Genomic DNA, 48,937 nt, shown 5'->3' on the forward strand with positions numbered 1-48,937 from the left:
TTGCAGGACGCCCTCGTCGAGACCGTCGCGCCTCCGCCGCCCGCCCCTGAACCGGCTCCCGCCCCGCAGCCTGCTCTCCAGCCGGCGCCCGCCCAGCCGACGGAGTCCAATTTCGTGCCGACCGTCGTGCTTGCCGAGGGTGGCGATCCCGTCACCGACGGCAATGCCTGGGAGATCTACAAGGCGAATTCCGACGGCACGCGCGGCGATCCCGTCACCACCGAATATGGCGCCTACAAGGGCCATCTGGAGCCGGGCGACTATATCGTCGTCGCACGCGCCGGCGAGGCCAGGGCCGAACAGAAGATCAAGATCGAGCCTGGCCAGGCCGCCAAGCCGCACTTCAACCTGAATGCCGCCACGCTGGTCATCCACCCGCGGCCAAGCGAAGGGGCGGACGTTGATGACGGCGCGGCTGCCGTAGTCGGCTATCCGGGCGTCGATACCCCGCCGACCTATTACGGCGACACGAAAGTCGTGCTGCCGGCCGGCGACCAGAAGGTGACCGTCACGATCGGCCAGGGCATGGTTACCGAGACGATCCCGCTTGCCGCCGGCAGGGTCATCGACAAGGACATCATCGTCGGCGTCGGGCGTATCGTTGCCAATGCCTATTATGCTGCCGGCGGCGACAAGGCCGAGGGTTCTGAGGTCGGCTTCAAGGTGCTCCAGGCAAAAAAGCAGGTCGACGGAACCAGGCAGGAGGTGACTTATGCCTATGGTCCTGACAGCAAGTTCGATCTGCCGCCCGACGATTATGTAATGGTCGCTACGGTCGACCTCGCGGTGGCCGAGCAGCCGTTCAGCGTCAAGGTTGGCGACCATCAGGATCTGAAGATCGCGATGAACGCCGGCATGCTGACGATTGCCGCGCCAGGGGCCTCGAAGATCGAGATATTCGAGGCCAGGAAGAACATCGACGGAACCCGCAAGTCGGTCGGCTACGCCTATGACCAGAAGTATGAAGCCACCCTGTCGGCCGGCGACTACGCGGTGGTTTCGGAGAAATCGGACAACAGCTGGAAGGAAGGCACGGTAACTGTCAGGGCCGGTGCGCAAGCCGAGCTCACGGTTCAATAGATCCAGAGCAATTCCAGGAAAAGTGTGGAACGGTTTTCCGTCCGGAATTGCGCAGAAACAAAGAGGGAGAGCAGCCATCGGCCGCTCTTCCTCATGGCCGAAAAAGGGTCACGCCGTACCGAAGGCGCTGGCGCCATGGTCGGCGCGGCCTACCAACTGCCGGAACCCGGCGAAAAGCTCGCGGCCGAAGCCGAATTCATTGCCTACGAGGTCGCTGTCTGCGGGGCGGCGCAGTGCGAAATCGCCGGCCGGCACCAGCACTTCGAGCATCCCGCCCTCCGCATCGAGCCTGATGATATCGCCGTCATGGATCCTGGCGATCGGCCCGTCCTCCGCCGCTTCCGGCGTCACATGGATCGCCGCCGGCACCTTGCCGGAAGCGCCCGACATGCGGCCGTCGGTGACCAACGCCACATGCTGGCCGCGGTCCTGCAGGATGCCGAGCACGGTGGTCAGCCTGTGCAATTCCGGCATGCCGTTGGCCTTCGGTCCCTGGAACCGAATGACGGCGATGAAGTCGCCGGTCAGCGACCCCGCCTTGAACGCCTCGTTCAGGCCTTGCTGGCTGTCGAACACCTTGGCCGGCGCCTCGATGACGCGCCGCTCCGGCTTGACCGCCGATGTCTTGATGACGGCGTGGCCGAGATTGCCTGAAAGCACTTTCAGCCCGCCGCTCGGCTGGAACGCCTTCTTGAACGGCGCCAGCACCTTCTCGTCGCCGCTCTGGCGCGGCGAGGCCTCGCGCACGACGCCGCCGTCGGCGCCGAGCTTGGCCTCGACCGCGTAGGGGCGCAGCCCTTCGCCCCACACTGTCTGCACATCCTCGTGCAGGATGCCTGCGTCGAGCAGTTCGCGGATCAGGAAGCCGAGCCCGCCAGCGGCGTGGAAGTGGTTCACATCGGCAAGGCCGTTCGGATAGACCCGCGCCAGCAACGGCACCGCTTCCGAGATGTCGGAAATATCCTGCCAGGTAATGGCGATGCCGGCCGCCGCCGCCATGGCGATCAAATGGATGGTGTGATTGGTCGAACCGCCGGTGGCGTGCAGGCCGGCGATGCCGTTGACGATCGAGCGCTCGTCGATCATCCGCCCGACCGGCGTGTAGGCGTTGCCGAGCGCGGTGATCGCCAGTGCCCGCTTGGTCGCTTCCCTGGTCAGCGCGTCGCGCAGTGGTGTGCCCGGATTGACGAACGAGGCACCAGGCGTGTGCAGGCCCATGATCTCCATCAGCATCTGGTTGGAATTGGCGGTGCCGTAGAAAGTGCAGGTTCCCGGCCCGTGATAGGATTTTGATTCCGCTTCGAGCAGTTCGGCCCGCCCCACCTTGCCCTCGGCATAGAGCTGGCGGATCTTGGCTTTTTCGTCGTTCGGAATGCCGGTCGTCATCGGCCCGGCCGGGATGAAGACCGCCGGCAGATGGCCGAAGGTCAGCGCCGCGATCACCAGCCCCGGCACGATCTTGTCGCAGACGCCGAGATAGACGGCGGCATCGAACATGTTGTGCGACAGGCCGATCGCCGCGGCCATGGCGATCACGTCGCGCGAGAACAGCGACAGCTCCATTCCGGGCTGGCCCTGGGTGACGCCGTCGCACATCGCCGGCACGCCGCCGGCCACCTGGGCGATGCCGCCGGCCTCGCGCGCCGCGTCCTTGATCATCGCCGGAAACGTCTCGAAAGGCTGATGTGCCGACAGCATGTCGTTATAGGAGGTGATAATGCCGAGGTTCGGCACCCGGTCCCCGCCAAGCGCTACCTTTTCGGAGGGACTGCAGACGGCAAAGCCATGGGCCAGGTTGCCGCAGGACAGCACGGCCCGGTTGGCGGTGCGGTTCGAGGCTTCGGCGATGCGGCCGAGATAGGCCTCGCGACCGGGCTTGGAGCGCTCACGGATGCGCTGGGTGATGGCTTCGATGTCGCGTCTTGCGGTCATGGCGGTCGGTCCTTTCAGGCGAGGTCCCGCAAACACCTTCCGGCTGTTGCCGGGACCTGCAGCCAAGTTGAGATCAGGGTGCCCAGAAAACCTCTACGGGCTTTTGAGTTGCATCGAGCACGGCGCGAATGGGCTTTCGTGCTCCAGCTCCAAGAGCGGCCTCGAATGCGGTGCGTTTTTCCGCGCCCTCGATATGCAGCGCGATGAAGGCGGCATTGATGATCCGCGCCAGTGACAGCGTCAGCCGTGGCTCGCCGGCGCTTGCCGCGTGAACCGGAAGCACGATCCTTTGCGACGACGGGTCGAGCAATCTTGCCAGGTTGTCGGCATCTGGAAAGAACGAGGCGGTGTGGCCGTCGGTTCCCATGCCGAGCACAACGACGTCGAGTGGCCAGGGCAGCACTTGCAGCGCCTCACTGTCGGAGACCGCTGCGCCCTCGATACTTGCCGCGTCATGGTAGAGCGGCACGAAATTCGCGGCGGCGGACGCGTTCCGCAGCAAGTTGGCGGCGACCAGGCCGGCATTGGAGCGCGGCGATGAGGGCGGCACGAAGCGCTCGTCGACCAATGTTATCGTCACCTTTTCCCAGGCGATCGGAACGGTCGAAAGCGCCGCGAAGAATTTCGCCGGCGTCGTGCCGCCCGAGACCGCAAGCAGTGCCGCGCCGCGCTCGGCGATCGCCTTTGACAGACGGCCGGCGACGTGGCCGGCAAGCGCTATCGCCAACTCCTGGCGTCCGGCAAATTCGTGCCAGTTGTAAGCGCCGCCTAATTGCTCTCGTGCCATGTCCGCCCGTCGCGTTCGATCAGCGCAATCGAGGCCGAGGGGCCCCATGTGCCGGCGGTGTAGCCTTGCGCCTCTTGCCTTGCGCTTTCCCAGGCGTCCTGGATCGGGTCGATCCATTTCCACGCCGCCTCGACCTCGTCGCGGCGCATGAACAGCGTCTGGTTGCCACGGATGACATCCATGATCAGCCGCTCATAGGCATCGGGGGCGCGGCCGTCGAAGGATTGCGCAAAACTCATGTCGAGCGGGATCTGGCGCAGTCGCATGCCGCCCGGCCCCGGATCCTTGATCATGATGAACTGCTTGACGCCTTCGTCGGGCTGCAGCCTGATGACCAGCTGGTTGGCGGAAATCGGCCCGGCGCTCTCGCCGAAGATCGAATGCGGGATCGGCTTGAATTCGATGACGATCTCCGAAACGCGCGTCGCCAGCCGCTTGCCGGTCCGGAGATAGAACGGCACGCCCGCCCAGCGCCAGTTGCCGATCTCGGCCTTGAGCGCAACGAACGTCTCGGTGTTGCTGTTCTTGCCGAGCTCCTCGACATAGCCTTTCACCGGCCCGCCGGCCGAGGCGCCGGCACGGTATTGCCCGCGCACCGTGTGCTTCGGCGCTTCGTTGCCGTTGATGCGCTTCAGCGCCCGCAGCACCTTCAGCTTTTCGTCACGGACGGCATCGGCGTCCATCGACGACGGCGCCTCCATGGCGACGAGGCAGAGCAGTTGCAGCATGTGGTTCTGCACCATGTCGCGCAATGCGCCGGCCTTGTCGTAATAGGTGACGCGGTCTTCCAGGCCGACTGTCTCGGCCACGGTGATCTGCACATGATCGACATTGGCGGAATTCCAAAGCGGCTCGTAGAGCGCGTTGGCAAAGCGCAGCGCCATCAAATTCTGCACCGTCTCCTTGCCGAGATAGTGGTCGATGCGGAAAATCTGGCTTTCATGGAAGTCGTCGCCGACCAGGTCGTTGAGCGCGCGCGCCGAAACGAGATCGCGGCCGATCGGCTTTTCCAGCACGATGCGCGAATTCGGCGTGATCAGCCCGTGCTCCTTCAGCTTGTGCGAGATGTCGCCGAACAGCGCCGGCGCCACTGCCAGATAGAAAGCGCGGATGTGTTCGCTGTTGCCAATCGCCTCCTTCAGCCTGTCGAAGCCGGCACCAGTGGTTGCATCTGCCGGGATATAGGAGAGCCGCGCGAGGAACGTCTTCAGTTCCGTGGCGTCGATATCTTCCGGTTTCACATGATCGGCAATCGCCTGCCTGGCGAAAGACTGGAACTCCTCGTCGGTCATCTTCGAACGTGATGTGCCGATGATGCGCGTCGGCTCAGAAAACTGGTGGTCGCGCTGCCGGTGGTACAGCGACGGCAGAAGCTTGCGTTCCGACAGATCGCCGGTGCCGCCGAAAATGATGAAGTCGAAAGGATCGACGGGGATGATCTGGCTGGTCATGGTGTGTCCGCTCTGACGCCGGTCGCGATAACGCGGCTGATATAATCTAATCGATTTAAACTTGCCAGTGCCATTGCGTCACTTCCGCGTGTGCTCTTGACACCGGCGCTAGCCGGAGGCTTGTCGGCAAGCGATGCTTCCGGGAGCGTTCGCAGGTGCAGCATAGAGCGGGATCAAGGCGAAAGCCAAAGGAGAAATCGGCAATGGACACACATCTTTCGATGGCCATGGCCAAACGCGTTTTCGATCGTGTTCAACGATGAGTGAGAAAAGCATGCGCCTCGAAAACAAGGTCGCCATCATCACCGGCGCCGCCTCGGGCTTCGGCGAGGGCATGGCCAGGCGCTTTGCCGAGGAGGGCGCGCGGGTAGTTGTCGCCGATCTGAACGCCAAGGGCGCAGAGCGCGTCGCCGGCGAGATCGGCGACAAGGCGATCTGGACCCAGACCGACGTCTCGCTGCGGTCCGAATTCGACGACATGGTCCATGCTGCAATGAGCGCCTTCGGCCGCATCGACATCATGGTCAACAACGCCGGTTTTACCCATCGCAACGGTGACATGCTGGATGTCGATGAGGCGACCTTCGATCTGATCACGTCAGTCAACATGAAGGCGATCTACCACGCAGCACTTGCCGTGGTGCCGATGATGGAGCGGCAAGGCGGCGGCGTCATCCTGACGACGGCCTCCACGGCCGGTATCAGGCCGCGGCCTGGCCTCACCTGGTACAATGCATCGAAGGGCTGGGCGATCACCGCGACCAAATCGATGGCGGTGGAACTCGCGCCGAAGAATATCCGTGTCAACTGCCTCTGCCCGGTTGCCGGCGAGACCGGCATGCTCGCGAAATTCATGGGCGCCGACACACCCGAGATCCGCGAGAAGTTCCGCGCGTCGATCCCGCTCGGCCGGCTTTCGACGCCGCTCGACATAGCCAATGCCGCGCTTTGGCTTGCGTCGGACGAAGCGGCTTTCATCACTGGCGTGGCGCTGGAAGTCGACGGCGGACGTTGTATTTGAACGGCCGGGCCCTCCGGCGGAGGACTGGCTGATAGCGAGCCACCCGCGATCGCTCTGCCGGCCTTACGCCCCGGTTTTGACGTAGCTCTTGTAGACCCAGCCGCGCTTGCCGTTGTAGACGATCTGGCACCATTGCTTGCAGCTCATCACTTGCACGGAGGTCTTGGCCGGCACGGTGAGAATGGCGGCAGCATTCTTTTTTGGGCCGGTGCGCATGGTGACGGATCTCAGGATGCGTCCGGTACCCGCAGTATTGGCTTTTCCCGATTTTGCCTTGGTGCCGTCGCCGTCCTCACTCGCGGACTGCGCTGCCGGCAGTTGCGGCTTGGGCGTGGGGATGGCGGCGGTCTGCGCACCGTCGGGCCCGGTGTTTTTCGTCGAGCTGCCGGGAGCCGCCACCTTGGCAAACAAAGCCGCAGCGTCGGGTTTTGCTGCCGGGTCGGCGAATGCCACCGCAGCAGACGATTTGTCGGCCGCCTGCTCGGTCTGGCTTGCCAGCTGGTCGGATGCTTCGGTGGCGGCGGCCGATGCCGTCTTTGGCCCCGTCCAGCGCGGATCGTTGGGAGCCAGCGCCGGTATCTCGGCTGCCGCCGCGGCCACTGCCGGGGAAACCGCATCTGCCTTGCCCGTCGTCCGCGGCGCCGCAGCGACCTTGGCAGGCATGATCTTCGTCGTCTTGACCGGGATGGTCGGAACGATCTGCTCAGGGCTTGCGGCCGCCTGCCGCTCATTGGCCGGCAAGGCCAACCACAGTGCCACCGCGGCAACGCCGAGTAGTGCGGCCGTGCCAAGCGCGGCTATTACCAGATGCGCATTCGACCGGACCCCGTGCCAGAACGTCGGCCGCATATCGTAACCGAATTGCATCGCAAGGCGCCGCCGTTCCGGCGCGCCGAAACTGAAGGGCTCTCTCACTCTTGCCACCTCCATTTGCGGGCCGATGTTCTTACGACCCATGCCGGAGAGCCGGCATTTCGATCGGCATCGGTCCCAAACCAAAAGCGGGCAGGCCCGCAAAAATTCCCCGTTCAGCTGCCCACGAGCATCATCTTTCGCCCGCGATTGTGGCATCACTGCGCCCTTGGCCGGAATTCTGCGTCCCAGTTAAGGATTCTGCAACGTCTGGTTAGATCCTATCCCGCAACGCGTACCAGTTGAGCGCGAGGAAGAGCAGTGGCGCGCGCAAACGCCGGCCGCCGGGGAAGGGTGGGATCTTCAAATCCTCGATCAGCTTCAGCCGGTCGCGGTTGCCGGCGACCGTCTCGGCATAAAGCTTGCCGAAAAAGTTCGACAGCATGACGCCGTGGCCGGAATAACCGCCGACCGAGATCACATTGGGCATCACTTCGCGCACGAACGGCTTTCTCGGCACGGTGATGCCGACATAGCCGCCCCAGCCATGGGTGATCTCGACGTCCTTCAATGAGGGATAGATCTCGGCAATCTGCCGGCGGATGTGGATGTGGATGTCCTTGGGATCGTTGACCGCATAGATCTCGCGTCCGCCAAACAGCAGCCGCCCATCCTTCGATTTGCGGAAATAGCGCACGACGAAGCGCGAATCGTCGACCGCCTCGCCACCCGGCAACACTTTGGAATCGGCTCCCAGCGGCACCGTTGCGCCGATGAACGAGCCGATCGGCATGATATGCGCGGCACTCACCGGTTCGAGCGTGCCGCCATACGCATTGACCCCGATCAGGCATTTAGCGGCGGTGATCGTGCCCTTCGGCGTCGTGACCTTGACTTTGCCGCCGCCGGAGGTAATGCCGGTCGACGGCGTCTGCTCGAATAGCTTTGCGCCGGCCCCTGCCGCGACTTTTGCGGTGCCGATCACCAGCTTCAGCGGATGGATATGGCCGGTGCCGGTGTCGCGGGTGCCGCCGAAATAATGCGTCGAGCCCAGCCGCTCGGCTGTCTCCGCGGCATCCATGAATGAGATGTGCGGATAGCCGAAGCGGCTCGCCATGATCTCGGCATGCGCCTTGTAGTCGTCGACATAGCGCTTCTTGTGCGCCACCGACATCTGGCCGGGCATATAGTCGATCTCGATCTGATGCGCTGCGGCGAAGTCGAGGAGATGCGCCTTGGCCTCTTCGGCGAGGTCGAACAGCGCCTTGGCGCGGGAAAAGCCGTATTCCGCCTCAAGCTCCTCTGCCCAGGCCCGCTGGCCGGTACCGAGCTGGCCACCATTGCGGCCCGATGCGCCGTCACCGAAACGATGCGTTTCGATAAGCACGACATCCGCGCCTGACTTGGCGAGATGAGCCGCCGCCGACAGTCCGGTAAAGCCGCCGCCGACAATCACCACATCGCATGTCCGGTCGCCGTCGAGCGCCGGATATTCGGGCCTTGGTCCGGCCGTGTCTTCGTACCAGGAGCGGCCGGGGGAGATCGGGGATTGGTAAGTCATGATGCTCGGTTAGGGCAGTAGGGGAGTAGGGGAGTAGGGGAGTAGGGCAGTAGGGCAGTAGGGCAGTAGGGCAGTAGGGCAGTAGGGCAGTAGGTTACGCAGCTCCAACGACTGCAATTTTTTCCTTTTCCCTACTCCCGTACTGCCCTACTCCCTTACTCCCCTATTCCATGCGAGTGAAGCGAGCACCCATGCCTTACGACCAGAAGAAGATCGTTGAAGCCCTGCGCGCCTTCGAGCGCGGCGAGATCGTCGTCGTCATGGACGATGACGGGCGCGAGAACGAGGGTGACCTGATCGTCGCCGCCGTCCATTGCACGCCGGAAAAGATGGCGTTCATCGTGCGCAACACGTCAGGCATCGTCTGCACGCCGATGCCGCGCGAGGAAGCCAAGCGGCTCAACCTGTCGCCGATGGTGGCCGACAATGATTCTGCGCACACCACTGCCTTCACCGTCAGCGTCGACTTCAAGCACGGCACCACGACCGGCATTTCGGCGGATGACCGCACGCTGACGGTGCGCAATCTCGCCAATGGCAATGTCGGCGCCTCCGATTTCGTGCGCCCCGGCCACATCTTTCCGCTGATCGCGCGCGAAGGCGGCGTGCTGATGCGTTCGGGCCATACCGAAGCCGCGGTCGACCTCTGCAAGCTCGCCGGCCTGCCGCCGGTCGGCGTCATTTCCGAGCTGGTCAATGATGACGGCACTGTCATGCGCGGCCCGCAGGTGCAGGCCTTCGCCGAAAAGCACGGGTTGAAGCAGATCTCGGTTGCCGACCTCATCGCCTACCGGCAACGCAAAGAAACGCTGGTCGAACGTGTCGCCTGTTCCGACATCGAGACGCCCGGCGGCAAGGCACAGGTCTTCACCTACACGCTGCCCTGGGATTCCATGCATCACGTGGCGGTCGTCTTCGGCGACATCCGCGACGGCGTCGAGGTGCCGGTGCGCCTTCATTCCGAGGACGTGGTCAGTGACGTCTTCGGCACCAGCCACAGGCTGGACGCCATCATGAAGGCGATGGGCGAGCGCCAGCGCGGCGTCATCGTCTATCTGCGCGAAGGCTCGGTCGGCGTCGCCCATCAGGAGCGCAAGCGGCCGGCTGCCGGCGACCGCGAAGATCATGAAGAGGCGCGCCGCCGCGAAAACGAATGGCGCGAGATCGGCCTCGGCGCGCAAATTCTCAAGGATCTCGGCATTTCCTCGATCAATCTGATCGCCTCGCGCGAGCGCCATTATGTCGGCCTCGAAGGTTTTGGCATCCACATCGCCAAGACCGAGATTCTTTAGGCCATTCTCACGATGCTGGTATGCGTCCGGCCCGCCTCTGGACCGGACGCACCGGAAACTATTCCGCAGCGACCGCGGCTGCGTCGCATGCAGCCATGTCGCAGTCCGGCGCGGCAAGGCTGCGCTGGCCGGCGAGCACGATGACCAGCGCGATTGTGCCTGATGCCACCGATACGCAGAACCCGTTCTGCGCGCCGAAAGCGTCCACCACCCAGCCGGCGGCGAAGGAGCCGAGCGCCATGCCGATGCCGATGCCGGTCATCACCCAGGTCACGCCTTCGGTCAGCATCGCCTCGGGCACGCGCCGTTCGATCAGGCCGAATGCCGTGATGAAGGTCGGCGAGATCGCCACGCCGCTGACGAAGACGGCAAATGCCAGCAGCGGCACAGTGTCGGCGACGAGCAGCGGCAGCGTGGTAAGCGCAATGATGGCGATTGCGATGGCAAGCTGAATTTGCAGCGGCATTTTCAGGTTCAGGGCGCCGATGATGATGCCGACGACGAACGATCCGAGCGCGTAGACGCCGATGACGAAGCTGGCGGCGCCCGGCTGGCCAAGCTCCTTGGTGATCGCCACGGTGCTCACCTCGGTGGTGGCGAAGGTCGCGCCGATGAAGATCAGGGCCAAGGTGATGATCTGGACCGGCCGCAGGCGGATTGCCGAGCCGCCCGAACCGTGTTCCACCGGTCGGGCTCGCGGTTCGGTCGAGCGCTGCAGGATGAAGGCCGTCGAACCGAAGGCGAGGAACAATGTGCTCGCGAGCACTCCCGCCTCCGGGAAAAGCGCGACGCTCAGTCCGACCGACAGCGATGCGCCGGCGATGTAGACCAGTTCGTCCGCCGCCGATTCGAAGGCGAACGCCGTGTTCAGCTCGGGGCGGTTGCGAAAAATCTCGGTCCAGCGTGCGCGCACCATTGCCGGGATGCTGGGCATGACGGCGGCGAGCAGCGCCGAGACGAATAGCGTCCATATCGGCCAATGCTGATTGGCCGCCGCGATCAGGATCGCGAAAGCGAGCGTGGAAATCACGGTAGTCGGCACCACAATCCGCGTCTGGCCGAGACGATCCATCAGTCGCGATACCTGCGGGGCGACGAAAGCGTTAGCAAGCGCATATGTTGCGGAGACGGCGCCGGCCAGCCAGTATTCGCCATCGGTCTGCGACAGCATCGCGACGATCCCGATCGGAGCCATGGCGATCGGCAGCCGGGCAACGAATCCGGCGGCGGCAAAGCCCTTGGCGCCGGGCGCGCGAAAGATCTGCGAATAGGGATTTTGCATGGTCTGGCTCCTCGACAACGGCCGGTTCGGCGATTACATACGTAGCGTATGAATTTAAATAGATCATACGCGGCGTATGTCAATTGGCATACGAAGCGTATGTTAATAGGGCCAGAGCATGCATAGACCACGCAAGGAGATGATTGCCGAAACCCGCGCCAAACTGATCGGCGCTGCGCGCCAGGCCTTCGGCACGCTCGGCTATGCCGAAGCCTCGATGGATGACTTCACGGCATCGGCCGGGCTGACGCGCGGTGCGCTCTATCATCACTTCGGCGACAAGAAGGGCCTACTCCAGGCGGTTATCGCCGAGATCGACGCGGAAATGTCGGCCCGGCTGAAGGTCGTTTCGGCCAAGCCGGACAATCTCTGGCAGGGCTTTGTCGACGAATGCACCGCCTATATCGAGATGGCGCTGGAGCCGGAGATCCAGCGTATCGTGCTTCGTGACGGGCCGGCGGTGCTCGGCGATCCATCGCAATGGCCAAGCCAGAGCACATGCATCCGTTCGATGACAGAAAGCCTGCAAAGACTAAGCGACGAGGGAACAATTCTTGCCGTCGATCCCGAAGCCGCGGCAAGGCTGGTCAGCGGCGCCTCGTTGCATGCGGCGCAGTGGATCGCAAATTCGAACGATCCCGAAGCGACATCGAAGAAGGCAGTGAAGGCGTTCAAGGTTCTTCTGGAAGGGCTGCTCAATCGCACTGGCAGGCTGCATCAGCCCGATCGGCAGCCGTCGATACAGCCCGAGGTTTGACCGATCACCGGCCTGAGGTCATCTTTTCGCCAATGTCAGACAGCTCGGTCCAGCCGAGGCCGGCCGCGTAAACCCTGTTGAACATCGCACCAGCGAGACGCGAATACATGGCCAAAGCGGTAAGGCGCGCCTATATCGGGGGCATGGTCACGAGACTTTACACCCATCCGATTTTCCTCGAGCACATAACACCGCCCGGTCATCCGGAGCGGCCGGACCGTCTGCGCGCCATAGAGCGCGTGCTTGACGACGAGGCCTTCGCGGCGCTCGATCGCGTCCAGGCGCCTGAAGGCGACGAGGCAACCATCCTCTACGCACATCCGGCCGAATTCGTCGAACGGGTCCGCGCAGCGATACCGGACACCGGCATCGCCCGTATCGACGCCGATACCACCGCCAGCCCGAAGAGCTGGCAGGCGGCCGTGACTGCGATCGGGGCTGCCAACGCCGCTGTCGACGACGTCTTCACCGGCCGTGCCGACAACGTCTTCGTCGCCGCGCGGCCGCCCGGCCATCATGCCGAAAAGACCACCTCGATGGGTTTTTGCCTGTTCAACACCGCGGCAATCGCGGCACGCTACGCCCAGAAGAACCATGGCGTCGACCGCGTCGCCGTCGTCGACTGGGATGTGCATCACGGCAACGGCACGCAGGACATATTCTGGGACGATCCGTCGGTGCTCTATTGCTCGACACACCAAATGCCGCTTTACCCCGGGACCGGGGCCGTGAGCGAAACCGGCGCCGGCAACATCGTCAACGCGCCGCTGGCGCCGCAGAGCGGCAGTGATGCTTTCCACGACGCGTTTCTGTCGCGCATCCTGCCGGCGCTCGACAATTTTGCGCCCGACCTCATCATCATCTCCGCCGGTTTCGACGCCCACCACCGCGATCCGCTGGCCGAGATCAATCTGACCGAGGATGATTTCGACTGGGCGACCGGCCAGTTGCTCGAACGCGCCGGGCGCCATAGCCGCAACCGGCTCGTCAGCCTGCTCGAGGGCGGCTACGATCTGCAGGGATTGGCATTTTCAGTCGCCGCCCATGTCGGGCGGCTGATGAAGGGATAGACGATGGCTGGTGAGACCAACGAGGACGTCAAGGCGATGAGCTTCGAGCAGGCGCTCGAGGCGCTGGAGAGGATCGTCGACGATCTGGAGCGCGGCGACGTGCCGCTCGACCAGTCGATCCGGATTTACGAGCGTGGCGAGGCGCTGAAGGCGCATTGCGACCGGCTGCTGAAGGCGGCCGAGGACAAGGTCGAGAAAATCAGGCTGTCGCGTGACGGCAAGCCGGTGGGGACAGAGCCGTTGGATGCGGATTGAGGCGCGGCCTCGAACGACGATTGTGCTTACCGGCTTTGGACATCATGATTGAGGATAAAACTCATCCCGTTTGAAACGGCTCCAGGACGAGAGGAGATTGCGAACGATGTGCAGAAACATCAAAACCCTGTTCAATTTCGATCCGCCGGCAACCAATGACGAGGTCCGCGATGCCGCACTTCAGTTTGTCCGCAAGCTGAGCGGAACGACGCGGCCGTCGAAACAGAACCAGCATGCGTTCGACCATGCCGTCGAGGCCATTGCCGCCTCGGCGCGCGAATTGCTCGACAGCCTCGAGACGACGCAGCATCCGCGCAATCGCGAAGAGGTGGCGGCCAAGGCGAAGGCCAAATCTGCACTTCGCTTCGCCTGAGGGGACCGCGTGAGCTTCTTTCCCGGAAACGATCCGCAGATGGGCGATGCCTTCGCCAGCGATCAGATCGAGCTGATGGTCATTCCGAACGCCAAGGATATTGGCGGATTTCAGGTTCGCCGCGCCCTGCCGACGGCCAGGCGCCGGCTGGTCGGGCCCTTCATCTTCTTCGACCGCATGGGTCCAGCCGTTCTGCGGGCCGGCCAGGCGCTCGACGTGCGCCCGCATCCGCATATCGGCCTGTCGACGGTGACTTACCTGTTCGACGGCAAGATCAGGCATCGCGATTCGCTCGGCACCGAAATGGTGATCCAGCCCGGCGACGTGAATTTGATGACCGCCGGCCGCGGCATCGTCCATTCGGAGCGCACGCCGGAAGAATTGCGTGGCGCGCCGATGTCGGTTTCCGGCCTGCAGACATGGCTGGCGCTGCCGGACGGCAAGGAGGAGGTCGCGCCGGTCTTCGAAAACACCGCGGCCCTGCGCCTGCCCGAAATCGATGCCGAGGGGATCAGCGGCCGTATCGTCATCGGTGCATTTTCCGGACTGCGCTCCCCGGTCGGCACCGCTTCGGACACGCTTTATGCCGATCTCAGGCTGGCGCCGGGTGCCAGCGTGAAGATCCCGGCCGATGCCGAGGAGCGCGCCATCTATACGCTGGAAGGCGAGGTTTCGATATCCGGTGACCACTTTCCGGCCGAGCGGCTGCTGGTTTTCCGGCCTGGCGATGAAATCGTTGTCTCATCGGAAGGCGGCGCCCATTTCATGCTGTTTGGCGGCGCTTCGCTCGGTTCGAAACGTTATATCTGGTGGAATTTCGTATCGTCCTCAAAGGAACGCATCGAACAGGCGAAAGAAGAATGGAAGACGGGCCGCTTCGATATCGTTCCTGGAGACGAGCAAGAGTTCATCCCGCTGCCCGAAAGCTGATGCGCGTTACCGCCACATTTACATTCGCCGGCCAGCGGCATATTTCACGATGAACAGAAAATCTGACCAGGCTCGCAAACAGTGAACGCAAAGCCCGATACGCCGCTTCTCGACAAGGTCCGCGTCCCAGCCGATTTGCGCACGCTTGCCGAAGGCGACCTGCCGCAGCTGGCGTCCGAGCTTCGCGCCGAGCTGATCGACGTCGTTTCCCACACCGGCGGGCATCTCGGCGCCGGCCTTGGCGTCGTCGAACTGACCGTCGCGCTGCACTACGTCTTCAACACGCCGGACGACCGGCTGATCTGGGACGTCGGCCACCAGGCCTATCCGCACAAGATCCTGACCGGCCGCCGTGACCGCATCCGCACGCTGCGCCAGGAGGGCGGCCTGTCCGGTTTCACCCGTCGCGTCGAGAGTGAATACGATCCGTTCGGCGCAGCCCACTCCTCGACCTCGATTTCAGCCGGCCTCGGCATGGCGATGGCGCGCGATCTATCCGATGGCCGCAACAACGTCATTGCCGTCATCGGCGACGGCGCCATGTCGGCCGGCATGGCCTATGAGGCGATGAACAATGCCGGCGCGCTCGATGCCCGGCTGATCGTCATCTTGAACGACAACGACATGTCGATCGCTCCGCCGACCGGCGCAATGAGCGCCTATCTGGCCCGTCTGGCGTCGGGCAAGACCTATCTGGGCTTGCGCGATTTCGGCAAGAAGCTGACGTCCTATCTCGGCGAGCGCGCCGATCGCGCCATCAAGCGGGCGGTCGAGCACGCGCGCGGCTACGTCACCGGCGGCACGCTGTTCGAGGAAATGGGTTTCTACCACATCGGCCCGATCGACGGTCACAACCTCGAGCACCTGATCCCGGTGCTGAAGAACGTCCGCGACAATGCCGACGGCCCGGTGCTGATCCATGTCGTGACCCAGAAGGGCAAGGGCTATGCCCCGGCCGAGGCGGCCGCCGACAAATATCACGGCGTCAACAAATTCGACGTTATCACCGGCGCCCAGGCCAAGGCGCCCGCCAATGCGCCGAGCTACACCAAGGTGTTTGCCGAAAGCCTGATTCAGGAGGCCCGAGAGGACGACCGCATCGTCGCCATCACCGCCGCCATGCCGAACGGCACCGGGCTTGACCTCTTCGGCGAAGCGTTTCCGGCGAGGACCTTCGATGTCGGCATTGCCGAGCAGCATGCGGTGACCTTCGCCGCCGGCCTTGCCACGGAAGGCTTCAAGCCTTTCGCGGCGATCTACTCGACCTTCCTGCAGCGCGCTTACGACCAGGTCGTTCACGACGTGGCGATCCAGAAATTGCCGGTGCGCTTTCCGATTGACCGCGCCGGCTTCGTCGGCGCCGATGGCGCCACCCATTGCGGCGCCTTCGACACGACCTTCCTGGCGACGCTGCCCGGTTTCGTCGTCATGGCCGCGGCCGATGAGGCCGAACTGCGCCACATGGTACGCACCGCCGCAAGCTACGATGACGGCCCGATCGCCTTCCGCTACCCGCGCGGCAACGGCGTTGGTGTCGAGATGCCGGAACGCGGCTCGGTATTGGAGATCGGCAAGGGCCGGATCGTCAGGGAAGGCACCAAGGTTGCGCTGCTTTCCTTCGGCACCAGGCTGCAGGATTGCCTGGCCGCGGCCGAGGAGCTCGGCGCGGCCGGGCTTTCGACCACGGTCGCCGATGCCCGTTTTGCCAAGCCGCTCGACGAGGATCTGATCCGGCGGCTGGCCCGTTCGCACGAGATACTGGTGACGGTGGAAGAGGGCGCGGTCGGCGGCTTCGCCAGCCAAGTGCTGCAGTTCCTGGCGCATGAAGGGCTGCTGGAGAGCGGCCTGAAGGTGCGCCCGCTGGTGCTGCCCGACGCTTTCGTCGATCATGCCAAGCCGGAAAAGATGTATGCCGATGCCGGGCTGGACAGCGCCGGCATCGTGCGCACCGTGTTCGTGGCGCTGGGGCATACCGCGCAGGCCCAGCGCGCCTAGCTTTTAGACGCATTCGGGGCGACGCCGAAGTGCTTCCGCCCGGCTGCAAAAGCCGAGACTAAACATCTAGTCTGAATCAAAATCTCAACTGCTTGAATCAAATTGCCGGCGAACAGTCGTAAGATGCTGTTTACGCTGCCGTTTGGCGATGTACTTACCGTGTCCTTTGGTCTTCAACGCTGCCCTGCTAGAAGGCAACCAGGCAGGGGACCAAGACCAATGAGATCGCTTTGGGCGGCATCGCGCTAACGGCCATCTTCGCCGCGTCGGCCGCGGCCGAAACGCGCTACGACTGCAAACTCGAAAAGGCGGTGATGGGCGTCGTCGTGCGCGATACCTTGCCGAAGGCGTCCCTACAAGACTCTAGAAACTAGAACCACATATCCCGCACACAGCGACCATCTCTCGGCAAATCCTCGAATGTATCGAGACCATCGAAATGGTCGATCGGGAGATCGGCGACCGCCTCGGGCGGCGCAAGCCTCACATTGACGGCGATGCGGTAGCGACCGGCGGCGTTAGGATGCAAACCGCGCCAGGCCAAGACGCAAGCGCACGTTGGGCAGAAGAGAATCTCAAGCGAAGGATGAGCCTTTCCGACGCGCCGATAGGCGCTTACGGGCCCAGCAAGGCGGATGCGTTCGTCGACATAGTCGTAAGCCCAGAGCGTGCCGTAGCGACGGCAAAGTGTGCAATTGCAGGCAGTGATCGAACCGGGATCGCCCTCCAGGGTCCAGTGGGCTGCGCCGCAGTGGCAGGTTCCCGTCAGCATGTTCCTCCTCCACGTTTCGACGGCTAAACGGCATCTCTTTCTTAGCATTGCGTCGGGTCTCGTGCGAGGTTCGACAAACAGCGCAGCGGCTGATGAGTTCACCCGCTTTTCCAACTATGCCTTGTCTCATCGCCAATATCCTTGCCATCATCGTTGGCTTTCGCCATGAAGGCCGATGACTTCCCTTCCGCCAGCCAGCATACGCCAGCGACTCGACGAATTGCTCGTCCAGCGCGGCCTGTTTGCCAGCCGCTCGCGTGCTCGCGACGCGGTTGAGCGCGGTACCGTGACGGTCGATGGCGTCGTCGCCCTCAAGCCGGGCCAGGCCGTTCTGCCTGAGTGCAACGTCGTCGTTGACGATCCGGCGCAAGGTTACGTGTCGCGCGCCGCACTGAAGCTGAAGGCCGGTCTCGACCATTTCGGCCTCGACCCCGCCGGTAGCGAAGCGCTCGATGTCGGCGCCTCGACCGGCGGCTTCACGCAGGTGCTGCTCGAACGCGGCGCGGCGCATGTCACGGCGATCGATGTCGGGCACGGCCAGATGCACTCCGACATTGCCGGCGATCCGCGCGTGACGGTAGTCGAAGGCCTGAATGCGCGCGAACTGACCACCGCCGATCTCGGCGGCCGTGTGCCGGATTTCATTGTCTCGGATGTCAGCTTCATCTCGCTGAAACTGGCGCTGCCGCCGGCGCTTGCCTTGGCCAGGAATGGCGCCAAAGCCGTCTTTCTGGTCAAGCCGCAATTCGAGGCCGGCCGCGAGGCGATCGGCAAGAGCGGCCTGCTGAAGGACCCTTATGATGCGGCGCGCATCGCCGGCCTGATGCAGGACTGGCTCGATACCATTCCCGGCTGGCGCTCGCTGGGGCTGCATCTGTCGCCGATAGAGGGTGGCGACGGCAACCGCGAGTTCCTGCTCGGCGGCATCAAGGACGTCGAGACCCAGAAGCGATGAGCACCCGTTTCACGATCGCAAAATTGGGCTCGCAGGGCGACGGCATCGCCGAGACGGAAACCGGCGAGGTTTTCATTCCGTTCGCGCTGCCGGGAGAGGTCGTCACCGCCGCGCGGGAGAAAGATCGCGCCACCTTGATGTCGGTGCTTGAGGCTTCGCCGCTGCGGGTCGATCCGCCGTGCCGGCATTTCGGCGCGTGCGGCGGCTGCGCCGTCCAGCATCTCGAGACTGAAGCCTATCAGCAGTGGAAGCGCGAAAAGGTCGTGCATGCGCTGAGGAGCAAGGGCATCGCCTGCGATGTCGGCGCGCTGGTGCCGTGCGCGCCGCACACGCGCCGCCGCGTCGTCTTCACCGCCCGGCGGAGCGAGGCGGGAATGCAGTTCGGCTTCGTTCGCGCGCTGTCGTCCGAAATCATCTCCATCGAGGAGTGCCCGATCTCGGCGCCGCAGATCGTCGCTGCGCTCGACCGCTTGAAAGCCCTTGCTGGGCTGATCTGCACCACGACCAAATCGTTCCACATGGCGGTGACGGTGACCGGTTCCGGCCTCGATGTCGCGGTTCACGATTCCGGCAAGCTCGGCGAGAACCAGCGCCGCGTCGCCTCCAACTTCGTCATCGCCGAGGGGCTAGCCAGGCTGTCGGTCGACGGCGAGATCATTATCGAACCAAAGAAACCGGTCGTCCTGTTTGGTGGCGTCGCCGTCGCAGTGCCTCCGGGCGCTTTCCTGCAGGCGACCGAGGCTGCCGAACAAACGATGGCCAACATTGTCGGCCAGCATCTCGCGCGTGCCAAAAAGGTCGCCGATCTCTTCGCCGGCTGCGGCAGCTTCGCGCTGCGCCTGGCCGCAAGATCGGAGGTTCATGCGGTGGAAGGCGATGCGGCAGCACTCGCGGCGCTTGACCGGGCCTTCCGTTTCGCCAGCGGCCTGAAGCGGGTGACCAGCGAACGTCGCGACCTGTTCCGGCGGCCGTTGACATTCAAGGAGTTGAATGCCTTTGACGGCGTTGTCTTCGACCCGCCTCGCGCCGGCGCCGAGGATCAGTCGAAGCAGATCGCGCGCTCCGACGTGCCGCTCGTCGCCGCGGTGTCCTGCAATCCGGTAACGCTGGCGCGGGATCTTCGGATCCTCCTCGATGGCGGCTACGCCCTGAAAAGCGTGACGCCGATCGACCAGTTCCTGTGGTCGCCGCATGTCGAGGCCGTGGCGCTGTTGGAGAAGCCGAGGCGAAGGCGCTAGCAGCATTTATGGGGCGTGAAAATGCGCACCAACAAAGCGCACTTGAACGTGCGTTGTTCAAAATGTGCTAGGAAATTGTAATGAGCACCGCAGCCTTTGAAATTTCGGCATCGCGCTTCGGCGAGGAGCGGGCGCCGTTTCTCTCGCCAAGGCGGGTCGCTGAACTGCTGGGGATCAATATGACAGAACTGGCGGGCCTGACCGGTCTCGCGCGCAACACGCTTGCCGCCAAGACCGGCGCGCGCAAGGTCGACGCCGCATTGAGTCCCGTAGTCCGCATCTTGGCGATGGCCGGCGAGATGGCCGGCGATGAACAGCATGCGGCGATATGGTTCGAGCATCAGCCGATCCCCGGTTGGGCTGGAAAGACCGCCTACGATCTCGTTCGCGAAGGCAAGACGGACAAGGTGCTTGCCTATCTGGAGGCAGTCCGCTCCGGCATCTATGCCTGAACCCAGGCTGACTCTGTGGCGTGCTTTTGTGCCGAGCTGGGCCCATCTGCCGCTTTCCGGTGAGGGCGCGGCCCGCTTCGGCGGCCGCTGGAATCCGATTGGCCCTCCGGCGATCTACGCCGCCCGGGAGCTGTCGACGGCTTGGGCCGAGTACAATCAGGGTTTTGTCCAGCACCCGGCGCCGATTGCACAATTGAAACTGTCAGGCGCACGGCTGGCCGACCTGACAGACGCCGATACGTGGCGCAGCTTGGTGTAGCGGCGGGCATTCGCCGATGCGAATGGCGCGACATCGTGGATAGAGGTTTTGTGCCCGAGACGCACCAGCTGAGAGTCCGCTCGCTCACCGACGGGCTGCACGGCCTGATCTACCCGTCCTTCATGTCGCCCGGCGGCACATGCGTCGCGCTGTGGAACGAAAACGATGCTCCGGGTCTCGAAATCATCGATCCCGACCATCGCCTGCCGAAAACACCGGCTTCATGGTTTTAGGGCAGTTCGAGCTGCGGCGAGCACACCCGCCTCCATCTCTTCCAATGTCTTCGGCCTGCCTCTGTGGGCAGGGATCCAAACACGTCCTCTGGCCGCGTTAGGGGCAAGACTGGAACAGGCAGCATGACTTGATCGTCGGTCGAACTGGTGACTTCTAGCTTTTCTCCGCCAGCCATCACAGTTTCCTCTCCCGACATAACAAAGATGCTGATCGCGCGCTGAATTCAAGGCTGCATAGCCAGACGGTACTAGCCTGCGCCTGAAAGGACGCGCTCGACGAAGGCGGGCACCACTTGTGTCGCCGGCCCTTCCATCTGCTCGTCGAAACGGGAGGCCCAGCCGGCGCATTTCAGATTGAGTTCGGCTGTTACGGCTCCGGCCGCGCGTGCCTCCTCCACGAAACCTGCTGCCGGGTAGACATTCCCGCTGGTGCCGATGGCCACGAACAGGTCGCAGCGCGTCAGCGCCTCGCCGATCTCCTCCATGCGGTAAGGCATTTCGCCGAACCAGACCACGTCAGGCCTCAATTGACCTTTTGCGCCACACGCTGGACAGGCCGAATGGGCAGCGATGTCGTCGGCCCAGGCGCTGCTTTGCCCGCAGCTCAGGCAAAGGGCATGGCCCAGTTCTCCATGCATATGGATCAGTTTGCGCGAACCGGCGCGCTCATGCAGGTCGTCGATATTCTGCGTGACGACGAGGACGTCGCCTGGGAATTTCTGCTCGAGCTTGGCCAGCGCGGCGTGCGCCGCATTCGGCTCGACGCTGCCCATCTGCCGCCGGCGCATATTGTAGAAATCCTGCACCTTTACGGGGTCGCGCGCAAAACCTTGCGGCGTGGCCACGTCCTGCAGGTCGTATTTCGCCCAGACCCCGTCGGGATCCCGGAACGTGGCGACGCCCGATTCCGCCGAAATGCCGGCGCCTGTCAGGATGACGATTTTGGCTTTGGACATGGTCGAAGACACCGGCATCCGGAAACATCATTTGGAAGGCGATGTTACCGAAAGGCGGCAGCCGCATCAAACCCTGGTGCCGCCGACCGTCATCTGGTTCATCCTGAGATGCGGCTGGCCGACGCCGACCGGCACGCCCTGTCCGGCCTTGCCGCACATGCCGATGCCGGTGTCGAGCTTCATGTCGTTGCCGACCATCGAAACGCGATGCATGGCATCCGGCCCATTGCCGATCAGCATGGCGCCCTTGATCGGTTGCGTCACTTTGCCGTTCTCGATCATGTAGGCCTCGGTGCAGCCGAACACGAACTTGCCCGAAGTGATGTCGACCTGGCCGCCGCCGAACGACACGGCATAGATGCCGCTCTTGACTGAGGCGATGATCTCGTCCGGCTCCATGTCGCCTGCTGTCATGTAGGTGTTGGTCATGCGCGGCATCGGCTCATGCGCGTACCCTTGGCGCCGCCCGTTGCCGGTGGCCTTCATGCCCATCAGCCGTGCATTCTGGCGGTCCTGCATGTAGCCGACCAGCTTGCCATCGTCGATCAGCACATTATGGGCCGAAGGCGTGCCTTCGTCATCGACGGTCAGCGAACCACGCCGCTCGGGCATGGTGCCGTCATCAACGACGGTGACGCCTTTTGCTGCCACCTGCTGGCCAAGCAGGCCGGCAAAGGCCGACGTCTTCTTGCGGTTGAAATCGCCCTCCAGCCCATGCCCGACGGCCTCGTGCAACATGACGCCGGGCCAGCCGCTCGAAAGCACGATGTCGAAAGTGCCGGCAGGTGCTGGAACCGCTTCGAGATTGACCAGCGCTTGCCGCAATGCCTCCTTGGCAGCGTGCCGCCAGCTGTCCTCGACCAGGAATTCGCCAAAATCCTTGCGGCCTCCCATGCCGTAGGAGCCGCTCTCCTGGCGGTCGCCGTCGCCGACCACCACCGACACGTTTATCCTGACCAGCGGACGGATGTCGCGCACCATCTGGCCGTCGGCGCGCACGATCTCGACATGCTGCCAGGAGGCGGCGAGCGACGCCGTCACCTGCCTGACGCGCGGATCCTCGGACCGCAGCCATGCATCGATTTCCTGGAGCAGCTTGGCCTTGGTCTCGAAGGAAGGCGAGGGGATAGGGTTTCCGTCGCCGTAGAGATGGCGGTTGGTGCGGGCGGGCGCTGCGGCAAGCGTGCCGGAATAGCCGCTCTTCACCGTCGAAACGGCATCGGCGGCGCGCAGCAGCGAGGCTTCGGAGAGATCGCTGGAATGGGCGTAGCCGCTGGCTTCGCCGGCGACGGCGCGCAGGCCGAAACCCTGGTCGGTGTTGAAATTCGCGGTCTTCAGCTTGCCATTGTCGAACATCAGCGCTTCGCTCTCGCTGTATTCGAGAAACAGTTCACCGTCGTCGGCGCCGTTAATAGTCTCGGCAACGATCTGCTTGATGCGATCGTCGGAAATGTCGAATTGGCCGATCAGGCTGTTCATGGCGTATCCGTTCGCAGGAGGATAGTTTCCCACGATGTAGGCGCGAAGGCCCGCACAGACAATCTGAAATGAGATTTTGCCGTGACCGCAGCCGGTCAACATCACTGGATCGTGCTACAGCTCCGCGTTCAGGGCAGGGCGGCGAAGCCGTCGGCGAAACCCTTGAGGTCGACGGGAATGCCGATGCCCTCTTCCGGTGTCTGGAAGACGATGAAGGTGGCGGACGTACCGGTCTTCAGCGTGTCGAGCAGCGGCTTTTCCAGGATGACCTCGGCATAGCAGCCGTCCTGGAAACAGCGCACGAAGTAGGCGCGGCCGATATCCTTGCCGTCGACATTGAGGCCGAGGCCGTTGGGCAACAGCACACCGAGCGGCGCCAGCACACGAAGGATTTCGGCCTTGTTGTCGGCTGTGCGCAGCACGACGACGGAAAGGCCCATTTCCGGGCGGTCCTCGGCGACGACGTTCTGCATCATCACGCATTGTTCGGATGTAGCACCTGCCGGCGTATCGCAGATGATCGACCACGCCCCATGCGTCGACTTCACCGTGCCGCTTGGCTGCGCGGCATTGGCCAGGCCGGCGCCGGGCAAGGCTATTGCGGCGGCAACAAGGATGACCTTCGCCAAGGTTCTCGAAAGCCAAGGGTTCATGACGGCTCCATTGCGAATCACGGCACTTTAAGCCGCACTAAACCCAAGTAAAGGACGAGACCCCGGCGATCTGCCCCGACATAGGCGACAATGCGCTTTTCAGTGCGAATTTCGCCCTAATTGCGACGGTTCCGCGCGCCGCGCGGCTCATTCTAGCCGGATGCCGCTTCGGTGATTCGCGGCGAGCCGTCACCGCACGAAGCCAGCGCCGCGCTTGCGCGCAAAAATGCCGCACGGGTTCCGGCGCTCCTTTCTTGCGGAGGCAAATAGAGTATGGTTTGAACCAGCCTTGAATTGTCCGGGATTCCCGTCCCGGCATTTGTTCGACATTCTTGCGGTCCGATCGCGAGGAACTGGGAGATGACGAGGGCGATGAGAAAATTCCTGGCAACCGCCAAAATCGTAGCTAGTGCCGCCGCCACGTTGTTTGCCGCTGCATCCGCTCATGCAGCCCAGCCCCAACCTTGGGAAACCAGTTTTCAGCCTCCGGCGACCGACATTATGAGGCAGATCGAGTGGTTCGGGAACTACTCGTTCGCGTTCATCATTGTGATCACCGCCTTGGTGCTTTTCCTGATCGCCTACTGCATTTTGCGGTTCCGGGCGAGCGTCAACCCGATTCCGTCGCGCACCAGCCACAACACGCTGATCGAGGTCATCTGGACTGTCGGTCCCGTCGTCATCCTGCTCTGTCTCGCCATTCCCTCGTTCCAGCTGCTGACCGCGCAGTACACGCCGCCGGAAGAAGCCAAGCTGACCGTCAAAGCGACGGGCAATCAGTGGAACTGGGATTACGAATACCAGGTCGACAACACGCTTTCCTTCAATTCCGCGATCCTTCAGGATGCCGACAGGGCTGCTGCCGGCAAGGAAGATCGCGCTGCTTATCCGCGCCTGCTCGCCGTCGACAATGAGATGGTGGTGCCGGTCAACACAATGACCCGCGTACTGGTGACGGCGACCGACGTCATTCACGCGTTTGCCATGCCTTCCTTCGGCATCAAGACCGACGCGGTGCCGGGCCGCATCAACGAGGTGTGGTTCAAGGCCGACAAGGAAGGCCTCTATTACGGCCAGTGCTCGGAACTCTGCGGCAAGGACCACGCCTTCATGCCGATCGCCATTCGCGTCGTCTCCGATGCGCGATACAAGACCTGGCTGGCGGCAGCCAAGACCGACCTTCCCGGCGCCAACAAGGCGCTGATGGCCGAGGTCGATGGCACGAACAAGGTAGCGGCCGCCGGCAACTGATGCCGCGACCAGAAAAGATTCAGGGAACGGAGCCGACCATGGCAGACGCTGCAGCTCACGACGACCACGACCACAAGCCATATCATGGCTGGGTCCGGTGGGTGTATTCGACCAACCACAAGGACATCGGTACGCTTTATCTGATCTTCGCGATCATGGCGGGCTGCATCGGTGGCGCCTTGTCGGTCGTCATGCGCATGGAATTGCAGGAGCCGGGCATCCAGATATTCACTGGCCTGGCGCAGATGGTCTACGGCATGAATGGTGACGCCGCCATTGACGGCGGCAAGAGCATGTACAATGCTTTCACCACCGCGCATGCGCTGATCATGATCTTCTTCATGGTGATGCCGGCGCTGATCGGCGGCTTTGCTAACTGGATGGTGCCGATCATGATCGGCGCGCCGGATATGGCGTTCCCGCGCATGAACAACGTGTCGTTCTGGCTGCTGCCGCCGGCTTTCATCCTGCTGATTTTCTCGGCCTTCGTCCCGAGTGCGCCCGGCGCCTACGGCGTCGGCGGCGGCTGGACGCTTTATCCGCCGCTATCGACATCGGGCCAGCCTGGACCGGCCATGGACCTGGCGATCCTTTCAATCCACATCGCCGGCGCCTCCTCGATTCTTGGCGCCATCAACTTCATCACCACCATCTTCAACATGCGCGCGCCCGGCATGACCATGCACAAGATGCCGCTGTTCGCCTGGTCGGTGCTGATCACCGCCTTCCTGCTGCTTCTGTCGCTTCCGGTGTTGGCCGGCGGCATCACCATGCTTTTGACCGACCGCAATTTCGGCACCACGTTCTTCGCCCCGGACGGCGGCGGCGATCCGATCCTGTTCCAGCACCTGTTCTGGTTCTTCGGCCATCCGGAGGTCTACATTCTGATCCTGCCGGGTTTCGGGATCATCAGCCACATCATCTCGACCTTTTCGAGGAAGCCGGTGTTCGGCTATCTAGGCATGGCCTATGCGATGGTTGCCATCGGCGCGGTGGGCTTCATCGTCTGGGCCCACCACATGTATACGACGGGCCTGTCGCTCGACACCCAGCGCTATTTCGTCTTTGCCACCATGGTCATCGCGGTGCCGACGGGTGTGAAGATCTTCTCGTGGATTGCCACTATGTGGGGCGGGTCGATTTCGCTCAAGACCCCGATGCTGTGGGCGATCGGCTTCATCTTCCTGTTCACTGTTGGCGGCGTCACCGGCGTGCAGCTGGCCAATGCCGGCCTCGACCGCCCGCTGCACGACACCTATTTCGTGGTCGCGCACTTCCACTACGTGCTGTCGCTGGGCGCGGTCTTTGCCATCTTCGCCGGCTGGTACTACTGGTTCCCGAAGATGACCGGCTACATGTACTCGCCCGTGATCGCCAACACCCACTTCTGGGTCACTTTCGTCGGCGTCAACCTGGTCTTTTTCCCGCAGCACTTCCTTGGTCTCTCCGGTATGCCGCGGCGCTATATCGACTATCCCGATGCCTTCGCCGGCTGGAACATGGTGTCATCCTACGGCTCGTACATCTCGGCTGTCGGCGTCGTCATCTTCCTCTTCGGCGTCTTCGAGGCGTTCCAGAAGAAGCGGGTCGCCGGCGCCAATCCTTGGGGCGAGGGTGCGACCACGCTGGAATGGCAGCTGCCTTCGCCGCCGCCGTTCCACCAGTGGGAACAGTTGCCGAAGATCAAGTAGGCGGTTGCCTCCTTTAATACGGAACCGCCGGCCCGCCGGCGGTTTTGGCCAACGGAATGATGGACTTTAAGTACGCATGGCCCTTGCCGAAGACAGACTGATTGACGAGCCGGGCTTCCGCATGTCGGAAGCGACGGCGGGCGATTTCTTCGCCCTGCTGAAGCCGCGCGTCATGTCGCTGGTGGTGTTCACCGCATTTGTCGGCATGGTCGCCGCCCCGGTGACCATCAATCCGCTGCTGGCGGTGATCGCGATCCTGGCTATTGCCATTGGTGCTGGCGCGTCCGGTGCGCTCAACATGTGGTACGACGCAGACATCGATGCGGTGATGACGCGCACCGCCGGCCGTCCCGTGCCGGCCGGCCGCATCCGGCCAGGCGAGGCATTGAGTTTCGGGTTGGTGCTGTCGGTTCTGTCGGTGATGACGCTCGGCGTGCTGGTCAACTGGTTGGCCGCATCGCTTCTGGCCTTCACCATCTTTTTCTATGCCGTCATCTACACGATGTGGCTGAAGCGCTGGACGCCGCAGAACATCGTCATCGGCGGTGCTGCCGGTGCCATCCCGCCGGTCATCGGCTGGGCGGCGGTAACCGGATCGGTCAGCCTCGAAAGTTTGGTGCTGTTCCTGATCATCTTCCTGTGGACGCCGCCGCATTTCTGGGCGCTCGCGCTGTTCAAGTCGGAGGACTACGCGAAGGCAGGCATTCCGATGATGCCGAATGTCGCCGGCCATCCCGCGACGAGGCGCCAGATCTTTGCCTATGCGCTGGTCCTCGCACCGGTTGGCGTGCTGCCATGGGTTCTCGGCTTCACCACGCCGGCCTATGGCATCGTTGCATTGCTGCTCGGCGCCGGCTTCGTCTGGTATGCGTGGAAGGTGCTGCAAATGGCCGATGACGACAGGGCGATGAAGCCGGCCAAGGCCTTGTTCGGCTATTCGCTGCTTTATCTCTTCGCCATCTTCGCCGCCTACCTTGGCGATTGCGTCGTCGCGCGCGCGCTGACCATCGGTGGAGCATGAGCATGGCCGAAAAGAAGCTTGAACTGGTCACGCTGACCGAACGTCAGCAGAAGGCCCGCCGCAATCGCTCGGCCGCAATCGGTTTCGCGCTGGCGGCGCTGGTCGTCATATTCTACGTCGCGACCATCGTGAAATTTGGTCACAGTTTCCCCGGCTCGATGTGAGCTGACGATGACCAGGCAAACAGTCACCGATCCTACGAAGAAAAATACGAACCGCGTCGTCGCTGGCGTCTGCATCGCGTTCTTCGGCGGCATGATCGGCATGGCCTACGCCGCGGTGCCGCTCTATGCGATGTTCTGCCAGGCGACAGGCTACGGCGGCACCGTCAAACGGGCGACCCAGCAATATGCCGATCGGGTGCTCGACCGCGACATCACCATCCGCTTCGATGCCAACACCGTCGGCGTTCCCTGGCAATTCCAGCCGGTCGCCCGCTCGATCACCATCAAGATCGGCGAGACCGCCGAGGCGCACTTCAGCGCGACCAACAAATTCAGCCGGCCCATCACCGGACGCGCCACCTTCAACGTGCAGCCTGAACTGGCCGGACCTTACTTCAACAAGGTCGAGTGTTTCTGCTTCACCGACACGACGCTGAAGCCGGGCGAGACGTTGGACATGCCGGTCGTCTTCTATGTCGATCCCGACATCGTCAACGCGCCGGAGTTGAAGGATTTGAGGACGATTACCCTATCCTACACGATGTTCCCGGTCGACAAGACCAAGCCGGTCGCATCATCGGTGCCGGCCGACGGCCGCCGCAACAAGATTTCAGATACCGAAGCAAGCCTCGGGGGTTGATATGGCAGACGCACACGCAAAACCACAACATGACTACCACCTCGTCGACCCGAGCCCGTGGCCTTTCCTGGGCTCCGTCGGGGCGCTGGTGACCGCGCTCGGCGGTGTCTGTTACATGCAATATCTCAAGGGCGGCGATTTCCCGATCTTCGGTTTCAACATCGCCAACCCATGGCTGTTCTTCATCGGCCTGCTGATCGTCATCTACACGATGTTCGCCTGGTGGTCGGATACGATCAAGGAAGCGCATGAGGGACACCACACCCGTGTCGTGTCGCTGCATCTGCGCTACGGCATGATCATGTTCATCGCCTCCGAGGTGATGTTCTTCGTCGCCTGGTTCTGGGCGTTCTTCGACGCCAGCCTGTTCCCCGGCGAGGTCCATCAATACGCCCGTACCGCCTTCACCGGCGGCGTCTGGCCACCCAAGGGCCTCGAAGTTCTCGACCCCTTCCATCTGCCGCTTTACAACACCGTCATCCTGCTTCTGTCGGGCACCACGGTGACCTGGGCGCACCACTCGCTCATCCACGGCGACCGCAAAGGCCTGATCAACGGCTTGGTGCTGACCGTCGGCCTCGGCATGCTGTTCACCATGGTGCAGGCTTATGAGTACATGCACGCGCCGTTCGGCTTCAGGGATTCAATCTACGGCGCCACCTTCTTCATGGCGACCGGCTTCCATGGTTTCCACGTCATCATCGGCACGATCTTCCTGCTGGTCTGCCTGATCCGCGCCATGAAGGGCGACTTCACGCCCAAGCAGCATTTCGGCTTTGAGGCCGCCGCCTGGTACTGGCACTTCGTCGACGTGGTGTGGCTGTTCCTGTTTGCCTCGATCTACGTCTGGGCATCGAACGGCGCGATGATCGAACCGCACTGAGATCGAGCTGAGGAAATCGACAAGGCGGCTGCGGCGACGTGGCCGCCTTATCTTTTGCGGCAAATGCTCCTAGGATGACCTCATGAGCGACGACAAGGCGATCTGGCCACCAATCGATCCGATCTCGGCCGGCCTGCATGGCCGCTGCCCCCGCTGTGGCGAGGGCAGACTGTTCTCTGGGTTCCTCACGGTCGGCAATCGCTGCAGCAATTGCGGCCTCGATTATTCCTTCGCCGATGCCGGCGACGGGCCGGCGGTGTTCGTTATCCTGATCATCGGCTTCATCGTCGTCGGTCTGGCGCTGTGGATGGAGGTGACGCTCAATCCGCCGCTCTGGCTGCATCTGCTGCTGTGGATTCCGCTGACGCTGGTGCTTTGCCTGGCGGCGCTCCGGCTGATCAAGGGCGTGCTGCTGACGCTGCAATACCGCAACAAGGCGGCCGAGGGCCGGCTGGACCGCGGCGAATGAGCGAGGCATCAGGTTTGGTGGCCGGCCGGTCGCGGCCGAAGCGCGCATTGGCGTTCGGCCTGGGTATCGTCGTGTTTTTGATCCTGCTGGCGCTCGGCACCTGGCAGGTTCAGCGCCTGCACTGGAAAGAGGGCCTTCTCCAGACGATAGACCAGCGGACGCATTCGGCGCCTGTGCCATTGGCCGAGGTCGAAAAGCGGTTTGCTGCCACTGGCGACGTGGACTACACGCCGGCAACGGTGACCGGCACTTTCCTGCATCAAGGCGAGCGGCATTTCCTCGCCACCTGGGAAGGCCAGTCCGGTTTCGATGTCTTCACGCCGCTGCAACTCGACGATGGCCGTTTCGTACTGATCAACCGCGGCTTCGTGCCTTATGATTTCAAGGACCCAGCCAAGCGGCCGCAGGGGCAGGTAACGGGCGAAGTGACGGTGACGGGGCTCGCCCGCAACCCGCTGACGGCCAAGCCCTCGATGATGCTTCCCGATAATGATCCGCAGAAGAACATCTTCTACTGGAAAGATCGTGATGCGATGGCCTCGAGCGCCGGCTTGCCGGCGGGAGCGGCGCTGGTGCCGATCTTCATCGATGTGAACGCCACGGCCAACCCCGGCGGGCTGCCGGTTGGCGGTGTCACCGTCATCGACCTGCCGAACAGCCATCTGCAATATGCGATAACCTGGTACGGCCTTGCCGCCGCCCTTGCCGGCGTCCTGATCTCCTGGCTCCGCCGCCCGGCGAAAGACCAATGATCGCCGCCACTACCCTTGACAGGGCAGGGCCGCACACCTCATTTCGCGCCTTGAGCTCACAAGTCATAGTCCGATCAACCGGCCTACAATCAGCGTAAGATGCAATCATGCTTCACACAAAACCACCGCTGACCATCCGGCTCTGCCAGCCGCGCGGTTTCTGTGCGGGCGTCGACCGTGCCATCCAGATCGTCGTGCTGGCGCTGAAGAAATACGGCGCGCCGGTTTATGTCCGCCACGAGATCGTGCACAACCGCTACGTCGTCGAAGGGCTGCAAAGCCTCGGCGCGGTGTTCATCGAGGAGCTCTCCGAGATCCCGCCCGAGCATCGCCAGAGCCCGGTCGTCTTTTCGGCGCATGGCGTGCCGAAATCAGTGCCGGCCGACGCCCGGTCCCGCAACCTATTCTATCTCGACGCGACTTGCCCGCTGGTCTCGAAAGTCCACAAGCAGGCAATGCGCCATCAGCGGCTGGGCCGCCACGTGCTTTTGATCGGCCATGCCGGGCATCCGGAGGTGATTGGCACAATGGGCCAGTTGCCGGACGGCGCGGTCACTCTGATCGAGACCGAAGCCGACGCCGCAAGCTTCGTGCCTGCAGACCCGCAGGCGCTCGGCTTCGTGACCCAGACGACGCTGTCGGTCGAGGACACCGCCGGTATCATCCGCGCGCTGCAGCAACGTTTTCCCGAGCTGCACGCGCCGGCGGCGGAATCGATCTGTTATGCCACCACCAATCGCCAGGAAGCGGTCAAGGAGACAGCGGCCGGCGCCGATCTCTTCCTGGTTGTCGGCGCACCTAACTCCTCCAACTCGCGGCGCCTGGTCGAAGTGGCCGAGCGCGCCGGCGCCTCGATGTCGCTTCTCGTGCAGCGCGCCTCCGAAATTCCGTGGAATGACATTGTCGGCATCTCGACGCTCGGTCTGTCGGCGGGCGCTTCGGCGCCGGAGATCATCGTCGACGAGATCGTCGATGCTTTCAGGCAGCGCTTCGACGTGACCATCGAGCTGGCCGTGACCGCGACGGAGACGGAGGATTTTCCGGTGATGCGGGTGTTGCGCGATGTCGAATTGACGGCAGCCGACATGGCCTTCGTCAACGGGGCTGCGTAGCCACGATGGCGGTCTACACCGACGTCAATGAGGGCGAGCTCGGCGCGTTCCTCAGCAACTATCCGGTCGGCGATCTCTTGTCCTACAAGGGCATCGCCGAAGGCACCGAAAACTCGAATTTTTTACTACACACCAGCAGCGGCTCCTACATCCTGACGCTTTACGAGAAGCGCGTCGACAAGGCTGACCTGCCGTTCTTTCTCGGCCTCATGGCCCACCTCGCCAGAAAGGGCATTTCGTGCCCGCTCCCGGTCACCGCACATGATGGCGGTGTGATCGGAACACTTGCCGGCCGGCCGGCGGTCATCATTACCTTTCTCGAAGGCCTGTCGCTGCGGCGGCCGACGGCTGCGCATTGCGGCGAGGTCGGCAAGGCGCTGGCGGCACTGCATCTCGCCGGCGCGGATTTTCCGATGACCCGCCCCAACGCCCTTGCCATCGATGGCTGGCGCAAGCTGTGGAATGCCGCCCGCGCCCGCGCCGATGAGGTCGAGCCTGGACTGGCGGCCGAGGTCGATGCCGATTTCGCCGATTTCGAGCGAAACTGGCCGAACGGTCTGCCGCAGGGCATCATCCATGCCGATCTTTTCCCGGACAATGTGTTCTTCCTCGGCGAGAAACTGTCCGGGCTGATCGACTTCTATTTCGCCTGCAACGACCTCTACGCTTATGACGTTGCCACGTGCCTGAACGCCTGGTGCTTCGAGAAGGATTTTTCCTTCAATCTGACCAAGGGCACGGCGCTGCTTGCCGGCTACCAAGGCGTGCGGCCGTTGAGCGGTGACGAGAAAGCTGCGCTGCCGATGCTGGCGCGCGGCTCGGCGCTGCGCTTCATGCTGACCCGGCTCTACGACTGGCTGACGGTTCCGGACGGCGGGCTGGTGATGAAACGCGACCCGACCGAGTATATCCGCCGGATGCGCTTCCACCGGGCGATCAACTCTCCTTCCGAATATGGACTGACATGACCAAGCGCGTTGAAATCTTCACCGATGGTGCTTGTTCGGGCAATCCCGGGCCTGGCGGCTGGGGCGCAATCCTGCGCTTCAACGGCGCCATCAAGGAGCTCCATGGTGGCGAGGCTCTGACCACCAACAACCGCATGGAGTTGTTGGCCGCCATCTCGGCGCTTAATGCGCTCAAGGAGCCCTGTGCCGTCGATCTTTATACCGACAGCAACTATGTCAAGGACGGCATTTTCAGCTGGATCGACGGCTGGAAGCGCAACGGCTGGAAGACGGCGGCCAGGCAGCCAGTGAAGAATGCCGAGCTGTGGCAGCAGCTCGACGCCGCGCGTAACCGCCATCAGGTCACCTGGCATTGGGTCAAGGGCCATGCCGGCCATCCCGAGAACGAGCGCGCCGACGAATTGGCGCGGCTCGGCATGGCGCCATTCAAGACGAAGTCGGCGAAACCCGTACTCGCGTCAGTGCCGCCGAAGGAAGGCACCCAATCCAAGCAATCAGTGGCCAAGAAGGTTCGGCGCTCGACCCAGAGTTATTGAATTCGGTCGAACTGGCGTGTCAGCGGATCAGCAGGGCGGTGCCGAACAGTCCGATTGCGAACACCGTGTGCGAGACAAGATTGAGGGCGCGGACCTGCATCGGATTGGGCCGCTTCGAAGCGGCCCAGCCGGCACCCATGCCGGGAGACAGCAGGAACCAACCAGCGCCGACGGTGACCATGCCGAGGATAAAGGCCGGCAGGAAGGTCGGCGCGGTGAGCCAGGCCGTTCCGGCCAGCACGACCAGAATGATGCCGTAGACGATGCCGACAGCGTAATGAAAGGCCCAGCCAAGCGCCGATTCATGCGCGTAGGGCGAGGCCTCGCCAATGTCGTCATGGAAGACCTTGCCTTCCCTGAGATGCCAGACCCAGCGGCCGACCAGCCCCCAGTTCGGTCGCGGTTGGGCAAAGGCCTTGTTCAGGAAAATCGCCCACACATCCATAAGCGCGGTTGCGCCGATGCCGATCGCGACGCTGCGCCAGACGATGTCAGACATGATCGAGGTCCCCAAAAGCAAGCTGTCCCGAAGGGCCGACGCATGGCCCCGAAAACCGGGTCGGCTTTCGGAAGGATCATGCGCCAATGCAAAAGTCAGCGTCCTTTGGACGCTGAGCGCCCGAAGGCGCCCGCCGCGTCCCTGGCCTAGGCTGTCGCCAAGACGGAAAGCTGTCCGAGAATGTGAGCCGCACCGGATTCGTCGACGCCGGGCTTTGTCTCGACATTGAGCGCGGTGACCTTGCCGTCATCGACGATCATCGAAAAACGCTTCGAGCGCAGCCCCATGCCGCCGCTGGAGAGGTCGGCGTCGAGGCCGACCGATTTGGCGAAATCGCCATTACCGTCGGCAAGATAAAGGATTTTGCCTTCACCGCCGCTGAAGCGGGCCCAAGCCCCCATGACGTGAACATCGTTGACCGAGACAACGGCGATAGTGTCGACGCCGCGCGCCAGGATGGCGTCGTAATTATCCAGGTAGCCGGGCAGATGATTGTTGCTGCAGGTTGGCGTGAAAGCGCCTGGAACCCCAAACAGCACGACCGTCTTTCCTGAGAATATCTCGCCGGTCGTGATCGGCTTTGCACCGTCGGCGGTCATTGTCTTGAAGGTCGCATCGGGCAGTTTGTCGCCAACGGAGATCGTCATGATGGTCCTCGCTTGAGAATGGAAAGGGAGTGTCCTTGCGATAGCGAACTAAGGCGCGCCCGGCAACCGTCCAGACGTTGGCATCACGGAAAAGGCAGCAGGCCTTCGACCGCGCCAGCGGCACTTGTCAGTGTATAGTGCAGGCCGCCGTCGGTTGGCGTTGTCGACGGCCTGTCGAGGATCGGCACAGTAAAGATCAGCTTGCCATCCTTTTCGCTGCGCGCCGGGGCACCGAACATGTAGTCGCGTTCGCCAGCAACGAAGAAGTCGGCGCCCTCGGGGCTGCCCGGAAGGCTCGCTTCGACAATCAGCGTTTCGTGGTCGCCCGGCAGTACGTTTATGCCGAAATCGGGCGTTGCCGTGGCGGGCAGGGTGGCAAGGCCTGCCTTGACCAGCGCCGCGTCCTCGGCGTTGTCCGGATCGGCGCCGGGATCGACGGTCAGCCTCGTCTGCACCGGGATGCAGATGGTTTCGCAAATGCCGAGGAAGATATCCGCATCGATGACGGCCGGCTGGCCGGGCGCGGCAAGCGTGAACGTCACCGGCAACGAAACCGGGTGGTCGTAGCCGGCCCATTTGCCATAGCCGTCGTCATGGCGCTGCGGCGGCGGAAACGAAAGCGTCGCGTCGGCAATGTTGGTGCTGGCCGAGACGTCGATCTGTGGCGGCACGCCTGCATCGCCCGGATCGCGCCAATAGGTTTTCCAGCCGGGCTTCAGCGCAATGTCGAGGACGCCCTGGAGACGTCCGGCCTCGTCGGCTTTGCCGCTCGTTACCAGTCGCACCCTGCCGCCTTCGCTGTTGTACCAGGCCGACGAGGAGGCTGAGGCTGGGAGGCCGGTCGCCGATCCAATGGCCACACTAAGCAGCAGGATTTTCAAGCTTTGCATGACGGTGATTTGATCGTCCGTTGATGGCCGCACAATGATTTCATGACGCGGCCGGCATCATATTTGCGTGACCTTCGATTTACGAGCCTGATCAAATCGGGCGCCGCCCATCTTTTCGACGCTTCGGAAACGCGTTACGCTGTGGCCATGGATTTGTTGCGCCATAAAAGGACGGCCGCAGGACCCGGCTTTCTCGACGACCAGTTCCTGATTGCCATGCCCGGCATGAAGGACGACCGCTTCACGCGCTCTGTCATCTACATTTGCGCGCACAGCGACGAGGGCGCGATGGGGCTGATCATCAACCAGACGCAGCAGATGCTGTTTCCGGACCTGCTCGTACAACTTGGCATCATGAATGAGATGGAGGCGATCCGCCTGCCACCGCCGGCGCGCGACTTCGTCGTGCGCAATGGCGGACCGGTGGATCGCAGCCGCGGCTTCGTCCTGCATTCGGGCGACTACCGGGTGGAATCCTCGCTCGCCGTGTCCGACGACGTCTGCCTGACCGCGACCGTCGACATATTGCGCGCCATCTCCTCCGGCCGCGGACCCCGGCGGGCGCTGATGGCGCTCGGTTATGCCGGCTGGGGTGCGGGCCAGCTTGAAAACGAGATCGTCGAGAATGGCTGGCTGACTTGCCCGGCAAGTGCCGAGCTTCTGTTCGACGCCGACATCGACCGCAAATACGACCGGATTCTTGCCTCGATCGGCATCGATCTCGCGCATCTCAGCCTGGCTGCCGGTCACGCCTGAGCCTCATCACGTCCCGAAACTTGTCACGCTTGAGTGAGCGGGTACTGTTCCTTCAGCGTCTTCAGCACCTGGTCGCCCGGCATCGGCGCGCCGAACATGAAGCTCTGCACGTATTCGCAGCCCATCTGCCGCAACTCCAGCGCATCGCTCTCGTCCGAAATGCCTTCGGCGACAACCGACAGGCCGAGTTCATGCGCCATATTGACCATGGATTTGAGCAGCACCGCGCGTTTCGGCGTCGCGTCGTCGACGAAGCTCTTGTCGATCTTGATGGTGTCGAACGGAAAGCGCGTCAGATAGGCCAGCGATGAATAGCCGGTGCCGAAATCGTCCAGCGACAGGCCGATGCCAAGCTGCTTTAGCTTGGTCAGCACATGAGCGGTCTGCTCGGGATTGTCCATTACCAGCGATTCTGTGAGTTCGAGCCGGAAGCAGCGCGGTTTCAGATTGGCCCGCGCGATCACCGAGCGGACGTCGCTGACCAGGTCGCGGCGGATGAGCTGACGGCTGGACAGATTGACCGAGACCGACAGCGGCGCATCGCCGATCTGCTTTTGCCATCCCGCCAGGTCTTCGGCAGCCTGCTGCATGGCGAATAGCCCAAGCTGCACGATAAGGCCGCAGTTTTCGGCGACCGGGATGAAATCCGCCGGCGGGATCATGCCACGCCGCGGATGGTCCCAGCGCAGCAACGCTTCGAAGCCGGCAACGCTGCCGTCCTCCAGCCGCACGATCGGCTGATAGGCAAGCGTGAATTCGCGTCGCTCGATGGCGCGGCGCAGGTCGGACTCGAACTGCAGCCGGTCGGTGCCGACCGTGCGGAAGGCAGGCCGGAAAGGCTCGATCCTGTCGCCGCCGAAGCGCTTGGCTTGATGCATGGCGAGCTCAGCATCCTTGACCATGTCCTCGGCCGAGGTCTGCGTGGAGGTCCAGGTGATCAGCCCGATCGAGGCGGTCAGCACGATCTCGCGCTTGGCGAAGGTGATCGGGTTGTTGATGGCGTGCTTGATGGCATCGGCAATGGCCGCGATGCGAGCCGGATCCTGCTCCGACAAAAGCATCAGCGCGAACTGGTCGCCGGCAAAGCGCGACAGCGAATCCTTCGGCTTGAGCAGCCGGTGCAGCCGCCGCGCGATGGTCAAAAGGATGGTGTCGCCGGCCGAGATGCCGAGCCCGTCATTGACCTGCTTGAAGCGGTCGATGTCGATGACGAAGACGGTCGGGCGCACCTTCTCTTCGGTGCGGGCGATCGAAATGATCGCCTCCAGCCGGTTCATGAACAGCTCGCGGTTGGGCAAGCCCGTCAGATTGTCGTGCACGGCGTCATGCAGCAGCCGTTCCTCGGACTTCTTCTGCTCCGTCACGTCGACCATGGTGCCGACGCAGCGGATGACCTCGCCGTCCGAGCCGATCACCGGCCGGGCGCGCAGCGCAAACCAGTGATAATGCCCGTCGGCGCCGCGCAGGCGGAAGTTTTGCGACACCCGGCCGCGCCGGTGCTCGAGCACGACGTCGAGCGTCGTACGAAACGTGTCGCGGTCGTCGGCATGCAGCACCGGTAGCCAGTTGCGGGCTGGGCCGCCGAGGCTGTTGGGCGCAAGGCCGAGCTGGATGCTTACGTCGGGACGAGTGACGACGCGGTCGCGCAGCACGTCCCAGTCCCACACAGTATCGCCCGATCCGGCAACGGCCAACGCCTGGCGCTCGAGGTCGGAGAACAGGCCCTGATGCAGGGCGCCGCCGGCAAAAGCGTGCTGCATCACGGTGAAGCCGATCAGCAGGATGATGAGGATCAGCCCGCCGCCCAGCGCCGGCTGGGCGATATCGTTGTCGAGCATGCCTGTGATCGCCATCCACGATCCGCATAGCCATAGCAGAACCATCACCCAACTGGGCACCAGCATGATGGCGCGGTCGTAACCGCGGATGCCGAGGAAGATGATCAGGCCGAGCCCGGTCAGCGCGGTGGCGGCGAAGGACAGCCTGGCAATGCCGGCGGCAACCGCCGGATCGATGATGGCGACGCCGGCGATCAGCACCAGCCCGAGAATCCAGACCAGTGCGCCGTAGCTGAAATGGCCGTGCCACCGGTTGAGGTTGAGATAGGCAAACAGGAACACCACGAAGGTCGCCGCAAGCGCCACCTCCGTTCCGGCGCGCCACATCTGCTCATTGCCCGGCGAGATTTCTATTATCTTGTTGAGAAAGCCGAAATCGACGCAGATATAGGCAAGCACCGCCCAGGCCAGGGCCGCCGTTGCCGGGAACATCGAGGTCCCCTTGACGACGAAAAGAATGGTCAGGAATAGCGCCAGCAGGCCGGCGATGCCGATGACGATGCCACGAAACAGCGTGTAGGAATTGACCGAGTCCTTGTAGGATTCAGGGTCCCACAGATAGACCTGCGGCAGCTTGGGCGAGGCGAGTTCGGCGATGAAGGTAATCACCGTTCCGGGGTTGAGCGTCACCCGGAACACGTCGGCGTCGGGGCTGGTCTGGCGGTCGAGCGCAAAGCCTTCGCTGGGCGTGATCGCGGCGATACGTGTCGAGCCGAGATCCGGCCAGAACAGGCCGGAATTCACCAGCCGGAAATGCGGCGCGACAATCAGCCTGTCGAGCTGCTGGTCGGTGGTGTTAGCGAGCGCGAACACCGCCCAGTCGCCGGTCGAGCGTGCGTCATTGGCCTCGACCTCGATGCGCCGCACGATGCCGTCCGGGCCGGGTGCCGTCGAGACCTGGAAATTCTCGCCTTGGTTGCGGTAGATTTCGACGGCGCCCGAAAGGTCGAGCGCCACGTCGTCGCGGGCAATCTTGATCGGTTCGACGGCAAACGCCGAGGATGCCGCGCAGAGCGTGACGATTGCCGCCAGCATAAAGGCAAGCAGCGACCCGTTGCGCAGAAAATTCGTCAAAAATCAGTCCTTTGTTCCAACGCCCGGCGGATCGTCCGCGATTCGGGCGTATAGGTAATGGTCCTGCCAGATGCCGTTGATCCTGAGATAGGATCGTAGCAGTCCTTCGCGCCGGAATCCGGCTTTTTCAAGCACGCGGATCGACCGGGCGTTATCGGGGATACAGGCAGCTTCGATCCGGTGCAACCGCAGCGTTTCGAAGGCGAAACGCGTCACCACCTTGACGGCATCAGTCATCAGGCCGCGTCCGCTGAAGCGCTCGCCGATCCAGTAGCCGATATGGCCGCTTTGGGCGACCCCGTGGCGGATATTGCCGAGGGTGATACCGCCGGCCAGCTTGCCGCTGCTTTTCTCGAAGATGAAGAAGGCGATCGCCGTCCCCTGCGCGTAGTCCTCGCGGTAGCGGCCGATACGATGCCGCCACGCCGTTCGGTCGAGCTCGTCAGGGGTCCATCGCGGTTCCCACGGCTCAAGAAAGGCGCGGCTTTCGCCGCGCAGCACCGACCACTCGCGATAGTCGTTGGTCAGCGGTACGCGCAGCGTGACAAGGTCGCCCTTCAGTGCCGGCAGGTCGCGGCGAAAGAAAGGGAGCGCGAACACGACGCTCGAATAGGCTTAGACGGCGAGCTTGCGGGCAGTGGTCTGCGTGCCCGAAAGCGAATCGAGGATCGCTTCATAGGGCGCGAGTGTACCCACCGGCCCGACGGCTGTAAGCGTCGGCTTGGTCGAAAAAAGCCGAGACGACAGATCCGTCAGCCGCTCGACAGTCAACGCCGACAGCCGCTCCATCAGCTCTTCCTTGGCGATCGGCCTGCCGAACAGAAGCAACTGCCTGGCGATCTGCGAGGCGCGGCTCGCCGGGCTCTCGGCCGACATGATCAGCCCGGCGCGGTATTGGGCACGCGCCCGGTCGAGCTCCTCCTGCAGGATGTTTTCACCGGCCTTTTGCAGCTCGTCGATGATCACAGGCACCAGCTCGGCAATATCGCTTTGTCCGGTCGCCGCATGGACCCCGAAGACGCCGGTATCGGAAAAACCCCAATGGAAGGCATAGACCGAATAGCACAGCCCGCGTTTTTCGCGCACTTCCTGGAAAAGTCGCGACGACATGCCGCCGCCCAGGATCATCGAAAGGACCTGAGAGGCATAGAAATCGCGGACGTGATAGGCGCGGCCCTCGAAACCCAGCACGATCTGCGCGTCCATCAGGTCGCGGTCCTCGCGAAAATCGCCGCCGACATACTGCGCATATTGCGGGATGGTGCCGTCGGCCTTGCCGCGGAAGCTGCCGAGACGCTTTTCGACCTCGCGCACGAAATCGTCGTGCTTGATATCGCCGGCCGCCACCATCACCATGTTCTCGGCGCCGTACTGTCGTTCGATGAAGTCGTGCAGCTGCTTCGAAGTGAAGGATTTGACGGTTTCCGGCGTGCCGAGAATCGAGCGGCCGATAGTCTGGTGGCGAAAGGCGGTCTCGGTAAAGTGATCGAAAACGACATCGTCGGGCGTATCGTGCGCGGCGCCGATCTCCTGCAGAATCACATGCTGCTCGCGCTCCAGCTCCTGCGGATCGAATTCGGATTCCTGCAGGATGTCGGAGAGGATATCGACCGCCAGCGGCACGTCGTCGCTCAGAACCCTTGCATAATAGGAGGTCGTCTCGACGCTGGTGGCGGCATTGATCTCGCCGCCGACGTCCTCGATCTCCGAGGCGATCTCGAAGGCGCTTCGCCGCCTGGTGCCCTTGAAAGCCATGTGCTCGAGCAAGTGCGCCATTCCGTGCTCTTCGTCACGCTCGTTGCGTGCGCCCGACTTGACCCAGGCGCCAAGGGCAACAGATTCGAGGCTTGGAAGGGTTTCGGTGGCGACTGTCAGGCCGTTCGACAGACGGCTTACCTCAACACCCATATGGCAATTACTCCCTAACGCGCCGCCCGCGTGTGGCGGCCGAGATAATCTTCCACCATTTTCAGGTCGGATGGAAGTACCGTGTATTTTTCCTCGGCGCTCATCAACCCGCCTAGCCATGCAGGCAGGGCAGGCGACACGCCACTGGCGGCTTCGACGGCGGCGGGAAACTTTGCCGGGTGTGCAGTGCCCAGCACCACCATCGGCACCTCACCCGCAGCCTTGCCGGCGGCCACATGCACGGCCGCGGCCGTGTGCGGGTCGAGCAGATAGCCGCTCGCCGCAAGTGTGGTGCGGATGGTGGCGGCGACCTCGTCCATGGTGGCGCGGCCGGCGTCGAATTCGGAGCGGATCTTGGCGATTTCGCCGGCCTCGATGGTGAAGGCGTCGGACTGCTTAAGCCCGTCCATGTAGCGCCGCACGGTCGAGGCATCGCGGCCGGCTGCCTCGAACAGCAAGCGCTCGAAATTGGAAGAGACCTGGATGTCCATCGAAGGCGAGGTGGTCGAAAAAACCCCCTTCATGCGGTATTCGCCGGTCGCCAGCGTGCGCGCCAGAATATCGTTGTCGTTGGTTGCGATGATCAGCCGTTCGATCGGCAGCCCCATTTTCTTGGCGGCATAGCCGGCGAAGATGTCGCCGAAATTGCCGGTTGGCACGGTGAAGGAAACCAGCCTGTCGGGCGCGCCCAGCGACAGCGCGGAGGAGAAATAATAGACGATCTGGGCCATGATGCGGGCCCAGTTGATCGAGTTGACGCCGGACAGCGATACCCGGTCGCGAAAACCGTGGTCGTTGAACATGTCCTTCACCAGGCCCTGGCAGTCGTCGAAATTGCCTTCGATCGCCAACGCGTGGACGTTTGCCGCGGTCGAGGTCGTCATCTGCCGCTGCTGTACCGGCGAGACGCGGCCGTGCGGGAAAAGCACGAAGATATCGGTGCGGTTGCGCCCGGCAAAGGCATCGATGGCGGCCCCCCCGGTGTCGCCGGAGGTGGCGCCGACAATGGTGGCGCGCTGGTCACGCTCGGCCAGCACATGGTCCATCAGCCGTGCAAGAAGCTGCATCGCCACGTCCTTGAACGCGAGCGTCGGGCCGTGGAAGAGCTCGAGCACGAAGCTGTTCGGCCCGGTCTGCACCAGCGGGCAGACGGCCTCATGGCGGAAGGTCGCATAGGCTTCGCGCATCAGCCGTTCGAACACCGGCGCCGCGATCTCGCCACCGAGGAACGGCGACAGCACACGGATGGCAAGGTCGGGATAGGCAAGGCCGCGCATGGCGCGGATCTCGGCTAGGGAAAATTGCGGCCAGGCGCTCGGCAGGTAGAGCCCGCCGTCGCGCGCCAGCCCGGCCAGCACCGCGTCGGAAAATCCAAGCGCGGGCGCTTCCCCGCGGGTACTCACATATTGCATCGTCACGTTTCCATTGTTGTCGGGAATTTTGGCCCGCCGCAAGGTGGTGGATTTCTGCGCTGGCTCAGTCGCATTTTTGCCGCGCGGTTGATATACGTCACCGGCTTTGCGAGAGGGAAGTGCAGTTCATGGCGTTTCATTCATTCAACGGTCGTTTTGTCGCGGGTCTGGCGCTCACCGGCTTTATGCTTGCCGCCGCAGGCTGCCAATCGAGCGACAATGGCATTCTCGGCTTCGGCAAGAAGGACACGACACCGCCACCGCCACCCGACCCCAAGGTGCTTTCCAGCCAGCTGCAGGCCTATTGTCCGAAAGTGACGTTGCGTGACGGCACCGCCTTCTTCAATACCTACGCCAAGAGCGGTCCGAAGCCGAAGAAGAAAACCGAGGTCGCCGCCGAGGAAGCCGCCCAGCCGGCAGCGGACGCGGCAGGCGTCGATCAGCCGGACGATTCCGCCAAGATCATTTATCAGGCTTCGATCACCGATGTGACCCGCGACTGCAGCCGCGCCAACGGCTCCTTGTCGATGAAGATAGCCGTCGCCGGCAAGGTCGTGCCTGGCCCGATGTTTACCCCCGGCACCATCACCATGCCGATCCGCATCGCGGTGATGCACGGCACCGAAGTTCTCTATTCGCAGCTTCACTCCTATCAGGTCCAGGTTACCGATCCTTCGAGTGCCACGCAGTTCGTCTTCACCGATTCCAACGTCGTCGTTCCGGAGCCGACGGCGCGGGACTACCAGGCATATGCCGGGTATGACGAGGGCGCTCCGAAAGTAGCGACAGACAAGCCGAAGAAGAAGAAAGCCGCCGCGACCAACTGAGCCGGTGCATTCGCGCCAGGGCGGTTGGAGGCGGCCTCTCAGGCGTCCGCCGACCATTCCGACAGCGCGGCGATCACGCTTTTCAGTTCCGCCCAGCGGCGGATGACCGTTTCCGCGCCGGCCTCGGTCAGCGCATCGGCGTGGCCGGGATAGCTGTGCGCCGCGCCGGTGAAGCCGATTACGCGCATTCCCGCCGTCTTGGCGCCGGTGACGCCATGCACGGAATCCTCGATGACAAAGGTGTTCGCAGGATCGGCCTGGAGCTTTTCCGCGGCGAACCGAAACACGTCCGGCGCCGGCTTGGTCTTCCCGGTCGGGGTTTCCAGCGAGGAAAAGATACGACCGGCAAAGAACGGCAAAAGCTGCACCTTCTCCAGCATGAATTCGATCCGCTCCGAACGCGAATTCGAACAGACGCAGCGCGGCACTGCTACCGCGGCGACAGCTTCGTGCGCCCCGTCGATGGCACGCACGTCGCTGCGCAGTCGGCGATCGACCAGCTGTTCCTCCTTGTCGATCAGGGAGGCCTGGAACGGGATCCGGGACTTTTCCTCGACCCGCATCATGATGTCCTTGAAAGTCAACCCGGCATAGACCTCGGAAATCTCCTCGGCCGATATCTCGTAGCCGGCCGAGGTCAAAAGCTCGGCATCGATACGCGCGGCGATGATTTCGGAATCGACGAGCACGCCGTCGCAATCGAAGATGACAAGATCTGGCTGGGGCATGGTGATCCGGAAAGCGGGATGAAGGGAATGCCGAGGGCCCTTTGGTCCAAACGGCTCAGGCGGCGCGGCATACACCAACAAGCCGGGCTTCGCAAATTCGGCAGTCTGCTTCACTGAATATTTACGCTGATCGGTAACCATAACGGACAGTAAACAGTAACGCGTGCCTTGGGTGTCACAATGTCTGCCGTGCGTCTTCTCGACGAGCTTTCCGATGCTCCCCAGCAATCCGAGTGGCTGGATACGATCCTGAAGGGCGACTGCGTCGCCGCGCTCGAACGGCTGCCGGAAAAGTCGATTGACGTGATCTTCGCCGATCCGCCCTACAATCTGCAGCTCGATGGCGATCTGCACCGGCCCGACCAATCCAAGGTCGATGCCGTCGACGACCATTGGGACCAGTTCGACAGTTTTGAGGCCTACGACGCCTTCACCCGCGCCTGGCTGCTGGCGGCGCGCCGCGTGTTGAAGCCCAACGGCACGATCTGGGTCATCGGCTCCTACCACAATATTTTCAGGGTCGGCGCCAAGATGCAGGACCTGGGCTTCTGGATCCTCAACGACGTCGTCTGGCGCAAAACCAATCCAATGCCCAATTTCCGTGGCCGCCGTTTCCAGAATGCCCACGAGACGATGATCTGGGCCTCTCGCGACCAGAAGGGTAAGGGCTACACTTTCAACTACGAGGCGCTGAAGGCATCGAACGACGACGTCCAGATGCGCTCGGACTGGCTGTTTCCGATCTGCACCGGCGGCGAGCGCCTGAAGAACGACCATGGTGACAAATTGCATCCGACGCAGAAGCCGGAAGCGTTGCTCGCCCGCATCATGACGGCCTCGACCAGGCCGGGCGACATCGTGCTCGACCCGTTCTTCGGTTCAGGTACCACCGGGGCTGTGGCCAGGCGGCTTGGCCGCCACTTCGTCGGCATCGAGCGCGAACAAACCTATATCGATGCCGCCATGGAACGTATCGATGCGGTCCGGCCGCTGGAAGGCGCCAATTTGACGGTACTAACCGGCAAGCGGGCTGAGCCGCGCGTCGCATTCGTCACGCTTCTCGACAATGGCCTGGTGGCGCCCGGCGCCACGCTCTACGACGCCAAGAAGCGCTGGGCGGCAAAGGTGCGTGCCGACGGCACGCTGGCGATCGGCGACAGTGCCGGGTCGATCCACAAGATCGGCGCACAAGTGCAGGGGCTGGACGCCTGCAACGGATGGACCTTCTGGCATTATGAGCGCAGCGGCGGCCTGACCCCGATCGACGAGCTTCGCCGCATTGCACGCCTGGGCATGGAACGGGCAGGGGCCTGACGGCTTCCGAGTTGCGACAGATCGGTTAATGCGAAGGCTCAACCAACTCCCTGGAACCGATTCAAATCACACTTTGATCCCAAGGCGCTCAAGGTCTGCCTTAAGCGTCTGGGCGTCGGTGAACAGCACCGATTGCCAGCCGGCCGCCTTGGCACCGTCGACATTCTTCGGGCTGTCGTCGATGAACAGCGTGGCTGACGGTTCGAGGCCGAACGCGGCGACGTGGTGATCGTAGATGGCGCGATCCGGCTTGATCTGGTGGATGTCGCCGGAAACGGTGACGCCGCGCGGCCGATTGAGGAAATCGAAGCGCTCGCGGGCCTCGGCAAGCGTATCCGCAGCGAAATTGGTCAGCATCGTCACGTCGTGGCCGCTCTCGATCAGGCCGATCATGATGGCGACGCTGTCCTCATAGGCGTGAGGCACCATCTCGTGCCAGTGCCGGCGGAAATTGCGGATATTTTCCGCGTGCTCGGGATATTGCGCGATCGCCAGCGCTTCGGCCTCTTCCCAACTGCGGCCGCGATCCTGCTCGATGTTCCAATCATGCGTGCAGACATTGTCGAAGAACCATTTCCGTTCGTCGGGATCGGGGATCAAGCGACTGAAGGGCAGGTCCGGATCATAGTGGATCAGCACTTTGCCGATGTCGAAAACGATGTGGCGGATTTCAGTCATTCTTCTCTCTTTCAACGCGGCCGCTGCTTCTTCGTCGCGCCCGGTATCGCCGCTTCGATTACCTTTTTCATGACGCTCGGCAGCGCTTCCCCGGAAATTTCATGGACCAGCGACCAGAAATGCCCGGCGGGGGCGGCACTGTCGGTCTCCGCCTTGAACACGTCGAGTTCAAGCGCAAAATGGGTAAAGACATGGCCGATGCGTCCGGCCTGCCGCCAATTGCCGGGGAACGGAGCTGCCGCTTCCGTGGTGGCGCCGTCGATGCGCGCCGTCCAGCCGGTCGTCGGCACCTCAGTCATGCCGCCGAGGAGGCCCTTTTCGATGCGCTTGCGCAAAAGCACGGCGCCGTCGCCCCGGACGGCAACGAAGGCGGCACCGCGGCGTAAGGGTCTTTCGGCCTTGGGCAGGCGGACCGGAAAGCGTTCGGGGTCGCCCGAGATTGTGGCGTTGCAATCCTCGCAAACGGGGCAGAGCATGCAGCGGGGCCGGCGCGGCGTGCAGATCGTCGCGCCCAGGTCCATCATCGCCTGCGCGAAATCGCCGGGCCTTGTCGGGGGAACCATGCGTTCGACCCGGCCGCGTATCTCGCCCTTGGCTTCGCCCAGCGGCGTGGCGATCGAAAACAGCCGTGAGACCACCCGTTCGACATTGCCGTCGACGACCGCGGCTGGTTGGTCGAAGGCGATCGCTGCGATCGCCGCCGCCGTATAGGCGCCGATGCCTGGCAGTTCCCTCAAGCCGGACTCGCTGTCCGGAAAGCGGCCGCCTTGCCGCGCGACGAGATCGGCACAGGCTTTGAGGTTACGAGCGCGGGAATAATAGCCGAGCCCGGCCCAGGCCTTCATGACGTCTTCGGTCGGTGCCGCCGCCAGTGCCTCGACCGTTGGCCATTTCTGCACGAAAGCCCGAAAATAGGATTTTACCGCCTCGACCGTGGTTTGCTGCAGCATCACCTCGGAAAGCCAGACCAGATAGGGATCGGGCCGCGCCCCGCCCGCCAGCGCCCGCGGCGGAACGCGCCAGGGCAGGTCGCGGTGATGCGCGTCGTACCAGCCAAGCAGCCGGGATGCGATCTCGCCATTGTCTCCGGATACGGCCTTGCGGGTCTGGTCGTGCAGTGCCATTGATCGAGGGTCGGCCCTAATCCATTGGTGCTGAAGCTGGTGACTGGAGAACGCACATGGCAGGGAAAAGGCCCTTCGGCAATCCCGTTCCGGTGAGCGATCTCGCAACCGAGATCCTCGACCCAGTGCTGCGCAAGCGGGCCGGCATGTCGATCGGACTGGTCCAGTCATGGGAAGAAATTGCCGGGCCGCGGCTTGCCGGCCGCTCGCGCCCGGAAAAGATCCAGTGGCCGCGCCGCATGCACGAGGACGATCCGTTCGAACCGGCGGTGCTGGTGATTGCCTGCGAGGGTGTAGCGGCACTGCATCTGCAGCACGAGACCGGCGAGATCATCAACCGGGTCAATGCCTTCCTCGGTTTCAATGCGATCGGCCGGATCAGGATCGTGCAGAAGCCGGTAATGGCGGGCAAGGAAAAACCGAAACCCAGTTTGCGGCCATTGACTGCGGCCGAGAAAGCGAAGCTGTCCGGCACCGTCGGTTTGATCGAGGACGGCGGGCTGCGCGCCTCCTTGGAGCGGCTTGGCGCCACCATTCTCGGTCAAAAGAAGCCGTGATCTCGCGCTATCGTGATGGGATGCCCGGATTTGGCGATTGGAATAGGCGCGGTAATGCCTTAATTCGCGCCAACTCTCGCTTTTTGTAGCCTTTGCATTGCAAAATCCAACTATTGCCAGGTGATTCGTATGATCCGTTCCTTGTCCCGCAGAAACCTTTTGACTTCGCTGGCCGCAATACCAGCGGTGGCGCTGCTTGCCGCCTGCAGCGACTCGGGCGAGAAAGCCGAGGCGCAGGATGTGAAGCCTGCGGCTCCGGCGGAACCTGCGAAGCCGGCCGCTCCGGCCGCCGCCAAAGCGCCGGAAGCTCAGGGCACGGTGGATATGGCGGCCTTGTTGAAGCCCGGCGCGCTGCCCGACATGCAGCTCGGCAAGGACGACGCAAAGGTCACTATCGTCGAATATGCTTCGATGACCTGCCCGCACTGCGCGCATTTCGCCGAAACCACATTCCCGGAGCTGAAGACGAAGTATATCGATACCGGCAAGGCCCGCTATATCCTGCGCGAATTTCCGTTCGATCCCAGCGCCGAGGCCGGTTTCATGCTGGCGCGCTGCTCCAAGGACAATTATTTCCCGATGGTCGACGTGCTGTTCAGGCAGCAGGCGAACTGGGTTGGTGTGAACAATACCAAGGACGCACTGCTGCAAATCGCCAAGCTTGCCGGTTTTACACAGGAGTCCTTCGAGGCCTGCTTGACGGACCAGAAACTTCTGGACGATGTGAGATCCGTCCAGAAGCGCGGCGCCGACGAATTCAAGGTTGATTCCACACCGACCTTTTTCATCAACGGAAAGACCTACAAAGGGGCGATGTCGATTGCGGAAATGTCGGCCATCATCGACCCTCTGCTCTGACGTTTCGGCGGCGCCGAAGCGGCGTCGCTTCGGCGTGCGCACTTCTTTGTCTTGCCGCGGATTTTTGTCCTGCCGCGGGTTCTCCTCGCAAAACCGCGGAACAGTTTTGCGAAACTTGGCGATGGGCAGGCGCGAATGAAGTTCTCGCGCCTTCGCCTGCTCGGCTTCAAATCCTTCGTAGAACCCGGCGAGTTCGTCATCGAACGCGGCCTGACAGGCATCGTCGGGCCGAACGGCTGCGGCAAGTCGAACCTGGTCGAGGCGCTGCGCTGGGTTATGGGCGAAAGCTCCTACAAGAACATGCGTGCGTCCGGCATGGACGACGTCATCTTTTCCGGCTCGGGAACGCGTCCGGCCCGCAACACCGCCGAAGTCACGCTCTTCCTTGACAATAGCGACCGCACCGCGCCGTCTGCCTTCAACGACGCCGATGAGTTGCAGGTCTCGCGTCGCATCGAGCGTGAGGCGGGCTCGCTCTACCGCATCAACGGCAAGGAGGCTCGCGCCAAGGACGTTCAGCTGCTGTTCGCCGACCAATCGACCGGCGCCCGCTCGCCCTCGATGGTCGGCCAGGGCCGCATCGGCGAGCTGATCCAGGCAAAGCCGCAGGCGCGCCGCGCGCTCCTGGAAGAGGCAGCCGGAATTTCCGGCCTGCACACGCGCCGCCACGAAGCCGAGCTGCGGCTGAAGGCAGCCGAACAGAAC

At 63.0% G+C, this 48,937-nt stretch carries 49 protein-coding genes and 2 pseudogenes; 31 read left to right on the forward strand and 20 right to left on the reverse strand.

Translation table 11 applies throughout. The features are described 5' to 3' along the window. A pseudogene (locus tag E5W70_RS10595) lies at positions 1-1,080 on the forward strand (hypothetical protein); the annotation flags it as partial. A 108-nt stretch (positions 1,081-1,188) separates the two neighbouring features. On the opposite strand, the gene edd reads toward E5W70_RS10595, so the two are convergent. From edd to zwf, 3 genes are all read right to left on the reverse strand, one after another. Beyond that, complete coding sequence (edd, locus tag E5W70_RS10600) at positions 1,189-3,012, reverse strand: phosphogluconate dehydratase (RefSeq protein ID WP_292657415.1); 1,824 nt, start codon at positions 3,010-3,012, stop codon at positions 1,189-1,191. Positions 3,013-3,085: 73 nt separating this feature from the next. Beyond that, positions 3,086-3,799, reverse strand: coding sequence for a 6-phosphogluconolactonase (gene pgl, locus E5W70_RS10605; protein WP_292657418.1), 714 nt, complete (start codon positions 3,797-3,799; stop codon positions 3,086-3,088). Then, positions 3,781-5,250 carry a glucose-6-phosphate dehydrogenase gene (zwf, locus tag E5W70_RS10610; protein WP_292657422.1) on the reverse strand — a complete coding sequence of 490 codons (1,470 nt, stop codon included), beginning with the start codon at positions 5,248-5,250 and terminating at the stop codon, positions 3,781-3,783. The genes pgl and zwf overlap by 19 nt, the downstream gene beginning before the upstream one ends. 274 nt (positions 5,251-5,524) lie before the next feature. Between zwf and E5W70_RS10615 the strand changes: the two genes are divergently transcribed. Beyond that, positions 5,525-6,271 (forward strand): SDR family oxidoreductase, encoded by a 747-nt coding sequence (locus E5W70_RS10615; RefSeq protein ID WP_292657425.1) that lies wholly within the window; start codon positions 5,525-5,527, stop codon positions 6,269-6,271. A 63-nt stretch (positions 6,272-6,334) separates the two neighbouring features. Here E5W70_RS10615 and E5W70_RS10620 read toward each other — a convergent pair whose 3' ends face one another. Together E5W70_RS10620 and E5W70_RS10625 are read right to left on the reverse strand one after the other, a co-directional pair. Then, on the reverse strand, positions 6,335-7,138 hold the full coding sequence (locus E5W70_RS10620) for an SH3 domain-containing protein (protein WP_292657427.1): 804 nt from the start codon (positions 7,136-7,138) through the stop codon (positions 6,335-6,337). 259 nt (positions 7,139-7,397) lie between these two features. Next, positions 7,398-8,684 carry an FAD-binding oxidoreductase gene (locus E5W70_RS10625; RefSeq protein WP_292657430.1) on the reverse strand — a complete coding sequence of 429 codons (1,287 nt, stop codon included), beginning with the start codon at positions 8,682-8,684 and terminating at the stop codon, positions 7,398-7,400. A gap of 191 nt (positions 8,685-8,875) precedes the next feature. Here E5W70_RS10625 and ribB point away from each other — a divergent pair, with 191 nt between their 5' ends. Next, positions 8,876-9,976 (forward strand): 3,4-dihydroxy-2-butanone-4-phosphate synthase, encoded by a 1,101-nt coding sequence (gene ribB, locus E5W70_RS10630; RefSeq protein ID WP_023674113.1) that lies wholly within the window; start codon positions 8,876-8,878, stop codon positions 9,974-9,976. A 58-nt stretch (positions 9,977-10,034) separates the two neighbouring features. Here ribB and E5W70_RS10635 read toward each other — a convergent pair whose 3' ends face one another. Then, positions 10,035-11,258, reverse strand: a complete 1,224-nt coding sequence (locus tag E5W70_RS10635; protein ID WP_292657434.1) for an MFS transporter — start codon at positions 11,256-11,258, stop codon at positions 10,035-10,037. Between the two features lie 118 nt (positions 11,259-11,376). On the opposite strand from E5W70_RS10635, the gene E5W70_RS10640 reads away from it, so the two are divergent. The 7 genes from E5W70_RS10640 (at position 11,377) to E5W70_RS10670 (ending at position 17,012) form a co-directional block, all read left to right on the forward strand. Next, on the forward strand, positions 11,377-12,015 hold the full coding sequence (locus tag E5W70_RS10640) for a TetR/AcrR family transcriptional regulator (RefSeq protein ID WP_292657437.1): 639 nt from the start codon (positions 11,377-11,379) through the stop codon (positions 12,013-12,015). Between the two features lie 143 nt (positions 12,016-12,158). Beyond that, positions 12,159-13,085, forward strand: a complete 927-nt coding sequence (locus E5W70_RS10645; protein ID WP_292657532.1) for a histone deacetylase family protein — start codon at positions 12,159-12,161, stop codon at positions 13,083-13,085. A gap of 3 nt (positions 13,086-13,088) precedes the next feature. Continuing rightward, positions 13,089-13,340, forward strand: a complete 252-nt coding sequence (locus E5W70_RS10650; protein ID WP_031211056.1) for an exodeoxyribonuclease VII small subunit — start codon at positions 13,089-13,091, stop codon at positions 13,338-13,340. A gap of 106 nt (positions 13,341-13,446) precedes the next feature. After that, positions 13,447-13,713, forward strand: a complete 267-nt coding sequence (locus E5W70_RS10655; protein WP_023716908.1) for a DUF2277 domain-containing protein — start codon at positions 13,447-13,449, stop codon at positions 13,711-13,713. 9 nt (positions 13,714-13,722) lie between these two features. Beyond that, positions 13,723-14,643 carry a pirin family protein gene (locus E5W70_RS10660; RefSeq protein ID WP_292657439.1) on the forward strand — a complete coding sequence of 307 codons (921 nt, stop codon included), beginning with the start codon at positions 13,723-13,725 and terminating at the stop codon, positions 14,641-14,643. Positions 14,644-14,724: 81 nt separating this feature from the next. After that, positions 14,725-16,638 carry a 1-deoxy-D-xylulose-5-phosphate synthase gene (gene dxs / locus E5W70_RS10665; RefSeq protein ID WP_292657442.1) on the forward strand — a complete coding sequence of 638 codons (1,914 nt, stop codon included), beginning with the start codon at positions 14,725-14,727 and terminating at the stop codon, positions 16,636-16,638. Positions 16,639-16,868: 230 nt separating this feature from the next. After that, positions 16,869-17,012 carry a hypothetical protein gene (locus E5W70_RS10670; RefSeq protein ID WP_292657444.1) on the forward strand — a complete coding sequence of 48 codons (144 nt, stop codon included), beginning with the start codon at positions 16,869-16,871 and terminating at the stop codon, positions 17,010-17,012. Here E5W70_RS10670 and E5W70_RS10675 read toward each other — a convergent pair. After that, entirely contained in the window at positions 17,009-17,410 is a 402-nt protein-coding gene (locus tag E5W70_RS10675) for a GFA family protein (protein WP_292657447.1), read from the reverse strand. The two genes, E5W70_RS10670 and E5W70_RS10675, sit on opposite strands and share 4 nt — an antisense overlap. Positions 17,411-17,585: 175 nt before the next feature. Here E5W70_RS10675 and E5W70_RS10680 point away from each other — a divergent pair, with 175 nt between their 5' ends. The 4 genes and pseudogenes from E5W70_RS10680 to E5W70_RS10695 all read left to right on the forward strand — a co-directional run bounded on the left by E5W70_RS10680 (position 17,586) and on the right by E5W70_RS10695 (position 20,547). Further along, positions 17,586-18,365, forward strand: coding sequence for a TlyA family RNA methyltransferase (locus tag E5W70_RS10680; protein ID WP_292657449.1), 780 nt, complete (start codon positions 17,586-17,588; stop codon positions 18,363-18,365). After that, positions 18,362-19,603 (forward strand): class I SAM-dependent RNA methyltransferase, encoded by a 1,242-nt coding sequence (locus tag E5W70_RS10685; protein WP_292657452.1) that lies wholly within the window; start codon positions 18,362-18,364, stop codon positions 19,601-19,603. Before E5W70_RS10680 ends, E5W70_RS10685 begins: the two co-directional genes overlap by 4 nt. A gap of 80 nt (positions 19,604-19,683) precedes the next feature. Further along, positions 19,684-20,055 (forward strand): antitoxin Xre/MbcA/ParS toxin-binding domain-containing protein, encoded by a 372-nt coding sequence (locus E5W70_RS10690; RefSeq protein ID WP_292657454.1) that lies wholly within the window; start codon positions 19,684-19,686, stop codon positions 20,053-20,055. Continuing rightward, positions 20,048-20,547, forward strand: a pseudogene (locus E5W70_RS10695) (RES domain-containing protein). The gene E5W70_RS10690 and the pseudogene E5W70_RS10695 overlap by 8 nt, the downstream one beginning before the upstream one ends. 248 nt (positions 20,548-20,795) lie before the next feature. Here the strand turns inward: E5W70_RS10695 and E5W70_RS10700 are convergent. The 3 genes from E5W70_RS10700 to E5W70_RS10710 all read right to left on the reverse strand — a co-directional run bounded on the left by E5W70_RS10700 (position 20,796) and on the right by E5W70_RS10710 (position 23,635). Further along, positions 20,796-21,503 (reverse strand): NAD-dependent deacylase, encoded by a 708-nt coding sequence (locus tag E5W70_RS10700; protein WP_292657457.1) that lies wholly within the window; start codon positions 21,501-21,503, stop codon positions 20,796-20,798. A gap of 66 nt (positions 21,504-21,569) precedes the next feature. After that, positions 21,570-22,982 carry a metalloprotease TldD gene (gene tldD, locus E5W70_RS10705; protein WP_292657460.1) on the reverse strand — a complete coding sequence of 471 codons (1,413 nt, stop codon included), beginning with the start codon at positions 22,980-22,982 and terminating at the stop codon, positions 21,570-21,572. Between the two features lie 128 nt (positions 22,983-23,110). After that, positions 23,111-23,635, reverse strand: coding sequence for an invasion associated locus B family protein (locus E5W70_RS10710; RefSeq protein WP_254818452.1), 525 nt, complete (start codon positions 23,633-23,635; stop codon positions 23,111-23,113). Positions 23,636-24,007: 372 nt separating this feature from the next. Here E5W70_RS10710 and coxB point away from each other — a divergent pair, with 372 nt between their 5' ends. From coxB to rnhA, 11 genes are all read left to right on the forward strand, one after another. Beyond that, positions 24,008-24,886, forward strand: coding sequence for a cytochrome c oxidase subunit II (gene coxB, locus E5W70_RS10715; protein ID WP_292657534.1), 879 nt, complete (start codon positions 24,008-24,010; stop codon positions 24,884-24,886). A gap of 38 nt (positions 24,887-24,924) precedes the next feature. Further along, complete coding sequence (gene ctaD, locus E5W70_RS10720; protein WP_292657466.1) at positions 24,925-26,577, forward strand: cytochrome c oxidase subunit I; 1,653 nt, start codon at positions 24,925-24,927, stop codon at positions 26,575-26,577. A gap of 76 nt (positions 26,578-26,653) precedes the next feature. Next, positions 26,654-27,598, forward strand: a complete 945-nt coding sequence (locus E5W70_RS10725) for a heme o synthase (protein ID WP_292657469.1) — start codon at positions 26,654-26,656, stop codon at positions 27,596-27,598. Between the two features lie 2 nt (positions 27,599-27,600). After that, the gene (locus E5W70_RS10730; protein WP_198023516.1) at positions 27,601-27,762 is read left to right on the forward strand and encodes a hypothetical protein; all 162 of its coding nucleotides are present in this window, start codon (positions 27,601-27,603) and stop codon (positions 27,760-27,762) included. A gap of 7 nt (positions 27,763-27,769) precedes the next feature. Then, on the forward strand, positions 27,770-28,402 hold the full coding sequence (locus E5W70_RS10735; RefSeq protein WP_292657471.1) for a cytochrome c oxidase assembly protein: 633 nt from the start codon (positions 27,770-27,772) through the stop codon (positions 28,400-28,402). Position 28,403: 1 nt separating this feature from the next. Next, positions 28,404-29,285, forward strand: a complete 882-nt coding sequence (locus E5W70_RS10740; protein WP_292657474.1) for a cytochrome c oxidase subunit 3 — start codon at positions 28,404-28,406, stop codon at positions 29,283-29,285. Positions 29,286-29,367: 82 nt separating this feature from the next. Further along, the gene (locus E5W70_RS10745; RefSeq protein WP_292657477.1) at positions 29,368-29,754 is read left to right on the forward strand and encodes a DUF983 domain-containing protein; all 387 of its coding nucleotides are present in this window, start codon (positions 29,368-29,370) and stop codon (positions 29,752-29,754) included. Beyond that, positions 29,751-30,506: an SURF1 family protein gene (locus E5W70_RS10750; protein ID WP_292657480.1), complete on the forward strand. Its 756-nt coding sequence runs from the start codon at positions 29,751-29,753 to the stop codon at positions 30,504-30,506. Before E5W70_RS10745 ends, E5W70_RS10750 begins: the two co-directional genes overlap by 4 nt. Positions 30,507-30,613: 107 nt before the next feature. Continuing rightward, entirely contained in the window at positions 30,614-31,618 is a 1,005-nt protein-coding gene (ispH, locus tag E5W70_RS10755; RefSeq protein ID WP_292657484.1) for a 4-hydroxy-3-methylbut-2-enyl diphosphate reductase, read from the forward strand. 5 nt (positions 31,619-31,623) lie between these two features. Beyond that, a complete protein-coding gene (locus tag E5W70_RS10760) occupies positions 31,624-32,586 on the forward strand; it encodes a homoserine kinase (RefSeq protein ID WP_292657487.1) in 963 nt (320 codons plus the stop codon). Continuing rightward, positions 32,583-33,122, forward strand: a complete 540-nt coding sequence (gene rnhA / locus E5W70_RS10765) for a ribonuclease HI (RefSeq protein WP_292657490.1) — start codon at positions 32,583-32,585, stop codon at positions 33,120-33,122. The genes E5W70_RS10760 and rnhA overlap by 4 nt, the downstream gene beginning before the upstream one ends. Before the next feature lie 19 nt (positions 33,123-33,141). Here rnhA and E5W70_RS10770 read toward each other — a convergent pair whose 3' ends face one another. From E5W70_RS10770 to E5W70_RS10780, 3 genes are all read right to left on the reverse strand, one after another. Then, positions 33,142-33,621: a DUF2938 domain-containing protein gene (locus E5W70_RS10770; protein ID WP_292657492.1), complete on the reverse strand. Its 480-nt coding sequence runs from the start codon at positions 33,619-33,621 to the stop codon at positions 33,142-33,144. A 146-nt stretch (positions 33,622-33,767) separates the two neighbouring features. Then, the gene (locus E5W70_RS10775; protein ID WP_292657494.1) at positions 33,768-34,268 is read right to left on the reverse strand and encodes a peroxiredoxin; all 501 of its coding nucleotides are present in this window, start codon (positions 34,266-34,268) and stop codon (positions 33,768-33,770) included. An 83-nt stretch (positions 34,269-34,351) separates the two neighbouring features. Further along, positions 34,352-35,158: a protein-disulfide reductase DsbD domain-containing protein gene (locus tag E5W70_RS10780; protein ID WP_292657497.1), complete on the reverse strand. Its 807-nt coding sequence runs from the start codon at positions 35,156-35,158 to the stop codon at positions 34,352-34,354. Between the two features lie 147 nt (positions 35,159-35,305). On the opposite strand from E5W70_RS10780, the gene E5W70_RS10785 reads away from it, so the two are divergent. Then, complete coding sequence (locus tag E5W70_RS10785; protein ID WP_292657500.1) at positions 35,306-35,914, forward strand: YqgE/AlgH family protein; 609 nt, start codon at positions 35,306-35,308, stop codon at positions 35,912-35,914. Positions 35,915-35,937: 23 nt separating this feature from the next. Here E5W70_RS10785 and E5W70_RS10790 read toward each other — a convergent pair whose 3' ends face one another. From E5W70_RS10790 to thrC, 4 genes are read right to left on the reverse strand one after another with little or no spacing between them, the layout of a single operon-like run. After that, a complete protein-coding gene (locus E5W70_RS10790) occupies positions 35,938-38,826 on the reverse strand; it encodes an EAL domain-containing protein (protein ID WP_292657502.1) in 2,889 nt (962 codons plus the stop codon). A 3-nt stretch (positions 38,827-38,829) separates the two neighbouring features. Continuing rightward, positions 38,830-39,426: a GNAT family protein gene (locus E5W70_RS10795; protein ID WP_292657505.1), complete on the reverse strand. Its 597-nt coding sequence runs from the start codon at positions 39,424-39,426 to the stop codon at positions 38,830-38,832. A gap of 15 nt (positions 39,427-39,441) precedes the next feature. Beyond that, positions 39,442-40,734 carry a pitrilysin family protein gene (locus E5W70_RS10800; protein WP_292657506.1) on the reverse strand — a complete coding sequence of 431 codons (1,293 nt, stop codon included), beginning with the start codon at positions 40,732-40,734 and terminating at the stop codon, positions 39,442-39,444. Positions 40,735-40,748: 14 nt separating this feature from the next. Further along, positions 40,749-42,146: a threonine synthase gene (gene thrC / locus E5W70_RS10805; RefSeq protein WP_292657509.1), complete on the reverse strand. Its 1,398-nt coding sequence runs from the start codon at positions 42,144-42,146 to the stop codon at positions 40,749-40,751. Between the two features lie 128 nt (positions 42,147-42,274). Here thrC and E5W70_RS10810 point away from each other — a divergent pair, with 128 nt between their 5' ends. Further along, the gene (locus E5W70_RS10810; protein WP_292657512.1) at positions 42,275-42,973 is read left to right on the forward strand and encodes a hypothetical protein; all 699 of its coding nucleotides are present in this window, start codon (positions 42,275-42,277) and stop codon (positions 42,971-42,973) included. Positions 42,974-43,011: 38 nt separating this feature from the next. Here E5W70_RS10810 and E5W70_RS10815 read toward each other — a convergent pair whose 3' ends face one another. Further along, complete coding sequence (locus E5W70_RS10815) at positions 43,012-43,701, reverse strand: HAD family phosphatase (RefSeq protein ID WP_292657514.1); 690 nt, start codon at positions 43,699-43,701, stop codon at positions 43,012-43,014. Between the two features lie 180 nt (positions 43,702-43,881). Here E5W70_RS10815 and E5W70_RS10820 point away from each other — a divergent pair, with 180 nt between their 5' ends. Next, positions 43,882-45,015 (forward strand): site-specific DNA-methyltransferase, encoded by a 1,134-nt coding sequence (locus E5W70_RS10820; RefSeq protein ID WP_292657516.1) that lies wholly within the window; start codon positions 43,882-43,884, stop codon positions 45,013-45,015. Between the two features lie 66 nt (positions 45,016-45,081). Here E5W70_RS10820 and E5W70_RS10825 read toward each other — a convergent pair whose 3' ends face one another. Then, positions 45,082-45,693, reverse strand: coding sequence for an HAD family phosphatase (locus E5W70_RS10825; RefSeq protein ID WP_292657519.1), 612 nt, complete (start codon positions 45,691-45,693; stop codon positions 45,082-45,084). 11 nt (positions 45,694-45,704) lie between these two features. Then, entirely contained in the window at positions 45,705-46,817 is a 1,113-nt protein-coding gene (gene mutY, locus E5W70_RS10830; protein ID WP_292657522.1) for an A/G-specific adenine glycosylase, read from the reverse strand. Between the two features lie 56 nt (positions 46,818-46,873). Here mutY and E5W70_RS10835 point away from each other — a divergent pair, with 56 nt between their 5' ends. The 3 genes from E5W70_RS10835 to E5W70_RS10845 all read left to right on the forward strand — a co-directional run. Next, positions 46,874-47,374 (forward strand): DUF721 domain-containing protein, encoded by a 501-nt coding sequence (locus tag E5W70_RS10835; RefSeq protein ID WP_292657525.1) that lies wholly within the window; start codon positions 46,874-46,876, stop codon positions 47,372-47,374. Between the two features lie 129 nt (positions 47,375-47,503). Further along, positions 47,504-48,232, forward strand: a complete 729-nt coding sequence (locus tag E5W70_RS10840) for a DsbA family protein (protein ID WP_292657527.1) — start codon at positions 47,504-47,506, stop codon at positions 48,230-48,232. Between the two features lie 135 nt (positions 48,233-48,367). Then, the coding region (locus E5W70_RS10845) for an AAA family ATPase (RefSeq protein WP_292657530.1) at positions 48,368-48,937 on the forward strand (570 nt) is incomplete at its 3' end.

This window comes from Mesorhizobium sp., from assembly GCF_005063415.1.
Taxonomy (GTDB): Bacteria; Pseudomonadota; Alphaproteobacteria; order Rhizobiales; family Rhizobiaceae; genus Mesorhizobium.

What these genes read in the sequence shown, in the direction of transcription:
- edd (WP_292657415.1), bottom strand. Translation starts at nt 3,012, where the DNA reads ATGACCGCAAGACGCGACATCGAAGCCATCACCCAGCGCATCCGTGAG.
- pgl (WP_292657418.1), bottom strand. Translation starts at nt 3,799, where the DNA reads ATGGCACGAGAGCAATTAGGCGGCGCTTACAACTGGCACGAATTTGCC.
- zwf (WP_292657422.1), bottom strand. Translation starts at nt 5,250, where the DNA reads ATGACCAGCCAGATCATCCCCGTCGATCCTTTCGACTTCATCATTTTC.
- E5W70_RS10615 (WP_292657425.1), top strand. Translation starts at nt 5,525, where the DNA reads ATGCGCCTCGAAAACAAGGTCGCCATCATCACCGGCGCCGCCTCGGGC.
- E5W70_RS10620 (WP_292657427.1), bottom strand. Translation starts at nt 7,138, where the DNA reads ATGCAATTCGGTTACGATATGCGGCCGACGTTCTGGCACGGGGTCCGG.
- E5W70_RS10625 (WP_292657430.1), bottom strand. Translation starts at nt 8,684, where the DNA reads ATGACTTACCAATCCCCGATCTCCCCCGGCCGCTCCTGGTACGAAGAC.
- ribB (WP_023674113.1), top strand. Translation starts at nt 8,876, where the DNA reads ATGCCTTACGACCAGAAGAAGATCGTTGAAGCCCTGCGCGCCTTCGAG.
- E5W70_RS10635 (WP_292657434.1), bottom strand. Translation starts at nt 11,258, where the DNA reads ATGCAAAATCCCTATTCGCAGATCTTTCGCGCGCCCGGCGCCAAGGGC.
- E5W70_RS10640 (WP_292657437.1), top strand. Translation starts at nt 11,377, where the DNA reads ATGCATAGACCACGCAAGGAGATGATTGCCGAAACCCGCGCCAAACTG.
- E5W70_RS10645 (WP_292657532.1), top strand. Translation starts at nt 12,159, where the DNA reads ATGGTCACGAGACTTTACACCCATCCGATTTTCCTCGAGCACATAACA.
- E5W70_RS10650 (WP_031211056.1), top strand. Translation starts at nt 13,089, where the DNA reads ATGGCTGGTGAGACCAACGAGGACGTCAAGGCGATGAGCTTCGAGCAG.
- E5W70_RS10655 (WP_023716908.1), top strand. Translation starts at nt 13,447, where the DNA reads ATGTGCAGAAACATCAAAACCCTGTTCAATTTCGATCCGCCGGCAACC.
- E5W70_RS10675 (WP_292657447.1), bottom strand. Translation starts at nt 17,410, where the DNA reads ATGCTGACGGGAACCTGCCACTGCGGCGCAGCCCACTGGACCCTGGAG.
- E5W70_RS10680 (WP_292657449.1), top strand. Translation starts at nt 17,586, where the DNA reads ATGACTTCCCTTCCGCCAGCCAGCATACGCCAGCGACTCGACGAATTG.
- E5W70_RS10685 (WP_292657452.1), top strand. Translation starts at nt 18,362, where the DNA reads ATGAGCACCCGTTTCACGATCGCAAAATTGGGCTCGCAGGGCGACGGC.
- E5W70_RS10690 (WP_292657454.1), top strand. Translation starts at nt 19,684, where the DNA reads ATGAGCACCGCAGCCTTTGAAATTTCGGCATCGCGCTTCGGCGAGGAG.
- E5W70_RS10700 (WP_292657457.1), bottom strand. Translation starts at nt 21,503, where the DNA reads ATGTCCAAAGCCAAAATCGTCATCCTGACAGGCGCCGGCATTTCGGCG.
- tldD (WP_292657460.1), bottom strand. Translation starts at nt 22,982, where the DNA reads ATGAACAGCCTGATCGGCCAATTCGACATTTCCGACGATCGCATCAAG.
- E5W70_RS10710 (WP_254818452.1), bottom strand. Translation starts at nt 23,635, where the DNA reads ATGAACCCTTGGCTTTCGAGAACCTTGGCGAAGGTCATCCTTGTTGCC.
- coxB (WP_292657534.1), top strand. Translation starts at nt 24,008, where the DNA reads ATGAGAAAATTCCTGGCAACCGCCAAAATCGTAGCTAGTGCCGCCGCC.
- ctaD (WP_292657466.1), top strand. Translation starts at nt 24,925, where the DNA reads ATGGCAGACGCTGCAGCTCACGACGACCACGACCACAAGCCATATCAT.
- E5W70_RS10725 (WP_292657469.1), top strand. Translation starts at nt 26,654, where the DNA reads ATGGCCCTTGCCGAAGACAGACTGATTGACGAGCCGGGCTTCCGCATG.
- E5W70_RS10730 (WP_198023516.1), top strand. Translation starts at nt 27,601, where the DNA reads ATGGCCGAAAAGAAGCTTGAACTGGTCACGCTGACCGAACGTCAGCAG.
- E5W70_RS10735 (WP_292657471.1), top strand. Translation starts at nt 27,770, where the DNA reads ATGACCAGGCAAACAGTCACCGATCCTACGAAGAAAAATACGAACCGC.
- E5W70_RS10740 (WP_292657474.1), top strand. Translation starts at nt 28,404, where the DNA reads ATGGCAGACGCACACGCAAAACCACAACATGACTACCACCTCGTCGAC.
- E5W70_RS10745 (WP_292657477.1), top strand. Translation starts at nt 29,368, where the DNA reads ATGAGCGACGACAAGGCGATCTGGCCACCAATCGATCCGATCTCGGCC.
- E5W70_RS10750 (WP_292657480.1), top strand. Translation starts at nt 29,751, where the DNA reads ATGAGCGAGGCATCAGGTTTGGTGGCCGGCCGGTCGCGGCCGAAGCGC.
- ispH (WP_292657484.1), top strand. Translation starts at nt 30,614, where the DNA reads ATGCTTCACACAAAACCACCGCTGACCATCCGGCTCTGCCAGCCGCGC.
- E5W70_RS10760 (WP_292657487.1), top strand. Translation starts at nt 31,624, where the DNA reads ATGGCGGTCTACACCGACGTCAATGAGGGCGAGCTCGGCGCGTTCCTC.
- rnhA (WP_292657490.1), top strand. Translation starts at nt 32,583, where the DNA reads ATGACCAAGCGCGTTGAAATCTTCACCGATGGTGCTTGTTCGGGCAAT.
- E5W70_RS10770 (WP_292657492.1), bottom strand. Translation starts at nt 33,621, where the DNA reads ATGTCTGACATCGTCTGGCGCAGCGTCGCGATCGGCATCGGCGCAACC.
- E5W70_RS10775 (WP_292657494.1), bottom strand. Translation starts at nt 34,268, where the DNA reads ATGACGATCTCCGTTGGCGACAAACTGCCCGATGCGACCTTCAAGACA.
- E5W70_RS10780 (WP_292657497.1), bottom strand. Translation starts at nt 35,158, where the DNA reads ATGCAAAGCTTGAAAATCCTGCTGCTTAGTGTGGCCATTGGATCGGCG.
- E5W70_RS10785 (WP_292657500.1), top strand. Translation starts at nt 35,306, where the DNA reads ATGGATTTGTTGCGCCATAAAAGGACGGCCGCAGGACCCGGCTTTCTC.
- E5W70_RS10800 (WP_292657506.1), bottom strand. Translation starts at nt 40,734, where the DNA reads ATGGGTGTTGAGGTAAGCCGTCTGTCGAACGGCCTGACAGTCGCCACC.
- thrC (WP_292657509.1), bottom strand. Translation starts at nt 42,146, where the DNA reads ATGCAATATGTGAGTACCCGCGGGGAAGCGCCCGCGCTTGGATTTTCC.
- E5W70_RS10810 (WP_292657512.1), top strand. Translation starts at nt 42,275, where the DNA reads ATGGCGTTTCATTCATTCAACGGTCGTTTTGTCGCGGGTCTGGCGCTC.
- E5W70_RS10815 (WP_292657514.1), bottom strand. Translation starts at nt 43,701, where the DNA reads ATGCCCCAGCCAGATCTTGTCATCTTCGATTGCGACGGCGTGCTCGTC.
- E5W70_RS10820 (WP_292657516.1), top strand. Translation starts at nt 43,882, where the DNA reads ATGTCTGCCGTGCGTCTTCTCGACGAGCTTTCCGATGCTCCCCAGCAA.
- E5W70_RS10825 (WP_292657519.1), bottom strand. Translation starts at nt 45,693, where the DNA reads ATGACTGAAATCCGCCACATCGTTTTCGACATCGGCAAAGTGCTGATC.
- mutY (WP_292657522.1), bottom strand. Translation starts at nt 46,817, where the DNA reads ATGGCACTGCACGACCAGACCCGCAAGGCCGTATCCGGAGACAATGGC.
- E5W70_RS10835 (WP_292657525.1), top strand. Translation starts at nt 46,874, where the DNA reads ATGGCAGGGAAAAGGCCCTTCGGCAATCCCGTTCCGGTGAGCGATCTC.
- E5W70_RS10840 (WP_292657527.1), top strand. Translation starts at nt 47,504, where the DNA reads ATGATCCGTTCCTTGTCCCGCAGAAACCTTTTGACTTCGCTGGCCGCA.